A 57,131-nucleotide genomic window follows, 5' to 3' on the forward strand; every position below is an offset into this window, starting at 1 on the left:
ATTCGAACGCGACACGCTCTATAAAGCCTGCGCAATTGGCATCACTCTCATCCCATTCCTCGAGCTCGTCGTCGCCGCAATCCTCGCCTGGGTTCTCCCCGGCCGAATGAGCATGCTGTGCTTCCTCGCGCTCGTACCGTCCATCCTCGGCAATTCCATCGGCACAGCTTGGATGCGCAAGCGCGTCGCCACCCCACCAGTGGGCCGAAATTGGACCGCAATGGCCGTCTATTTCATCCCACTTATCGCCATGTTCGCTGGCATTGCCTATAACGCCTACGCGCCTGCCGACGGCCACAGCCCCGCCTCTTACCTCCTCGGCACCGCCGTCGGTGTAATCACCGTACTCATCCTCACCCCCTTCATTCGTCGCCGCCAGCACCGCCGCGACCAGGCTCGCCTGGATGCCGAGCTCGAAGACTAGTCCCACTCCCGCTCCCCTCCACCCGCCCTTCGCGCTCACCGCGGACGGCGGGTTCTCGCGTTTTCTGCCCCAGTGAGCGCGTGGGGAGGTACCGCCCCCTCGCACTCACCGAGAGGCCCACTCACCGTCGTCGAAGGGATGCCGGTGACCGCGACGGGAGCATTGCTTGCCGACGCCCCCCTTCCCGCTCACCGGCAGCTAGAAAAAGCCCCATCGCCGTGCGCTGGTGAGCGCGAAGGGCGGTGGGGCGAAAGGCGATGCGGCCAAGGGGCGGGACAGAGCGAGGCGGATGAGGCCGGCCCGGGACCTGGCTAGGCAGGTTCAGTTTCCTGGACAACCTGAGGCGCCTTCGGCTTCGAGCGGAAGGTCCACAGCTTGTTGATGACGAAGTTGATGGGCATCGCCACGATGATGGAAATGGCGTTTGCCCAGTAATACATCGTGCGCAGGCCGGTGGAATCATCCAGAATATCGGCCGGCAAATGGAGCGGAGAGGTGGGATTCATCAGCAGATGCTGAATCGCCATCGACACCACGAAGGCACCAATACCGGCGAGCAGGAAGGGGAAGAATCCGCGGATCCAGGACACTTTAGACACTGACTTGAAGGTCCACATGCGGTTGAGCTGGTAGTTCCACGTATTTGCGACTAAGAAAGCGATGGTGGAATAGAGCATGAACCAGCGCAGGTGAAATTGGGTTCCGAAGAGGTTGACCAGCGGGTCATTGGGCATCGCTTCGAAGCATGCCCAGCCCCACTTCTTCGCCAGGACCGAGGTGATGAGATTTACCGCGGTACCGGAACCGCCGACGATGCCGAATTTGAGAAACTGCCCAAAATTGGACACAAAGCGCGCGACGCTGAGGTCTGCCATGGGCCGCCTTTCTAGCCAGTGATTAAATAACTACTCGATTGTAGTTCTTAAAGCCTGGGAACTGAAAAATTGACGCTCGGAATGTGATAGAGGATCTATAAAAGTTATAGCCTCGTGGAGCAGGGCGAGCGGGGTTCGGAAGTCATAGAGGTCGAGCTTGCGCGGGGTAGGATAGGTATCGTCGCCAAGCAGTGGGTGGCCGAGGTAATTGAGCAGCACGCGCAGCTGGTGGGTATGGCCGGTGCGCGGCCACATGGTCACCTCCCGGCCGGCCGCGCGTACGTACGTGGAGGTCAGTGTGCCTTCGGGGGCCACGAGCACCTGGCGCGCTCCGCGGGGCTTGCGCATGCGCAGGTCAATTTCCCGGTCTATGAAAAGCGGCTGCTTGACGACGCCCCGATACCTCTTCACCGCACTCCCCTCCAGGAAGATGCGCTGGTAGGCGGCGCGGGTTTCGGGATTGCGGGAGCAGATGACGAGGCCAGCGGTCAGGCGATCCAGGCGGTGCAGGGGTACGATGTCGTCCTCGCCAAAGTCCACGCGCAGGCGCGTTTGCAGCGTTTCGCGTTGGAGGCGGCCGTTGGTGGTCGTGGGCAGGAAGTGCGGCTTATCGGCCACGATGAGGTCGCGGTCGGCGTGGACCACGGAGTAGTCGAAAGGAATCGGGCATTCCGGAGGAACGGAGGGGTGGTACCAGGCGGGCACGGGGTGTGAAAGTGCGGCGCCGGGCGGCAGCACGGTGCCGGGCGAAAAGGGAGAGTCGCCGGCACGGGCGGCGAAGTACTCCCCTTCCTCCGGCACGCGGCCACGCAGGACCGTTTTGCGCGGGGAGATGCCCGCGCGGGCGGGAGGCCTGCCCGAATTAGGCACCGGCGAGGCGGTCGACGGCGGCATCGATGCGCTCATCGGCGCCATTGAGGCCGATGCGCACGTGCTTCTCGCCGGCCGGGCCGTAGAAGTCGCCCGGGGCAGCGAGGATGCCGCGCTCAGCCAGCCAGTCGATGGTCTCGCGGCAATTCTCGCCCCGGGTGGCCCACAAGTACAGGCCGGCATCGGAGTGGTCGATGGTAAAGCCGGCGTCGACAAGCGCGTGCATGAGCACCGCACGGCGGGAGGCGTAGCGGTTGCGCTGGAGGGCCTCGGTGTCGTCGTCGTTTAGCGCGGCGACCATGGCGGCCTGGATGGGGCCTGGAACGATGAGGCCAGCGTGCTTGCGCAGCTGCAGCAGCTCGGCGATGAGCTCGTTATCGCCCGCGAAGAAGCCGGCGCGGTAGGAGGCCATATTCGCCGTCTTGGACAGCGAATGCATGGCGATGAGGCCGGTGTTATCGCCATCGGTCACGCGCGGATCAAGGATGGACACCGGCGGATTATCGTCGTTCCAGCCCAGGCTCATATAGCACTCATCGGAGGCGATGATGGCGCCGGTCTCCCGTGCCCACGCCACGATGCGGCGCAGCTCCTCCACGCCGAGGACGCGGCCGGTGGGATTGGAGGGCGAATTCAAAAAGACCAGGGAGGCATCCTGGAAATCGGAATCCGCGCGCAGCGGCTTAGCACCGGCGAGCAAGGCGCCCACCTCATAGGTGGGATAGGCCACCGAGGGGAAGGCGACGGTCTCGCCGCGCATACCCAGAAGCGTGGGCAGCCAGGCGATGGCCTCCTTGGTGCCGACCACCGGTAGGACGCGGTCAACCTGCATGTTATAGCGGCGGGTGAGCGCGGCGGCGATGGCCTCGCGCAGCTCCGGGGTGCCGGCGGTCTGCGGGTAACCAGGGTTCTGCGCGGCCGCGGTCAACGCGAGCTGCACGCCCGGGGACACAGGGTCAACGGGGTTGCCCACCGAGAGGTCAACGATTCCACCCGGGTGGGCCTGGGCCTTCTTCTTGGCGCCGGCCAGCGAATCCCAGGGGAAGTCTGGAAGCGTCTTTCCTAGCGGTGTGCGTGCCATGTCTTACTCCTGATTCTGTGGCGGAAGCGCGGCAATCATCGGGACGTCAAAGTCCTGTGGCCCAAGGGCTGCCGCGCCGCCCGGGGAGCCCAGGTCATCGAAGAAGGCCGCGTTGGCGTCGTTGTAGTCCAGCCACTCATCGGGAACGTCATCCTCGTAGAAGATGGCCTCGACTGGGCAAGCCGGCTCGCAGGCGCCGCAGTCCACGCACTCATCCGGGTGGATGTAGAGCATGCGCTTGCCCTCATAGATGCAGTCAACAGGGCATTCCTCAACGCAGCCGCGGTCCATTACGTCAACGCAAGGCTGTGCGATCGTATAAGTCATGGAGATTCCTTGAAGCTTCCTGATTTCTCGGATTTGGGATGTTTAACAGTATGTCACTTCTGCTTGAAAAATGGCCAAACGCCCCCGCCTATCCCGGCCAAAAGCAGGAGCAGGCTGAGAATATTATTGGCCAAGAGCATGTCTCCTGTCATCGGTACGAGGAGCATGAAGGCGAAAAAGCCCAGGCACCAAACGATGAGCGGGATGGCGCCGACCATCGGCGCGGGGCTCCATAGCCGGGCGGTGCGGGTGAGCACGGAGTTAAACCACCACGCAAGCAGGATGGTGATGGGAAAAGCCACACTCGCCCCATTGGATAGCGGAATGCGGGCGGTGAGGTAGATGACCTCAAGAAAGACCGATAGCAACGCGCCGATGGCCAGCCACACTAGGCCGGTGACCTGCTCGCCGCGACTAAAATCCGTGCGCATTATAGGCCGCCCAGCAAGTCATCGGCCGGCTCACCCTGGCCCAGCTGGAAGTACTCGGCGCGCAGCAGGGGCATGACCAGCAGGTTGGATAGGCCATAGGCTCCGGGCACGTGCTCGGGTTCGTGCAGCGCGGCCACGGCGGCCTCGGGGTTGGTGCGGGTGGTGGTGCCATCGGCCACCCAGATTTGGGAGGCGTGGGCGCGCATAGCGCAGCGCTTGGCGTCCAGGGCGGCGTCGGAAAGAGCGACGGTGACGTCCGCGCCCTCGTTGGTGAAATTGTCTAGGTACTCCTGGCTGGGCTTGGTCCACCCCGCCGGCGCATCGAGGGTGTCCAAACCGGCATAGTTGGCGGCGCGTTCAAAAATGCCGTACCAAATGCGCGTGCTTGGCGACGCCGCCTTCATCACCGCCTTATGCACCGCAATGTGGTCCGGGTGGCCATAGCCGCCATCGGGCCCGTAGGTCAAGATGGCGTGGGGGTGAATCGCCTCGAGCTCGTCGCTCAGGAAATCGGCCGCCTCCTCGATGCGATTGACCAGTGCACGCGGGTTCTCGTGCGAGGGAGAGCCTGCCATGCCGGAGTCATGGAAGTGGCCGAAACCGCCCAGTTGGATGCCCTTGACGCCCAGGGCATCGAGGGCATTGGCCAATTCGCGGGCGCGGAAACCGCCGAGCTGATCATGATCGGCCAAGCCTTGGTAAGGCTCGCCGATGACCTCGCCGTCCTCGCCCAAGGTAAGCGTAATGACGATAACCTCGGCGCCGCGTGCGGCTAGAGTTGCCAGGGTGCCACCCATAAAGAGGGTTTCATCATCCGGGTGGGCGTGCACTGCCACCACGCGGTAGCCGGTTAGGTCCTTAGTCTTCATCTATCCTCCAGCGGGGCGCGGTGATAAGACCCTCGTCCCAATCATCGATGCTTTGGCCGGGGCCTACAATACCCTCCCCGAGCGCGTGGATACGCGTCTCATCCACCAAAGGCACGTAGAGAGCTTCTTTAGAGTTCACATCGCGAATGCGTCCGAGTGCTTCCTTTGGGCTCAGGGCGCCGGATAAAATCTCCTCGCGAATCTCCTCCGCGTTCTCCGGGCAGATTCCGGACAGGTCGCCGGCGAGCGGCTGCTTGTCATCGCAGCTGAAGATATTTGCCGCGGCCACCGAGTTCAGGGAGATATCCTCCCAGGTCACTACCGCATCCACCTCACCTTCGGGCAGGAGCTTGGAGGTGATCGTGGTCAGGCGCTCGGACACCACCTCGGCGGCGATCCCGTGGGCTTCGAGGACGTCATAAAGCGTATTGGCCGCGGCCAAGGCCGTGGGGCTGGTGGGGTCTACCGCAAAGCGAATCGGCTTCTTACTAGCGCGAGTGCGCAGCGCAGTGAGATCCGTGTCCTTACTAATGGGGTTATTCCCCGGTTCGAGGTTGGAGGCGCGGCCGGTGGCCAAGCGCGCGACCTGGTCCGTATCAATCAGCGAGGCCAATCCGCGGCGCGCGGCCCTTTCTTCCAGAGCTTCATCCGCGGTGGACATGTGCAGGCGCAGTTGGCGCGGGCGGGTCAGTGTCTTATCGGAAACATGCCCCAAAAGGCCCAGTGCTTCCTGCGAGGTTTGGCCAGGCGTGAAGTCCGCGAAACCAATCTGCCCGGAGCGCAGCATATTAAGCGCCTGGGTGCTATCGCGCACCTCGCGCAGCTGAATGACGTCCACCTGCGCCGGATTGGCACCCCAGAAGCGGTCGTTCCGGTTCAAGGTAATGACTCCGCGGCCGCGGTCCACGCTATCGACGAGGAAGCGCCCGGCCGATGCCGGAATCTTATCGGCCAAGGCGGAGCCGAAGTTATCGTCCTGCAGCAGGTGGGAAGGCAACAAATTATGAAAAAGCAGGTGCCAATCTTTCACCTTCTCGGAGAAATCCACGGTGACTACGCGGCCGCCATCGGAGGTATTAACAGCCGATATGGCGTGGTAGCCGGAAGGATCGCGCACACCGGCGGTAGTGGTCATCTGCTTCCACAGGTAGCTAAAGTCCGCACCGGAAATGGGTGTGCCATCGGACCATTGTGCGGGCGAGGCAATGACGTAGCGCACCCGCTGCACCACGCCCTTAGGCGCGGTGACCTCAGAGGCGGATTCGAGGATATCGGCGTCCCTTTGCCCGTTGTGGAACGCTGAGGGCAGCACCAGTTCTGCAATCTGGTCGACCAGCTCGGAGTTATTGGCCACCAGGTGCGGGTTCAATCCCGCGCGCAAGGGGTCCACGCCCACCGAGATGGTGGGGCGCTTGGCGGAGTCGGCATCCTGCGGCTGCTCTTCTTCCGGGGTAGGCGTGGTGGTGGTCTGATCTTCTTGCAGCACGGAGGCATTTTCCTCCACCACCGGTGGTGGGCCGGGGTTAGCCGCGCAGGCGCTAAGTAGTGCAAGGCTGGCGGTGCTGAGTACCGCTGCGATTGCCGACGCCGCGCGCCTTGGTGAAGCCGGATTCTTTTTCATCGCGGACTACTTTAGTCCCTCTCCCCCGCCGAAACGAAGATTATTGGCGCTAGACTCGGCCATAGACCGCAACTTTTAAGGAGGCCCCGATGCTCATCTGCCAAGAAATGTTCCTTCTACTAACCAAGGACAACGGCAAGAAGGAAGACTGGGTATCCAATAATGAGGCCGCCCTGCGCGCCACCGTACTCGCGGACCTGCTGCTGGGCGGTCACGTAGAGCTCGGTGAGAAGAAGAAGGTAGAGACCACTCCACAGCGCCCAGAGCACCCCGTGTTGGCTTGGGCCTGGGAGGAGCTGCAGCAACACAAAGCCACCAGCATGCAGAGCCTCTTGGAGGCCTCGTGGTTTACCCCGCGGGAAATCATCGCGTTGGATTTCCACGCAAATGGACAGCTCGACGTGGAAAAGGCCAAGTGGTGGCAGATAAGCGGCGACCGCTACATCATGACGGACTTGGAGCTGGAAAAGGAACTGCGCGAACGGTTGGTTGCGGTGCTGGAGGCGCAGCGGCCGGCCGAGGTCAACGACGTCATTATTCTCGATATTCTCCGCGAGGTCAGCGGCGCCTATACCCTGCTGAAAAACAATGCGGAGGGAATGAAGCGCCGGGAGATGCGGGCACGCATTCAGGACATCAAAAAAGAGGTGGAGTATGACAAAACCGCCTCCTCAGCGGTCAAGGCCGTAGTTGAGGAGGCGGCAGCGGTTGCGGCGATGGTGGCCACATCAGCGGCAATCACCACCACCTAGGGTGCGGCTTATTACTTATTCATCTGCTTCTTGCGAGCAGCAGCACGCTTGCGGTCGGTAGCGGAAAGCTCCACCTTGCGCACGCGCAGGACGTCCGGGGCGACCTCGACGCACTCGTCGTTACCACAGAATTCCAGTGCTTCTTCCAAGGAGAGGGTGTGCGCCTTGGCCAGGGTGACGGTGGCATCCGCAGTAGCGGAGCGCATATTGGTCAGCTTCTTTTCCTTGGTGATGTTGATGTCAATATCCTCATCGCGGTTATTGGCACCAACGACCATGCCCTCATAAGCCTCGGCGCCCGGCTCGACGAAGAAGTTGCCGCGGTCAGCCAGCTGCATCAGCGCGTACTGAGTGATCTGGCCGGTACGGTCAGCCACGAGAGAGCCGGTCGGGCGGGACTTGATCTCGCCGGCCCAGACATCCAGGCCGTCGGAAATGGAGTTGGCAATGCCGGCACCACGTGTCTCGGTCATGAACTGGGTGCGGAAGCCAATGAGACCGCGAGCAGGAACGCGGAAGACCATGCGCACCCAGTCGCCCTCGCGAACGTCCATGGCCTGCATCTGACCCTTGCGGCCAGCCAACAGCTGGGTAATAGCGCCCTGGTGCTCGGACGGGGAGTCAATGGTGAGGATCTCGTATGGCTCGTAGGTCTTGCCGTCGATTTCCTTGGTCACAACCTGCGGCTTGCCGATGGTCAGCTCGAAGCCCTCGCGGCGCATGGACTCGATGAGCACGGATAGCGCCATCTCGCCGCGGCCCTGGACCTCCCAAGCATCGGGGCGCTCGGTAGGCAGCACGCGCAGGGACACGTTACCGATAAGCTCCTGCTCCAACCGGGCCTTGACCATACGCGCGGTAAGTTTATCGCCACCGCCCTGTCCTGCCATCGGGGAGGTATTGACGCCGATGGTCATGGAGATGGCCGGCTCGTCCACGGTGATGCGCGGCAGAGCCTCAGGGTTTTCCGGATCGGCGATGGTGTCACCAATCATGACATCGGAGATACCGGAAATGGCTACGATATCGCCGGCGATGGCCTCCTCCGCGGGCTGGCGCTCGAAGCCAACGGTGCGCAGCAGCTCGGCGACCTTCACGGTCTTGGTGTGCTGGTTGCCATCCTCGTCGTAGTGGATCCAGGCCACCTGCTGGCCCTTCTTGATGCGGCCGGCGTAGATGCGCAGCAGCGCGATACGGCCCAGGAAGTCGGAGGCGTCCAGGTTGGTCACGTGCGCCTGCAGCGGGGCGTCGACGGTAGCGGAGGGCTCTGGGAGGACGTTGTAGATGACGTCGAAAAGCGGCTGCAGATCCTCGCCTTCAGGGACGTTGCCATCGCCTGGGTTCTCGGTGGAGGCAACGCCGGCGCGGCCGGAAGCGTAGAGAACCGGAAGGTCCAGCAGCTCCTCGGCGGCGGCCGCAGCTTCCTCGTCCTCCAGGCCGGCGGCGATTTCCAGCAGCAGGTCCTGAGACTCGGAGACAACCTCGTCGATGCGGGCATCTGGGCGGTCAGTCTTGTTCACGCAGATGATAACCGGCAGCTTGGCTTCTAGTGCCTTGGTGAGCACGAAGCGGGTCTGCGGCAGCGGACCCTCGGAGGCATCGACGAGCAAGACAACGCCATCCACCATGGAAATACCGCGCTCGACCTCGCCACCGAAGTCGGCGTGGCCTGGGGTGTCGATGACGTTAATAATCAGGTCCTGGCCGTCCTTGCCCAGGCCCTTGCGGTGAATGGCCGTGTTCTTGGCCAGAATGGTAATGCCGCGCTCGCGCTCCTGATCATTGGAGTCCATGACGCGGTCCGTGTGTTCACCGTGGTCACCAAAGGCGCCGGACTGCTCCAGCATGCCGTTGACCAGGGTGGTCTTGCCATGGTCAACGTGCGCGACGATGGCAACATTACGGAACTCGGTATTACTCACTAGTGGGGTTCTCCTTCGGAGGATCTACAGCGCTTGCGCGCGCGAAATTGATCTTGAACGAGCTCCCACGATACCCCCTTAAAGGGCCAAGTGCAGCATTGGGGATGGCTTTACCCCGTAACGCACCGTATAGAACGGGCGAAAAATCTTATAGATTAAATCTTATAGATTGCCAAAGCACTTGACACTCCCCCAGCCATCACTATCGTTACTGTAGGTAATATTGTTACAAATGTGACAACTGGGGTTTAACCGCCCTTCCCGAGACCGCACCCAAGGAATTGATAACGTGAGCCACGCCCGCACCACCTGGCGCCTGTCCGGCCGCACCGGTTATATCGCCGCTGCCACGGCCGCGCTCATCGGCCTCGCCTCTCCCCTCGTCGCCCCAGCGCAGGCTTCCGCACCGGATCTTTCTTCCTTGGTGCAGCAGGCGTCCTCCCATAGCCCACTGGACGAGCTCGGCCGCCCCAACCAGGAAACCCAGGACCGCATCCGCGCTTTTGCGGCACAACCGTGGATTCCCGAGGATGTTCGCAACGCTATCCTCTCGGGCCTCGCGTTCTTCGCCGGCGGCGGCGATGGCAAGGACGGGGTAGCCATGCCGGAGGGCAATAACCCGAACTTCCGCCAGTTCTACTGGCCCACGGTCTCCGCACACTGCATCGACGGCACCAGCGATGCCATGGGCTCGGCCATCGCCGTTCCCGGCCCCACCGAAATGCCGGCACCGGGCGCAAAGCCCGGTGAAACCGTATTCCTCTTCACCGCTCTTGGCACCCCACCGGCCGCGCGCGAACAAGGCGGGATGAACGTGCAGTGGTTCAACCTTGACACCCTGCGCAGCGGTGTCACCCCACTGAATAACAATGGCATCAATCAGGACGGCCCTACCACCTTGTCCGGCACCGCCCAGACCGGCAAGGGCACCGTCATCGCGCTGCTTTCTGGCGGCGTGAACACCCAGGAATCCCGCTGCAATTTTGCCCCGACCGCCGCCTTCCTTGAGGTGAAGTAGATGCCGGTGGATCTCCATCCGGTCAAGCGCGAGACCTTTAATACCGCCGAGTACACCAATACCGATCCCAAGGGATTCCTGCGCGAGGTCGACACGTACACCGAGACGGATTTCGGCCTCTACATGGCTCGCGGCGCCGATCACCCGCGCTTTGGTTACCTGGAATCGTGGCTGCTGCCCGATCTCAACCTGCGCGCCAATATCTTCCATTTCCGCCCCGGTGTAGACGTCGACCAGGACTTTTATATTGATGTGGCCGAAATCCAACGCGATGGCACGGTGTGGACCACCCGCGACCTTTATGTGGATCTAGTAGCCACGCGCGGCGAGCCCATTTCCGTGCTCGATATTGATGAACTCTCTGCCGCTACCTCCGCCGGCTTGATTTCTGCCGAAGACGCCGAGAAAGCGATCGACACTACACTTGCCGCGGTCGAGGGCATTACTCGCAGCGGTGATGATGCGATGGCTTGGTTGGCGCATCAGGGAATACACTTAACGTGGTCCGATAACATCACCCTAACCCCAGAAGGATAATTTATGGCTGGTGGCCTTTTTGCCCTGCTTGACGACGTCGCCCTGATCGCCCGCTCCGCTGCCTCTAGCGTTGACGATGTGGCCGCCCTTGCGGGTAAGACCTCCGTGAAGGCCGCAGGTGTGGTAGTCGATGATGCTGCCGTAACCCCACAATACGTGGAGGGAATTAAGCCCCAGCGCGAGCTTCCGATGATCTGGCGCATCACCAAGGGCTCGCTCATCAATAAGCTCGTCATCATCTTGCCCATCGCCATGATCCTCTCTTGGATCGCACCGTGGGCACTCACCCCCATCCTGATGTGCGGCGGTACTTTCTTGTGCTTTGAAGGTGCGGAGAAGATCCTGCACCACGTTCTCCCCCACCGGGAAAAGGAGACCGAGTCAGTCCAGGAAAAGGGCGCCGATGCCGAGGACAGCCTAGTTAAGTCCGCTATCACCACCGACCTCATCTTGTCTGCCGAGATCATGGTCATTTCCCTTAATGAGGTCATCAACGAGCCATTTTGGATGCGCCTGGGTGCCCTCATCTTCGTCGGCATCTTGCTGACCCTGGGTGTCTACGGCGCCGTTGGCCTTTTGGTCAAGATGGACGATATTGGCATGGCCCTCAATAAGCGCCACGATGGCAAGTCCACGGTGGGCAACGCCTTGGTCAAGGGCATGCCGATCGTGCTGGATATCATCGGCGTCATCGGTACCGCCGCCATGCTGTGGGTAGGCGGCCATATCGTGGTCAAGGGCCTGCACGAGTTCGGCATGGATCAGCCCCACGAATTCATCGCGTCCACGACCGAGAATATCTCCAATGGCGCCCTGGCATGGCTGGCAGATACCGGCATGTCCATGGTCTGCGGCCTGGTGCTTGGCGTAGTCGTTGCCACCATCGTGATGGCGGTTAAGGCCTCCTTTGGCAAGACTTCGGCCACTTCTGCCGAGCCGGCGGAAGCTTAACGCTCCGTAGCCCGGCTGCATAGCCGGCTACATAAATAGCATCAGCGAAACCGCCATCACGGCCATGCCGGCAATCAAGCCGTAAATGGCGTGATGGTGCTCGCCGGTCTCCTCCGCGGTGGGCAATAGCTCATCCAGCGAGATAAAGACCATAATGCCGGCGATGGCGGCGAAGCTAATGCCCATCGTCGCCGGACCAATAACCGGCATGAGAAGGCCGAAGCCGATGAGCGCGCCGAGCGGCTCGGCCAGGCCAGACAAGGTGGCCCACCAAAAGGCCTTCTTGCGGGAGCCAGTGGCCTCGCGCAGCGGAACAGCCACCGCAATGCCTTCCGGGATATTGTGAATGGCGATGGCCACCGCCACCGGCACCGCAACTTCCTTAGAATCCAGGCCGGATAGGAAGGTGGCAAACCCCTCGGGGAAATTGTGCAGGCCCAGCGCGCAGGCGGTAAATACGCCGGTTTTCATTAGCTTCTTGCGGCGGGCTTCTTCGGCCGTGGTGGCCGGCTCATGGGGGTTAATCTCCTCCGGCACGAGCCGGTCAATGATGGCGATGACGGCGATGCCAGCAAAGAACGCCCCGACGGCGGCCCAGGTGCCGGTGGTTTCCTCGCCGAGGGCGTCGGAAAGCTGCGCAATGCCTTCCGGCAGGATCTCCATAAAGGAGACATACAGCATCACGCCGGCCGAAAGCCCCAGTGCAGCGGCCATAAAAGCCGGCCCCGGCTGGCGCCTTCCCACCGCCAAAGCGCCGCCAATCGAGGTCGATAGACCCGACAGCAGCACCAAGGCGAAGGCAAAGGCAAAGGTACTAAAAGTCATAGCTGGCACCCTACCAGCCAATAATTGTCAAGTATTAATTTTCTTCCTTATCCTCCGGCACCGGCGAGATGAACTCGCCATTCTTGATAGATGGATCGTTGTCCACATACTCGCCCGCCTCATAGTCATAGCCCACGGCGCGGCCCTCTTCGTCCGTGCGCGCGTACCAATCGGTCACCTCTGCTGCAGTGGAGTTAAAGTGCGCGCCCGTTGCGTAGTCGCCGTCTGTCGGCTCGATAGACAGGGCAAAGTTATCGCCATAATCGCGCACGCCCCGCACGATCGCATTAGAGACCGCTTCGTCCTCGTAGAAATGACGGATGGAGGCAGGATCATGGCGCAGCTCGCGCACCAACGCGATGCACATGAGCACGATGATAACCGCGAAAGGCAAAGCCGTCACCGTAATAAGGTTCTGCAGGCCCTGCAGCGCATTACGGCCACCGGCAAGCAAAATGACCACGGCAATGCCAGCCATACATACCACCCAAAAGACCGTTACTGCCGGGTTGGGCTTGGGGTTGCCGCGCTGGGTGAGCTGCGAGTTCACAATGGATGCGGAGTCAGCCGTGGTAATGAAGAAGACCACCAGCATGATGATGACGATGGGCGCCATCCACTCCGCTCCTGGGAAGTGGTCCAAGACCTTGAAGAAGATGTCTTCTGCCGCCGGCATGGAATCAATAGTGCCATCTGAGGCGATATCGCCATCGCGGCGCTGCAACCAAATGGTGGTACCGCCCAGGATGGTAAAAGCGGCAACAATGATGGCCGAGGGAATAAGCAACACACCGAGCACGAACTGGCGGATGGTTCGCCCGCGCGAAATCTTGGCTACGAAGACGCCCACGAATGGCGACCACGATACCCACCAAGCCCAGTAGAAGGTGGTCCAGGAGGACAGGAACGCAACCATGTCTTCCCCCTGGCCCATATTGGCAGAGAGCATCTGCGGCATTTCATCGAGATATTCAATCACCACGGCCGGCAGCATATTGGCCAAGAAGGCGGTCGGCCCCACGACGAAGAAGAACAAGGCCAGGGCCATGGCCAGCACCAGGTTGATATTGGAGAGCCACCGAATGCCCTTCGCCACGCCGGAGACGGCCGAGAAGATCGTTCCGATGGACAGGACCACGATGATTACCAGCGCCGCGGTGTTGCCGGTGGTAGACCAGCCGCTGACCAATTCCACGCCGCGGCCGATCTGCAGCGCACCGATGCCCAGCGTGGCGGCGGTGCCGAAGAGAGTGGCAATAATGGCTAAGCCATCGATGATGCGCGCGGGCAGGGAATCAGAGGAGCGATTGCCAAAGAGCGGCATCAGGATGGAGCTCATCAGCGGCACGCGGCCGCGGCGGAAGGACACGTAGGCCACGCACAGGCCCACGATGGCATAAATCGCCCACGCATTAAGGCCCCAGTGCATGGCTGCCTGCGCCATGGCGCCCAGCACCGCTTCATCGCTCGCGGCCTCATAGGCACCAGGGCGCGGCGAAAGGTAGTAGCTCAGCGGCTCGAAGGGGCCGAAGAAGATAATGCCGATGCCAATGCCGGCGCCAAAGAGCATCGCAGCCCAGCTCACCGTGGAAAATTCCGGCTTCTCCCCATCTAGTCCGAGAGGGATTTTGCCGTACTTTGAAATGGCCAAGATGATGAGCAAAAACATCAGGAACGTCGCCAAGGCGGTAAAGATCCAGCCCAAGTTACGCATCACCCAATCGAGCGCTGCCGAAGAAGCATCGAAGACCTGCTCGGGCGCAATCACACCCCAGATTACGAAGGCGACGACCAGTCCGCCGACCACAAAAAGGATCGGCTTGTCTACTCCATACTTGACCTTCTGGTCCTCAATGGCAACGCCCGGCACCAGTGCGGGGTGGATATTATGCGGGTACATAATGTCTTTGAGAATGCGCTTGGCGTTGCGGGTGCGCTTTTTGCTTTCCTCCGAATTATTCACCCCACGCACAGGGCGGGATGAGGAAGACGGTAAAGAAGAGATGGTTCTACTCCTATTTTGTTTTCCGGGTTTCACTTTTAAGAGAGCTGTCTACACATTAATAGAAACTCGCAGGATATAAAGCTGGCGCCAGCCCTATCCCCCATATGCGTAAAATGAGCTACGCATTGTTTACCGGCCTTTAACCTTGGGAGTGACTTTCTATGGCGCTATACCCGCTCGCGACTAGTTACTTCGGCGTGGAGCATGTTGCGGTCCTCGAGCACCCAGTGCTGGGCACCGCATTGAGTATCCCCGGCGTGGCGAAGCACGCTGCGCTTGTCGACGTCTCCCTAGAACCCGATACCTACACCAACGGCTGGCGCGTTCGCTCAGACTTCGGCTTCTTAGGGTTTCTGGACGAGGTCGAGGCGGCGGAGTATCCCGCCTTGGAGCGATTGAAGGCTTCCTCTGCACAGCCACAGACGATCGCCACCGTGGAGGTAGTTGACGGCCAAGTCGAGGTTGCCGTGTCACTGGGCCTGTGGCCGTGGATGGTGCCGGTCAATGACCAACCGCAAGGAACCGCGCTGCTCTCCGGCGGACGAGGCGTGCTGATCGATGCCGCCGCCGGCGACCTATCGCCCGCTCAGCTTGAGCAGATGGGCACGCAGCAATTTTTCGTCACACTGGACGACCTTGCCGGCACCGCGGTGGCGACCTGCGACGATACGGTTCTCGGCCCCCTCAGCGACAGTGCCGCGCTCCCTGGACTGCGCGCCGCATTCGCTGCGGCAAACGGTTCTGGGGCGGGGCTTTCTGCCCGCGCCTACGCGAGCCACGGCATGCTTGCCGTCGATATCCCCGCCGATGAGGCCACCACCGCGGAGCTCTTCTCCCCCGCTGTTCCACCGCTGCGCGTGCCTGCCCCACAACCTGCGATTCCCGCCGCTGCGCCCGCAGCCACACCGGCTCAGCCCGAGGTCTGGGAGCACACGCTCTCCGGCGAGGCCGTCGTGACGGCCCGGCCCACCGGCTCGCGCCGCCCGAAAGGGCCACAGGCCCAGCCGGCTGCACCCGCTAATCCAGATGCGCCAGCTCAGCAGCACAATGAGCAAACACAACAACCGCAGGCCAGCGCCAAGCTGGCGGAGTTGGTCTCCTCCATCCCAGCAGAGCAGAATTTCAGCTGGCGTGCGCTGCCGGTAGCCGAAGAACCGGGCCGCTTTTCCTCCGAATCCGCGCGCGTGCGAGCCCGGCGCGTGGCCCGCGAAACCTCTCACCACCGCGGGGGCAATCACCGCAAATAGGTGCGGCGACCGGACTCAGGGGCCTTGTTAGCGCAGGGTGCGTTGGCCCCCGTCGCCGCGGCGAGTAATCCGCTGAGCGTCGAGGTATTCCAGCAGCGGGATGGCTACCCGCCGCGTGGTGCCCAGCGCTTTACGGGCTGCCGAAAGCGTAAAGGGCTGCTCTAGTTCGGCCAGCCGCCGGCGTGCTTCCTCCGGTGCCGAGGGCAAGAGCACGATTCCCTGCTTGAGGCGCAGGAGGCGCCCGGCGCGCTCGGCGGCGGCAAGCTCCTTGGGGCCCAGGCCCAGCTCCGTGAGATCATCTGCCTCGGGGGCCACAAAAGGTTCTGCCTTAAGCCTTTCCTCGATGGCAACGACCCCGCGCTCCGCCGCGCCGAGGTCCGCCCGTTGCCCGGGAAGGCGCAGCACTCCCTCGCTGCTTTCCACCTTCGCAGCGGCGATGGCAAGGCCCAGCAAGCCTTCTTCTTGCAGGCCGAGGGCGTCCATGGCCGCCTTGCGGGGCATTCCCGGTGCCAGGGGATGTGCGGCGGCGTGGGCGTGCAGGGCGTCGGTAAGCGCGTGCTTCCACCGCGTAACTTGGGAGGCGGCAATCCACCAGTCGCGGAAGGCGATAATGCCTTGCGGCGGCGCTGCGGTAGTAAAGCCATCGCGGGCTAAGTCATCCACACGGGCAAAGCCGACGCGGCGCAGGTAAGTGGCAGGATCGCGGAATGAGTGCTGGGCGCTGAGATCTTCTGCGCGGCGGCGGGCGGCTCCGCGCCGGTTAAGCTCCGGCGGGCGCAGGTCTACTGTCTCTACGCCGGCGACGACGTGCCGGCCGCCAGGGCTGCGCACTACGAAGCGATCAAGGAGCCGCAGCGGCTGCGGGTGCGCCAGGCTGATGCGCGCGAAATCGGCGGACAGGGGACGCAGGTGGGCCTCTACCCCGGCAGTACCGGTGTGCACGACGAGGTTATCGGGCAGCCCGTCGAGCTCCGCGCCAAAGGTGCGGCGCACATCAAGGTGGTCCACCATACGCCACGCACCCGGGGTTAGCAGCACGTCGCCGCGGTGGATATCGGCGGCATCCGCCCCACGCAGGTTGACGGCCGCGCGAGTGACGGGGCCGAGTGAATCCTGCGCACGATTTTCACTATGGAGGCCACGGATTTCCACGTCCCTTTCCCCACCGGCCGCGGCCACCTTAAGGCTATCGCCCACGCGCAGGGTGCCCGCGGAAAGCGTTCCGGTCACCACGGTGCCCGCGCCCTTCACGCTAAAGGCGCGGTCCACCCACAGGCGCACGGGTGCCTGCTCATCGGGAGCGGGCGCAGCGGCAAGGACCTCATCGAGCACCTGCCGCAGCGCCGCAATGCCTTCGCCGGTGGGGGCGGATACGGGGATAATGGGGGCGTCGGCAAGCGGGGTACCGGCCAGCTGCGTCCGGATTTCTGCGGTGCGGTCCACGGTGGCGCGGTCGCTGCGAGTGAGCGCAATGATGCCATGCTTTACTCCCAGCGCACGCAAGGCATCGCGGTGGTCGGTGGACTGGGCCTGCCATCCCTCATCGGCCGCCACCACGAAGAGGACGACCGGGGCTGGGCCCACGCCAGCGAGCATATTGCCCAGGAATTTTTCATGGCCGGGCACATCTACGAAAGCCACATCCGCGCCAGAAGGCAGCGTGGTCCAGGCAAACCCCAAATCAATGGTCAGGCCGCGGCGCTTTTCTTCCTCCCAGCGGTCCGGGTCCATCTCCGTAAGAGCCCGGACCAGGGTGGATTTGCCGTGGTCCACATGGCCGGCAGTAGCGACGACGTACACCTAGCCCACCGCCTTAATAGCGGCAATAACCGTGGCGTCGTGGTGAGCGGGAACGCAGCGAATATCCACCAAGCAGCGGCCCTGATGCACGCGGCCTACCACGGGCGGGTCCTGGCGGCGCAGCGCGTCCGCATAGTGCTCAGGCAGGCTCACTGCATAGCCCGGCAGCGGGTATTCGGGCGCCCCGCCACCGCCCACGCGGCCATCATGAGGCACCACTTCTGCCCCAACTGCCTGCGCGATGGCTTCCGTGCGCTCGCGGTGGGTCTGAGGATCGAGGTGGAGGGCGTCCTGCACCGCATTCGAGGGCGTCGAAATGGCCGCCTCCAGCGCGTTGAGGCGCAGCTTATCTATGCGCACCGCACGCGCCAGCGGGTGCTTCTTCACCGCGGCAATCGCTTCCTTGGTGCCGAGCAAGATTCCTGCCTGCGGGCCACCAAGTAGCTTATCGCCGGAGGCTATGACGATATCGGCCCCGGCGCGCAGCTGAGCCTGGATATCTGGTTCTTCTGGCAGCGCCGGGTCATGGGTGAGCAGGCCGGAGCCCAAGTCCACGATGAGTCGCGTATCGTGCTCCACCGCTAGGCGGTGCAGTTCCTCTACCCCGACTGCGGAGGTAAAGCCCTCGATGCGGAAATTGGAAGGGTGCACCTTCAAGATGGCGCCGGTGTTGACGCCCAGCGCGCGCTCGTAGTCGGCCAGGTGCGTACGGTTAGTCGCCCCAATTTCTTTAAGGCGCGTGGCCGTGGACTCGATGAGCTCCGGCAGGCGAAAGCCCGCACCGATCTCAATGAGCTCGCCGCGCGAGATGATGACCTCTTTGCCGGGAGCGAGCGCAGCGGTAGCCAGCAGCAAGGCGCTGGCGCCGTTATTGACCACCAGGGCATCTTCTGCACCGGGGCAGGCTGCGAGCAGCGCGGCCGTGGCGCCGGTACCGCGATTTCTGGATCGCTTGCCCGAGTCCAGGTCCATTTCCACATCCGTATAGGAGGCGGCAGCGTGCAGGGCCTCTACCGCGGCGCCGGGAAGCGGGGCACGCCCTAGGTTCGTATGAATGATGACGCCGGTGGCGTTAATGACCGGCTGCAGGGAATGCGCATTCTTTTGTTCCAGGCGCTTCGCAATTTCTGCGGGTATATCACTGACCGGCAGCTGACCGCGGCGCGCTTGGGTGACTGCGCCCTGGATTATCGCGCGGATGGTGTGCTCGGCTAGGCGGTGGCGCGCGGATTCTACTTCCGGCAGCTGGAGCAGCTCGTCCATGCGGGGGATATTCCTGCGGGGATCCGAGCTGGCAGCAGGCGTGGGCGTGGGCACTGTGGCATTCCTCCTTGCGCGCGAGTGGCGGAGACGGACAGGAATCGAACCTGCCAGACCGAGATGCTCGGCCTCACCGGTTTTGAAGACCGGGGCGCCCACCAGGACACGTACGCCTCCGTGTGCTCACCTTACACGGGCATTCCTCGGTACCGAGACACCTACCAGACGCTACATTCACCGCGGTGCGCCACGGTGGCTCCTGCGGCACTCAAGGAGATTCCTTTGCTGCGCATTATTCCCCGCTAATACGCAGCAAGGGGCTCCCGTAGAACTAGTAAAATAGCCGTATGACCGAAGATATTAAGCTCACCTCTTTCGCGGCCGGTGGCGGCTGCGCCTGCAAGATTCCCGCTGGGCAGTTGGAATCCGCCGTCGAAGGCCTCATTGGCAAGTCCGACCCCAACGTGCTGGTTGGCTTGGACGATGGCGATGATGCCGCAGCCGTAAAGATTCAAGATGGCCTGGCGGTCATCTCCACCGCGGACTTTTTTACGCCTATGCTCAATGACCCTTATGACTGGGGACGGGTGGCCGCGGCCAATGCGCTGTCTGATGTCTATGCCATGGGCGGCACCCCGGTTACCGCCATCAACCTGGTGGGCTGGCCCAATGAAAAGCTCGGACTCGATGTGCTGCGCGAGGTCTTGCGCGGCGGCATGGATATAGCCACCGAGGCCGGCATCTCCGTTACCGGTGGCCATTCCATCACCGCCCCTGAGCCGCTCTACGGTATGGCCGCCACCGGTATCGTCGCCCCCGATAAGCTCATGCGCAACGACGCCGCCGAACCCGGCCTTCCTATCACGCTGACCAAGCCCATCGGCGTAGGCATCCTCAATAACAAACACAAGGCCACCGGCGAGGTCTCCCAGGCCGCGGTCGATTTTATGACCACCTTGAACCGTGAGGCCGCCCGCGCCGCGGTCGAGGCGGGCGTGCGTGCGGCCACGGATGTCACCGGCTTCGGGTTGCTAGGCCACCTGTACAAAATGTGCCGCGCTTCCGGCATCGCCGCGGAGCTCGACTTTTCCGCCGTGCCCACCATCGAAGGCGCGAAAGAGGCGCTGGCGGAGGGCTTCATCCCCGGCGGTTCCCGCCGCAACCTGGACTGGGTGCGTCCCCACCTCGATACCTCCTTGAGCGAGGAAGAGCTGGTGCTGCTTGCCGACGCCCAAACTTCCGGCGGCCTCCTCCTCATCGGCGAGGTTCCCGGCTACCCCGTCATCGGCCACACCACCGAGCGCACCGGCGATGCCTATATCAAGGCCTAAGATGCGCCGACGCCTCCCCACTTTCCTCGCCCTCGCCTCCATCGCCCTTGCCGGGGTGGGGCTGGTGGGGTGCTCGTCCGAGGGGGGCATCGCCAAGCGAATGCTCCCCTGTTGATATTGCCGCGGTGCGCGAGGCCCTGCCGGATTCGCTCGCTAAGGCGAAGCTCGACCCGCACTCCACCGACGAGGATGAACACTCCTTCTCAGTGCTCTACCGTGCACAGGATAAGGAGCAGGTCAGCCTGCTGGGGACGAAGTATGAGGCCGAGGGCGCACTCGTGTGCCCCGAGGATCCCGATGAGGCGGCACAGCGTTACTTAGAGCTGCTGCACGACGACCTCGATGCCCAAAACGCCGCCCAGCAGCGCCCCGCCAATGAGTACTCCCCCTTCGAGTTCACCGCCGCTGACAGGCGCTTTTATTGTTCTGCCTGGCCGGTCGAAGAGTCAGTGTCTACCACGTGCGTGACCACCGTGGGCGATGTGGCGCTGAACTACTACCTTCACCGCGATGGCCGCGATTCCGCAGCCGAGCAACAACGCATGGAAGACATCGGCTCGGAGCTCGCCCCCGTCCTGCAGGACCTGGACTAGTCCGGGCTCACTACATCGTGGTCGAGGCCCTGCTCGCGCCGGCGCTTTTCCGCCCGGCGCTTCTGCGGCCCGATGGTGGTCTCCGGATTCTTCACCGCTTCCAGCCCGGCGTTAAGCACGCCAAAGCGCGTGCACGCCGAGCCTGCCAACAGCGATAGCCCCGCGGCTACCGAGACGGCCCGCGACTTCGTCACCGCAGCCACTGCACTACCGACACCGCCGGCCTCGATGAAGCATTCCGAAGCCTTCATCAACGCGCCCGGCTTGCCCTCGTGCAGCGCCTCGCGCGGCTCCGGCTCCATGCCTTCTTCAAGAACCTTGGTCGCCACCAGATCGCTGGCCGCCGCGGCCATACCCAACGCGCGGGCCGGTCCCGCGTGCTCGACCGGAGTGGTCACCATAGCCAGGCCTGACGACGCCGCGCCCGCCGAGGAGACGAAAACATACGGCAGGTGCTTTTTCATGTCATTCCACACCGGGTTCGAGGTATTAGACAGCAATACCGCGGTATAGCCCGCGAGCGGACCACCGAGTACGCCCGCGACCGCGCCCGCCGGCCCGGCCGACTTCTTCAGCGCCGTGCGCACAAACTTCGGCAACGGCAGCTTGTGGTCAGTCGCCGCATCCACTTCCGCGGCGGCCGGCAGCGCGGCCGCGCTGGCAAATCCCGACAAAATCCACGAGCCCATGGACATTGGCGAGGTCACCTTGAAGACGCGGAACATGTTCAGGGCGCGTTCCGGGCGGCCCAAGTCCAGAATCAAAAAGACCGATCCCACGGCCGCCGCGCCAAAGGCAGAGATCCGCGTGGTGCGACGCAGCGGCGCATTGCCCACGGCCTGTGCACCAGCGGCCAAGAGTCCCGAGCCACCGCTCACACCGCCTAGAAAGAGGTAGGCGCCGATAGGCCATTCCCACGGCGGCGCCTTCACCACTGGGCGGCCATAGTAAGACGAGAACTCGAAGTCTTGCGCCATGCGCTCCTCTTTGGAGCCGTCCTGCGCGCCGGCGCCCGGCCGCTTCCGCTTCTTCTTCGGCTTTGTACCGTCGAATTTCCGGTAGCGATTGCGTCGCTCCGGCTGCGGTGGGCGATACTCATCAAAGTTGCTCATTTGCGTCCCCCAATCAGGAAGGAACCGGCCACGGCCAGCGCCATGCCGCCGATAGCCTTGGCTGCGGTCTTATACATCTGCGGTAAATCGGCCGTCGGCACGCGCGGGTCCGGCGGCAAACCGTAGACCTCAGGTGAATCCAAAAGCAGGAAGATGGAGCCAGTTCCGCCCACGCCATCGTCCTGGTTGGCACCGTAAAGGCGGGCCTCGGTAAGGCCTTGCTCGTGCAGTACGCGCACGCGTTCCTTGGCTGCGGCCAGCATCTCCTCGTACGGGCCGAACTGGATGGAATCAGTAGGACAGGTCTTAGAACATGCTGGCTGTTCGCCCTGCTTCAGGCGGTCGTAGCACATGGTGCACTTTTGGGCCACGCCCAAGTTCTTGATCGGCATCGACTCGCCTGGCGTGTGGTCCGGTCCCTGCGGGGCAAGCTGCTTCAGCTTTTTCAGCACGTTCACGCCGGCATGGGAATTATCCACGTAATCCACCGTGGCCGTCTTGTCGTACTTCAGCGCCACACCGCCGTCATCGCGGCGCTCGATGACGCCAAACGGGCAGCCGGCCACGCAGGTGCCGCAGCCATTGCACACATCATCCTGGACCACAACGGTGCCAAACTCGGTGCGGAACAGCGCGCCTGTAGGACACACGTCCAAGCAGCCCGCATGCGTGCAGTGCTTACACACGTCCGAGGACATGAGCCACCGGAACGTATCCGTATCCGGCGGGGTGGTATCAACCTTTGGGGCCTGCACCCCTACCGAGGGCATACCCAGGGAAATGAGATTCTTTCCCTCCTCGCGGGCATGCTCGATGCGGTCATTGTTTTGCTCCACAAAGGCCACGTGCCGCCAGGTATTTGCACCCAGTGCGCCGGTGTTGTCATAGGAATCACCCGTGACGTCATAGCCTTCAACCGGGTTGCGGTTCCACTCCTTGCACGCCACCTCGCAGGCCTTACACCCGATGCACACGGAAGTATCGGTGAAAAAGGCCATGCGGCGGTACTTGTCATAGCCATGCCGGCTCGCGTTTTCGGTCAGAAGATTTGTCATTTACCTACCTTCTTCGCTTTCCTCGCCCTTCTCGCCGTGCTCATCCGCATCCGCGGGCTGCTGCGGCTCTGGGTTATAGGTGAAGGAATCATCCACGGTGAGCAGATCATTGCCGGAATCCAGGTTCAGGTGCGCGCGCTTCTGATACTCCTTGAGCATCTCCACACGGGCCTCACCACGCGGGCGACGCCCCGGCTGGATATCGCAAGCGCCGATCTTGGAATTCTGGATGAATACGTTCGGCTCCAACGTAAGGCCCAGCAAATCATTGGCACCATCGCCTGCGACGGCCGTGGAATCGGACTCGCCATAGTGATACGGCAAGCCGATCTGGTGGAACTCCTCACCATTGATCTTCATCATCTGCATGCGGTCAGTGACCAAGACCTGCGCCTCAATGACGCCGCGTGGCGAGATGATCGTGGCCCACTTACCGTTTTCCAAGCCACGCTTTTCTGCCAAGGCCTTATCGACCTCGCAGAAAAGGCCCGGCTGCAGCTCCGCCAAATACGGCAGTCGGCGCGACATCGCACCCGAAGTATACATCTCGGTGAGGCGATAGGTGGAAAAGACAAACGGGAACACCTCCGAGCCCGGCTCACCAGGCTCTGGGCGCGACAGGTTGTCTGGGCGCTTAATGGTCAGGCGCGTCGGCGATTGCTGCTGTTTGTACAGCACGTTGTGCACCGGGGACTCGTGCGGCTCATAGTGGGTGGGCAATGGGCCGTCGGAAAGCCCGGTCGGTGCAAAGAGCCAACCGCGGCCATCTGCCTGCATAATGAAGGCATCGGTGCCATCGAGGGCGTCCGGGCCCACGGCGTCGACCGGAGCCTTGTAGTCCGGGGCCTTGGTAGCCGGGAAGTCCGGCACGTCATCGCCAACCCATTGACCCTGGTCAGCGTCCCACCACACATACTTCTTGCGCTCGGACCACGGCGTGCCGTCAGGCTTCGCCGAGGCACGGTTGTAGAGCAGGCGGCGGTTGGCCGGCCATACCCAACCCCACTCGGGAGCTACCTCGTTTTGCTCCGACCCCGGTACCTTGCGCGCGGACTGATTAATGCCGTCCTTAAACACGCCGGTATAGATCCAGCAACCGCCCGAGGTGCTGCCGTCATTCTTCATCTCCACGAAGGCAGGCAAAAGCTCGCCCTTCTTCGGGCCCTCTAGGTAGTAGCCGTTGATCTCCTTGAGGACGTCCTCAGAATTCGGCTCGCCTTCCTCGGTTTCCACATAGTCCCAGGTGACCTTCTGCAGAGGAATATCTCGCGGATCGGTAGAATCGCGCAGGCGCTCCTTGATCTTCTTGCCCAGCTGGTAGAAGAACCACAGGTCACTTTTCGCATCGCCTGGCGGCGGAGCTGCCTGGAAGCGCCATTGCAGCATGCGCTGCGTCTGAGTAAAGGTTCCCGCCTTTTCCACGTGGGTGGCCGCCGGCATCAAGAAGACCTCGGTGCCGATGTCCTCGGTCTTAAGCTCGCCGTTTTTAATCTCCGGCGAATCCTTCCAGAAGGAGGCGGTCTCAATCTCCTGGAAATCGCGTACGACCAGCCACTTCAGCGCCGCCAAGCCACGGCGTTGCATACCGCCATTGGACTGCGCGACGGCCGGGTTCTGGCCAAAGACAAAGTAGCCTTCCACCTGCTCATCCAGCATGGCCATGAGCGTTTCATAGGTCGAATGCGCACCAGAAATGCGCGGCATGAGGTCATATCCCCATCCGTTGTCCTTGGTTGCCGCATCGCCCCAGTAGGACTTCATCAGCGAGACCGCGTAGTTCTCACCGATCTGCCAAAAGCCCTTCTGCGACTCATTACGGATTCCATCAACGAACTCTGGCCAGCTTTGCTTATCGACGCTCGGCATGGGCAAATACCCCGGCAACGAGTGGAACAACGTCGGGATATCGGTAGAGCCTTGAATCGAGGCGTGACCGCGCAACGCCATAATTCCCGAACCTGGGCGCCCCACATTGCCGGTGAGCAGCTGCAAGATGGCGGCTGTACGAATGAACTGCGCACCCAGGGTGTGCTGGGTAAAGCCCAACGCATAGGCAAAGCAGGTGGTGCGATCCGGCGTGGAATTCCGCGCGATCGACTCCGCTAGGTAATAGAAGTCCTCCTGCGCAATACCGCAGGTCTCCTCCACTACTTCAGGCGTATAGCGCGCGTAGTGCCGCTTGAGAATCTGGAAGACTGAATTCGGATGCTCTAGCGTCTCATCGCGTTCCACATTCCACGACGCGCCCTCCGGCTTCTGTACGTACTGCCACGAATCCGTGACGTACTTACCGGTCTCTGGGTCATAACCAGAGAACAGACCGTCCAGATCTTCGGTGTCCTGATAGTCCTCCGAAATGATCATCGGCGCATTGGTATACGCCACCACATAGTCATGGAAGTACAGCTCATTATCCAACAGGTAGTTAATGACTGCGCCCAAAAGCACCACGTCCGTGCCGCCGCGAATGCCAATGTGGCGATTCGCAAAGGCAGACGTGCGCGTATAGCGCGGATCCACGTGAATGATGCGTGCACCACGCTTCTTGGCTTCCACCACCCACTGGAATCCCACTGGGTGACACTCGGCCATATTAGAACCCTCAATGACGATGCAGTCCGCATTCGCCATATCCTGCAGCGGTTGGGTTGCGCCGCCGCGGCCAAACGAAGTTCCTAGACTAGGAACGGTGGCGGAGTGTCATATGCGCGCCTGGTTCTCGAGCTGAATCGCACCAGCGGCGGTAAACAGCTTCTTGATGAGGTAATTTTCCTCATTATCCAAGGTCGCACCGCCCAAACCGGCGATGCCCATCGTGCGGTTGAGCGCACGACCTTCATCGTCCACATCCTGCCAGCCATTGCGGCGGGCCTCCAAGAAACGATCCGCAATCATCTCCATCGCGGTATCTTCATCAAGATCCTGCCACTCCGTAGAGTGCGGCGCACGATATTTGATCTTGGTAAGGCGCGTAGCGGAGTTGATCAACTGCTCCGACGCAGAACCCTTCGGGCACAGGCGTCCACGAGAAATGGGCGAATCCGGATCGCCCTCCACCTGGATGACGCGGTCATCTTTGACATAAACGCGCTGCGAACAACCAACCGCACAGTACGGGCACACCGACTGCACCACGCGGTCTGCTTCCACGGTGCGCCCATGCTTATCTTTACTCTTTTGAGACTGCGTATTGACATCCCTTCCGAAGGGATCGCCACTGCGCAGCTGGCGCACAACCGGCCAGTTGAGAGGGCTAAAGCGAGACATGTCCTTTAATCTATATTTTGCCGGTTAAAAAAGCCACAAAGGCTACCCTAACTAGCTTGCACCGCCCAGAGTGCCCGCTTAATCCCCTCGACGATCTCCGCCAGCTCCATCATGGGCTTTTCCGTTTTCTCCTGCTCTGTAATGAACGGGACGTGGACAAATCCTGCACGCACCCTCGTCGCTGCAAAGTGGTGCAGGAGACCATAGAGCAGCTGATTGCACACAAAGGTCCCGGCCGTATTCGACAACCGCGCCGGACTATCCTCCATTGCCGCAACCATTTCCTTTACGGGCAGCGTAGAGAAGTATGCCGCCGGGCCGCCTTCCACAACCGGTACATCCACCGGCTGATAACCCGCATTATCAGGAATATCGGCATCCATAACGTTAATCGCGACCCGCTCCGGGGTGATATGCGCCCTCCCGCCGGCCTGGCCCAAACATACGATGGCATCGACCGACGAGCCCTCCGCGGCCTCAATCGCCCGACGCAGCGATTTCCCGAACTTCGTCGGGATCACCAGCTTGATGAGCTCCGCGTCTCCAATGCGATCCGGCAGTTGCTGAAGCGCTCGTTCCGTGGGGTTGATGCTCTCTCCGCCGAAGGCGTCAAATGCGGTTACGAGGATTTTCATGCTGCCAGTATTCCAGATCCCGGGCCCTCCCACCCTTCGCGCTCACCGGCAGCGCTTGGATGGCACTTCCCCTTGGTCCCGGTGAGCGGCAAGGGCGTAGGCCCTAATCCCCGCTCCCCTCGCGCTCACCGGGAGCCATACTCCAAGCACTCAGGGCCCTGCCCGTGAGCGCGAAGGGCGGGGTGCCTAACCAATCTGCTGCTTCGTAGTGCAGTCGATCTTCGCGTATGAACGTCCATTCTTATCTACAGACGTCATGGCATAGTTTCCGCCATAAGCTCGGCACCCGGTGTAGTTATCGACCACCGGTGCCGGCTGAGGTGCCGGCCGAGGTGCGGGCTGCTGCTCGGGGGCTTGATAGTCAGCCACCTCCTCATGCGCTGGCTGCTCCGCTACCTCTACTTCCGGCGCGTTGTGCTCCTGCTGGCGAATCTCTTCTTGCCGCTGCTCTGCACGGCGGCGTGCTTCTTCCTGGCGTTCCTTTTCGCGCTTCTCTTTCTCCCGCTCTTTCTCCTCCAACTTCTCGAGCTCTTCGCGGGCTTGTTTCTCCTCCCCCTCAAGCTCGCGTTCCTTCTTCGCGGCAATCTCCTTGGGAGCATCCGGATACGCTGCTTTCTGGAAGGTGCTTCGATCATCTTTGTGGCGGGTCAGAATCGCTAATCCGGCCTTCGCAGCTGCTGATTTGTCCAGTACATCCTCGTACCCTGCAATATCAGCTTCCCCGGAAGCTGCAAATGCTACCGCCGCAGCTTCAGCGCCGCTAAGCGCCTCGGCCATGTCCTTATCGCTGGAAACCTTACACTCGTCCGAGACCCCAAAGACCCCTTCGCCGGCGTCTTTAGGGCCGCGTTCGGCGTTGCGCACTTCGTCGTAAAATTTGTCGTTTCCGCCAAATACGACTGCAGTGGCAAGCCCTTCGGCCGCGACATCCGCGTTTATGAAGTCATCGTCGATAAAGACACCGGCAAGAGTGCGGCCGTATTTGTCGGTCCGCTCGGAGTCATATTCCAACCGAACCTCCGTTCCCTTTGGCAGCCGTCCTTCCAAGTACTGCTTCGCTTCCTCCGCAAGGCACTCACTCGGTTCGCCGTTATGGCCGATTTCAGGCGTATCAATATTGAGCAGCCGGACGCGGGTATTTTCGCCGTCTATGTCGACGTCAATGGTGTCGCCATCGATCACTCGGTTGACCGCCACAGTATCTTCATCACCGCCGCCTAAAGCAACGGAAGCCACTGCGCCAACTGCGAAAATGCCAACGAGAGGTTTAACCCAGCCCATAAATGTTCCTCCTGAGAAAGATAGAGAGAGTAGCTACTTAAAGTTAGCAATGGGACACATGTGGTAGCTCAAACTCCCCTCCCTTCGCGCTCACCAGCGCCATAAAGCCAGCGCAGATCCACCTTTCCGTGAGCGTGAAAGGTGAGGTTCTAGCCACGGCAAACCACTCGCACTTTGTACCTACAGACGTAGAAGGAATAAGCTGAGCGATGTTGAAGTTGAACAGAACAGTATCTGGAAAATAGTCCGATCTGTCCATTTTTATTTTCAAAGGAATCTTTATGTCTCAACAAGAATCTTCGCGCTCCAAGCTTCCCGGCTGGGCCACGGGATTCGGTGCTCAGGTCATCGCGGGCCTCATCATCGGCCTTATCCTGGGCTTCATTGCCTCCGGCATGGATACCGACCCAGATAACCCAGGCTGGTTGACCACTCTGCTCACGGGCGTCGGCGGCGCCTACGTTCAGCTGCTCAAGGTGATGATCCCGCCACTCATCTTCGCCGCTGTTGTTACTTCCGTGGCTAATCTGCGCAAGGTGGCCAACGCCGCTTCCCTGGCAATTTCCACGCTTGTGTGGTTTGCCATCACCGCATTCTTCTCCGTCTTGACGGGCATCATTGTCGCCGTCGTAATGAAGCCGGGCATCGGTACGAGCATCGATGCTTCCACCGCGCAGGATCCTTCCCACGTCGGCTCGTGGACCGCGTTCTTTGAGCAGCTTCTGCCCCAGAACTTCGTGGGCCTTTCTGCCTCGCTTTCCGACGGCGAAGTATCCCTCAGCTTTGGCGCCCTCCAGCTCCTCGTCATCTCGCTGGCCATTGGTATCGCCGCCGTCAAGACTGGCAAGTCTGCCGAGCCTTTCCTGCGCTTTACCGAGTCCTTCCTGAAGGTCATTCAGGTCATCCTGTGGTGGATTATCCGCCTTGCCCCGATTGGCACCGCGGCCCTCATCGGTAAGGCCGTAGCTACCTACGGCTGGGATGCATTGGGCTCGCTGGGCAAGTTCGTCTTGGCCATGTACGTAGGCATGGGCCTGGTATTTGCCGTGGTCTACCCGGCAGTGCTGAAGTTCAACAAGATCCCGGTCATCGGCTTCTTCAAGCGCGTATGGCCCGTGACCTCCCTGGGCTTTGTTACCCGTTCTTCGATGGGCGTCATGCCAGCTACCGAGCGCTTCAGCGAAAAGGCTATGGGCGTTCCGTCCGAGTACGCTTCCTTTGCCATTCCGCTGGGCGCAACGACCAAGATGGATGGCTGCGCTTCCGTCTACCCAGCCATCGCTGCCATCTTCGTCTCCCAGTTCTATGGCATCGACCTTGACTTCACCCAGTACCTGCTCATCATCTTTGTGTCCGTCATCGGTTCCGCTGCCACCGCAGGCACCACCGGCGCAACGGTGATGCTCACTCTGACGCTTTCCACGCTCGGCCTGCCACTGGCTGGTGTAGGTCTCCTGCTTGCTATCGAGCCGATTATTGACATGGGTCGTACCGCACTCAACGTCACCGGACAGGTGCTGTGCGCCACCATCGTGGCTAAGCGCGCCGGCATCCAGGACAAGGCAACCTGGGATGCTGCCGAGAACGGCGTCAAGGACATTATGGATTCTGACTCGGCTGAGGCTATCGGCGTCAAGGCTTAAACCAGTCTCCTAGATAAGGAAAAAAGAAACGCCCGCAAGGTATTCCTTGCGGGCGTTTAGCTATGCTCTTTTACTTCTTGAGGCCGTCAACACCATCGGTGTCGATCTGCTCCTTGCGCATCTCCTCGGTGTGAGTCTCGGTGTCGCGAACGGTGTCCTTCTTCAGGTTGATCTTCTCAACCGGAACGGTTTCCTTGTTCACGTTCACGCGCTCCTCGTGCAGGGTGACGGAAGCTTCCTCGGAGTCACCGGAGATGGAGCCGTTGTAGTTCTTGGCATCCTCAGCGTTGATCGGGGTGCGCTCGACGCGAACCTCTTCACGCTCAACCGGAACCTCAACGGACTCGGTGTCGGTCACAACGTACTTGCGCAGGCGAGCCTCACCGGTAGCGACGCGCTCCTTGTTGACGTTGAGCTGCTCCTCGGAACGGATGAGCTCGCCATCGTTGTTGGTACGTGCAGCTGCAGCGTCATCAGCTACGCCAGCCTTGCGCTCGGTAGCAGCGGCGTCAGTGGTGTGGGTAGCTGCCTTCTTCTCATCAGCGTGTGCACCAGCAACGCCTGCACCTGCAACACCTGCGCCAGCACCAGCAGCGCCAGCACCTGCGGTCAGGTTGTGATCCTTGTCAGCGCCAGCCTGAACGTCGCGCTTGGAGTCAAGGTTGGAATCCTTGTAGTCGGTAACGTCGTGTGCGTTTTCCAGACCGTAGTGCTTGAAGATATCGGACTGTGCCTCAGGGGTCAGCGGCTTATCGGAGTCGAAGTCCGGAGCATCCTTGATGCGGTCCTTGGAGAAGCCCAGCTTCAGGTCATCGCCGGAGAAGTCGTGGCCACGCAGCGGAACCAAGCTGGAGTTCATGCCGAACAGGCCGTGGTTAACCTCAACGAAGGTAGGCTGGCCGGACTGGTCATCAACGAATACCTCGTTAACGTCGCCCAGCTTCTCGCCGTCCTTGTCGTATGCGGTTGCGTTAAAGAGGTCCTTAATGTTCTTGCCCATTGTCAGTAAATCCTTTCTGCTATTGGTATAGCTATCTTCAACCAAACAAAAGGACATTTTCCAACCCCGCCACGTGGAGTGTGGGGGTGAAAATCTCCAATTGATTGCTGTGACAACCACCATACGGAGAAATCAAAATTTTTCGACCGCTAGCGGAGATTTTTCTCAACTTTGTTCACCAAAGCCAAGCTTGATGCAGCTCAGAACGGTTGATAACAGTTCTATAACATTGGAAAATCTGCACCATAAACACCCAAACCGGGAAACCGGATGTCGATTCTCTCGCCCGCAGCGTCCTAGACGCACCCCTTCACGATCTCCAAATCGTCCATTGTTCACCACACCCCCGAAATGCGGTGACAGCAGTACCACAGGATTGTTTAAAGAGGGTGTGCTTTTACCCCGCCAATTTACAGGCAACATACAAGTCCGTGCCCCCGAACAGGCCTACACACATATTGGTCTAGTGCGCATTCACCTCAGCTGTCGGCAGAAAGCTGAGAAGATTAAGTCTTAGCGGAATAGGTACGGGCGTCGATTTTCCAGACCGGCTGGTTCCACATGAATGAACGCACTGCAGCCTGGGTAAAGCTCGTCGAGGGCAATTTCCACTGCGTCTGCAACCTCGTGGGAGTGCATGACGCTCCACTCCCCTGGCACCTCCATGGTCAGGTACACCAACCGCTGGCGGCCAGAGGCCACGGTGCGACGATCCGTGAAGTTTACCGAGTGTTCCTGCTCCAGCCGAGCTAGGAGCTGCCTAATGTTCTGGCGCTCGTCGTCGGGAAGCGCCTCAGAAAGCAGGCTACTCACCGAATCGCGCAGGAGGCTATAGCCCGTCCATAAGATATTGATGCCCACTGCGAGCGCCACTACAGGATCCAGCCACCACCAGCCAGTAAGGAATACGGCGGCGATGCCGACAAGGACTCCGACGGAAGTCCAGACGTCGGTAAACAGATGGTGCCCATCCGCCTCCAAGGTGGCGGAACGGTAGCGCTTACCTGCACGGATGAGCGCGATACCCACTGCGCCGTTGAGCACGGACGAAAGCGTTGACAACGCCAAGCCCCAGCCCGGCTCTTCAATCGGCTGCGGAACAAAGAAGCGTTGGATCGCCGTGTACACGATCATGCCGGCCGCAATAAAAATCATTGCGCCCTCTACCAAGGCGGAGACGTACTCGGCTTTGCCGTGACCAAACTGGTGGTTATCGTCGGCCGGCTTAGAGGCAATCCGGAGGGCATAAAAGCCGGCGACGGCTGCGACGAGATTCACGATGGATTCGAAGGCATCGGAGAGGAAGCCCACCGAGCCGGTAACCCACGCGGCCAAGGCTTTGAGGATAATGGTGGCCACAGCGGCGGCGATGGACAGCTGCATGAAGCGCTCAAGAATGCGCTGCTCTGAGCCAATAGAGGACATAGTCACTTCTCCCTTCGGTTCGGTTGCGGACCGAAGGTCTCGTTCACGGCCGCGGGCACTGCGGGCGCTGGCTGGCCGGGCTACACGCCAGTATGTCGACCAGTCATCTCGGAATTAACCGAGGGAACTACTCCCCTTCAGAAAAACTAACTTTATAGGGCACATGACACCGGCGCAAGATCGAAAAAAGCCACGGGCAGTACCCGTGGCTGAAATTCGTGGAACTTTAGTGCTGTCCCTCTGCAAACTCTTCTACCAGCTTGGCGTTAAAGGCTGGCAGGTCATCTGGAGTGCGGGACGAGACCAAGCCCTGGTCGCAGTGGACTTCCTAATCTACCCAGGTGGCACCTGCATTGCGCAAGTCGGTCTGCAGGGACGGGAAGGACGTCAGGGTGCGGCCCTTGAGGGCTTCAGCATCAGCCAGGATCCAAGCACCGTGGCAGATCGCGCCGAGCGGTAGATCCTTGCTCATGTGGTTGCGCACGATTTCTACTGCGGCCTTGTCCAAGCGGATGAGGTCGGCGTTGTCGGTACCGCCAGGCAGAATAATGCCGTCGAAAGACTCGCCGGTGGAGTCAGCGGTAGCGGCGTCCACGGAAATCTCCGTACCCTTCTTGCCGGTGATGGTGCCGGCCTTTGGGGCGAGTACACGCACGGTAGCGCCAGCGTTCTTCACGGCCTCCAGCGGGGAGGTCAGCTCAGAGTCTTCGAAGCCATCGGTAGCGATGATGGCAATGGTCTTGTTATCTAGTTCAGCCATGTTGCGGCCTCCTATGTTCGGGTACGCCGCCCACGGTAACGCGGAAGTTTCGTCTTCGCTACCTTCTCTTGCGCGCGAGTGGGCGGCGCCTTCTCCCTCTGGCAAAGGGCCAGTTCAAAGGGGTGGGATTAGCCGCCGATCTTAAAGTCGCACACATCGCCGTCCTGCATGATGTAGTCCTTGCCCTCTTGGCGGACCTTGCCATGCGCACGAGCCTCGGCCATGGAGCCGGCTTCTACAAGATCATCGAAGGAAACGATCTCGGCCTTAATGAACTTCTTCTCAAAGTCGGTGTGGATGACTCCGGCTGCCTGCGGTGCGGCAGAGCCCTGCTTAATGGTCCACGCACGGGCCTCCTTCTCGCCGGCGGTGAGGTAGGTCTGCAGACCCAAGGTGGCAAAACCTGCCTTAGCCAGGGTGGCTAGGCCCGGCTCATCTTGGCCTACGGCTTCGAGCAACTCGCGGGCTTCATCTTCTTCCAACTCGAGCAGCTCGGTTTCGGTCTGCGCATCGAGGAATACGGCCTCAGCCGGGGCGACGAGCTGGCGGAGTTCTTCCTTCTTAGCGTCGTCGGTAAGCACTGCTTCATCCGAATTGAAGACATAGAGGAAGGGCTTAGCCGTCATCAGGTGCAGATCGCGCACGAGGGCGAGGTCAATCTCGCCCTCCTTCGCTGCGGCGAAGAGGGTGCGATCATCTTCCAGAATCTCCTGGGCCTTCTTGGTTGCTTCTACCTCGGCAGCCAAGTCCTTATTCTTGCGCGCATCCTTTTCCAGGCGCGGCAGGGCCTTTTCGATGGTCTGGAGGTCCGCAAGAATGAGCTCGGTATTAATAACGGAGATATCATTGCGCGGGTCAACCTTGCCATCAACGTGGATGACATTGTCATCAGAGAAGGCGCGCACTACCTGGCAAATGGCGTCTGCCTCGCGGATATTGGCTAGGAACGCGTTGCCCATGCCTTCACCTTGCGAAGCGCCGGAGACGATGCCGGCGATGTCCACGAAGGACACGGTGGCAGGGAGGATGCGCTCAGAGTTAAACATCTCCGCCAGTTGAGTCAGGCGGGAATCCGGCAGCTCCACCAAGCCCACGTTGGGCTCGATGGTGGCAAACGGGTAGTTCGCCGCCAGGATCTCGGAACGGGTCAGGGCATTAAACAAAGTGGACTTGCCCACATTGGGCAGGCCGACGATTCCTAGTGTAAGACTCACGGGGCCAATCCTAACGCACCCGCCTTCTTTTAAGGCAAGATGGTGGGGTGAATTCTGATAACCAACCGCTGCCCGATGACCCCCAAGCGGGCCTGGGCGATAAGTTTGATGAAAGCTTCGACACCAGCAAGCTGGAGGATGTATCCCCACATCCACCAGGCGATCAGGTAGACCGCTCCGTCATCGCCGGCGAGGTGGTTAAGGCCGCATCCCTATGGGCCGTTCGCCTGCTCATCATCTGCGTATTCCTCTACGCCCTCTACCGTTTGCTGGGTAACTTCTGGCAGGGCCTTTTACCAGTTCTTTTGGCCCTTATTATCTGCACCGTTCTGGCACCGGTGGCTAAAAAGCTGCGCACTATTGGCCTTCCCGCCGCATTGGCGGCCGCCGTAACCATTTTGGTTTCTTTCACGGCTGTTGGCGGCCTCATCGCGTTTGTTGCCCCAGATTTCATGCGGCAATCCCGGTCACTGTATCTGCAGACGGTCTCCGGCATCCAAAGCCTGCAGCTCTGGGCCCAGGGCCCACCGCTTAACCTCGATAGCGATGACATGAGTAGCTATATCGACGAGGCGGCCTCTTGGCTGCAGCAACGCGCTGGCGCCATCGCAGGCTCGGTTTTTACCGGCATCGGCACCGCCACCTCCATCTTGGTCACGCTCTTCATCGTGTTGGTGCTGACCTTCTTCTTCCTGAAGGACGGCGCTAAGTTCCTTCCCTGGCTGCGCGATGCCACGGGTAAGCGCGCCGGCTGGCACCTCACTGAGCTGCTTACTCGCGCCTGGAATACGCTGGGCGGCTTCATTCGCGCGCAGGCAGTTGTCTCGCTTGTCGACGCCGTCTTTATCGGCGTCGGCCTCGCCCTTATCGGCGTTCCGCTGGCCATGGCGTTGGCGATCATCACCTTTATCGCGGGCTTCATACCCTTCGTCGGCGCGATCGTGGCCGGCGCCCTCTCCGTCACCATCGCGTTGGTCTCCCTTGGCGTAACCCAGGCTCTGCTCGTCCTCGGCCTGGTGTTGCTGGTCCAGCAGCTGGAAGGCAATGTTCTCTCGCCCTGGCTGCAGTCCAAGGCTATGGACCTGCACCCGGTCATCGTCTTGGTTTCCGTAACAGTAGGCTCAGCTCTCTTTGGCCTGATAGGTGGCTTCCTCGCGGTTCCGGCGGCCGCTATGTTTGCGGTGGCCTACCGCTACGGCCAAGACATGATGAAGCTGCAGTCGGGCGAAAAGACCGCCGCTGATCTGGACTTTTCTACCGTGGCTGGCTATCTCATCGGCCGCTACACCGAAGACCAAGGGCGTTATAAGCGCGAGGCATGGCTCAAGATGCCGGACTATGCAGCCCCAGAAGGCGCGTTTGCCGACGTCTCCGCGGACGGCGATTCCACTTCCCTCGACGCCGCCCTCGATGTGGAATCCACCCCCAAGGAGCATGAAAAGCCCGGCATGCGCGCAAACCTGCGCCGCGCCCGCGATGCCTTCGAAGGCCTTTTGAACGGAGATTCGAAAAAATAGTGAGTCGTGTCGGCGGCGCGTGCCATGCTGGAAGCCATGACTTCCACTTTGCCCGTGCTGCTACTTTTTATCGGCCTCATCCTCGGCGCGGTAATGGGCTGGTTAGCCCATTCTTACTCCGCTACGCGCTCCGCGCCGAGCGCCGAGCACCGCGCGCTGCAAGACTCGCAGCGCCGCCAAGCCGAACTCCAACCGCTAGAAAAGGCCATGGACCGCTTGGGATTTCAGCTCCAAGAAATTGAGGAAGACCGCACCGCGCTGCTCGCCTCCCTCTCCAGCCAGGTGCAGGCGGTTACCCGCACCTCCTCCCGCTTGACCGAACGCACCGACAAACTAGTGACCGCTTTGCGCTCACCCAATGTGCGTGGCCGTTGGGGCGAGGTGCAATTGGAGCGCGTGGTTGAGCTCGGCGGTATGACCAAACATGTGGACTTTGATTGCCAGGTCTCCGCCCCATTGGGCGGGCGCGTCGTCCGCCCTGACATGCTCATCAATTTGGCCGGTGGCCGCCACATCATTGTCGATGCCAAGGTTCCTTTTACCTCTTACCTTGACGCCCTAGAAACCGATGACCCGGAAGAGCACGCCGGCTTCCTCCGCCGCCACGCGCATTTAATGCGCGGCCACGTCCAAGCACTATCGCAGAAGGACTATATTGAGGCGTTTCAACCAACGCCCGAGTTCGTCATCCTCTTCGTTCCCGCAGACCCCTTCCTTGATGCTGCATTATCGGTGGACCCAGAACTTATCGAGTACGCCTTTGAACGCAATGTAGTGATCGCCACCCCCAGCTCGCTTTTTGCGCTCTTGCGCACGGTGGCCATGGGGTGGCACCAGGAAGATATTTCCGCCAAGGCAAAAGAGGTCCAGCGCTTGGGGCGCGAACTGTATACGCGCCTGAATACACTTTCTGATCACTACGGAAAGGTGGGCCATAACCTGGAAAAGGCAGTCGAAGCTTATAACGCCACGCTTTCCTCGCTCGATTCCCGCGTGGGCGTCACCGCCCGCAAATTACATGAGATGGATATCCCAGGCCGCACGGACCGCACCCCGCGGGAGCCCTTGCCTATTGATACGTGGCCTCGCGGAAATTCGGCACTATAAATCCGCCGCTTTCGTGCGTGGAAATAGCCATGGGTCGGCGGCAACCGGTAGGATCTTCCGACGTGTCACAATCCAAGCAAAGAAAGTCCTCCGCCGCCCAAAGCTCCGGTCTCCCCAGCATCACGCTGGGCAAGGGCCTTGGGCTGCTCGCGGCACTTTTGCTCACCGGCGCGTCTATTTCCATTCTGATGGGTTCCATCGGGTGGGCTTACCTCGCCTTCCTTGTCATCGGCTCACTGCTGGTAGCGCTCATCGTAGAAGAGCGGGGTCTTTTCCTCACCGTGGCTTCTATCCCCATTGTGTATGCCATAACGGTGGTCGTGGCCGGTTTCTTTATCACCAAGGCCAACTTGCCAGAGGGCGCATCGGCGTTTTCCAAGACGGCGATCGTCACCGCGGCTTTCCCCCTTGTCCAGAGGTTCCTGTGGCTCCTTATTGCCTTGGTGGGCGCGGCAATCATCGCCTGGCTGCGCTGGGCGCGCTTCCGCAAGACGGCCAAGCGCACCGCCAAAATGGAAACCGCTTCCCGCCGTGCCGACGCCGAACAAGACCGACGCAACCGCGAGGAACGCCTATCGGTTGCAGATTTGATGGCTCGCGATAAACCGGCAAAGAACTCCAAGCAGTCTCAAGCCGCTCCGCAGCGTGCCCGCGCCTCGCACACGCTGAAGAAGTCACGCCCCGCGCCCAAGGATCGCCTACGTGGTCGCGACCGTGAAGAGCGTCGCCGAATGCAACAAGAGGAACGCGACAATCTACTGCGCCCGGATCCAGCCCGGCGCGCTGGCGAGTCCGTTCCGGCGTCTCAGCAGCAGAAGGAACAGCCCAAGCAAGGTTGGAACGATAACCTCTACGACGAGGACTAAAGCAAAAAGAAAGGCCCGTTTCCGGGCCTTTCTTCCGTTTTAACTGCCGTATAGGCAAACGCTACTTAGATTCGTGCTGGGCGCAGGTCGCGCGGTAGGGCGAAGGTAATCGTCTCGGTAGAGGTCGTTACCTGTTCTACGTCGCTATAACCGCGCTCGTCCAGGAACTCCAGTACTTCGCGTACCAGCAACTCAGGTACCGAAGCACCGCAGGTTACGCCGACCGTCTGGACGCCTTCCAACCAAGATTCGTCGATTTCCTTGGCAAAATCCACGAGGTGGGAAGTCTTGGCGCCTGCCTCAAGCGCCACCTCAACCAAGCGCACCGAGTTAGAGGAGTTCTTAGAGCCCACCACAATCATCAGGTCGCACTGTGGCGCAATGGCCTTGACGGATTCTTGGCGGTTTTGGGTGGCGTAGCAAATATCGTCTGAAGGCGGGTTCTCCAGGTGTGGGAAGCGCTCGCGCAGCTTATTGACAATGGTGATGGTCTCATCCACCGATAGCGTGGTCTGGGACAGCCAAATAAGCTTCTCATCCTGCAAGAAATCTGGCAGCTTGGCGACGCCCTCGACACCGTCCACGAGGTGGGTGACCTCAGGTGCTTCGCCGGCAGTGCCTTCTACTTCTTCGTGGCCTTCGTGGCCAACCAAGAGGATGTGGTAGCCATCGCGCTGGAAGCGCTGGGCTTCCTTATGCACCTTGGTTACCAATGGGCAGGTGGCATCCAAAGTAAGCTGCTTGCGCTGCGTTGCCTCTGCGCGCACGGCTGGGGAAATACCGTGGGCGGAGAAGACTAGGTGAGCGCCTTCTGGTGCCTCAGAGGCCTCGTCGACGAAGATGACGCCGCGTTCTGCCAGAGACTCTACGACGTAACGGTTGTGCACGATTTGCTTGCGTACATAAATGGGCGCGCCGTACTTTTCCAGCGCCTTTTCTACAGTCTCGACCGCGCGGTCCACGCCCGCGCAGTATCCGCGCGGGGCCGCGAGGAGAACATTTTTACCATCAGTCATGGCTCCCAGAGTATCGAAACACTACGCAAAACAATAGTGGGGCCTAACGTCACCTTTCTGACTACCCCGAGCGGGACAATCAACTGCGCTGGCCCCTAAACTAGACGGAAGAACACGGCAGACTGAAGAAAGGGAGGCTGTGTGAATCAACCGGCAAATACACCGGATACTCCCTGGCCCGTTGGCAAGGTCAATGACCAAGTCAAGGGCTGGATCGAGCGCCTGGGTTACCTGTGGGTAGAGGGTCAGTTGACCCAAATTAACTTCAAGCCCACCTGGAAGCTGTCCTACCTCACGCTGCGTGACGTACAGCAGGAAAAGTCCGTGCAATTGACTTGCCCATCATCGATGTTGCAGTCATTGTCAGCACCGCTGAAAGACGGCGACCGCGTCATTGTCCATGGCAAGCCAGCCTTTTACGCGGGACGCGGGTCCTTTTCACTGTGGACCACCGAAATTCGTCATGTAGGCATTGGCGATCTGCTCGCTCGTATTGAAAAGCTGCGCCAACAGCTGGCTACTGAAGGCCTTTTCGATCCCGCACGCAAGCGGCCCCTCCCCTACCTGCCACACAAAATTGGGCTGATTACCGGACGCAGCTCGGCTGCAGAGCGGGATGTGATGGCGGTAGCCCATGACCGCTGGCCAGCGGTGCAGTTCCGCGTCCTCAATACCGCGGTCCAGGGTGCGAATACCGTGCCTGAGGTTATTGATGCGCTCCAGCAGCTTGATGCGGATCCTGAAGTCGACGTCATCATCATCGCCCGTGGCGGCGGCTCCGTGGAAGATCTGCTGCCTTTCTCGGAAGAAGCACTGCAACGCGCAGTGGCTGCGGCCGGCACCCCGGTAGTCTCTGCCATTGGCCATGAGCCGGACAGCCCGGTGCTCGATAACGTCGCTGACCTGCGCGCTGCGACGCCTACCGACGCCGCCAAGCGCGTCGTGCCCTCTGTGACAGAGGAGCGCGCCATCGTCGCAGAGGCTCGCTCTCGCATGGCGGCCGCGCTGCGCGGCTGGGTGGAAAGGGAACGGCGCGGCCTCGACAATATTCGTTCCCGGCCTGTCATGGCGGACCCAATGACCCCTATCCGTGCGCGCCGCGAAGAGGTAGAGCGCACCCGCGCCACCATGCGGCGAGAAATTGAAGTCATGGTGGAGCGAGAAACCCGCCACGTGGAATCGCTGCGCGCCCGCGTTTCGGCCTTGGGTCCGTCGGCGACTCTCGCCCGCGGGTACTCCATCGTCCAGGTAGTGCCCAAGGACGGCTCCGGCCCTGAGGTTGTGACTTCATATGAGCAATCCCCACCCGGCGCACAGTTGCGCATTCGCGTAGGCGATGGATCTATTACCGCAGTTTCTATGGCCTCCCAGGCCGCCGATTAATCACCAGACGAGGAGAAAATCATGTCCGAGGACACCATTGGTACCGGCCAGCCAGGCCAGGATGCTTTTACCCCAGTAGAAGAATTGAGCTATGAGCAAGCTCGCGATGAACTCATTGAAACCGTCAAGATTCTCGAGCTCGGACAAATGGGCTTGGATGAGTCGCTGAAGTACTGGGAGCGCGGGGAGGCGCTTGCCCGTGCGTGCGAGGCGCACCTCGACGGCGCGGCGAAGCGTGTGGAAGACGCGCTCGATCGGGCCGAGGACGCAGACGCTGAAGGAGACGAGTAGTGCAGATTTATGGGTATCCAGGCGAGCGCGTGGACTTTGTATCGAAATCCGCGGCCGCCGGTTCCATCATGGCGGGAGACTCCCGAGAATTCGTAGAAGAATTCTTCGGCCCTGCGCACACCCGCGACGATAATGAGGTGAGCTACTTCTCCCAATCTGTGGTGCTGCGCTTTACGGACGACAAAGTACGCGAGATTGCCATTTATCCGCAGCGCTCGCAGCGCGAGCGCATCGATGTCTTTGCAGGAAAAACACGCCTCAGCGGCCTAGATTCGCAGGCCCTAGCTGAAGTTATCGCCCAAGCCGGCGACGGTCTTAGCGCCACCGCCGCGGAAGAAGGCTTGGGCGAGGTTATTTTTCGGCTATAGGTGCGGCGTCGATAAACGCAGCGGTAGCAGCCTCAAAGTCACTGTCGTCCGCGGCGCCGGAGATGATGAGACGGGCATCGCCCAAATCCGTAACCCACAGGCGGCGCACGGAATCATCGTCGCTTTCTAGCACCCGCACTTGGTGGCCCTTGACCTCGCGGGCGGATTCAATGCCGCGGTAGTTGGCATCGTACGCCTCGCCTGCCTTATCGGCCGCGACCTGCGTTTGTGTAGACTCCACAAACCCTTGGTCAGCGGTCACCCAGCTGACCACGGTGGCATTCTCGCCGCCCATATCTACGCGGCGGGCAGCATTGGCCTCCCAGCCCTCCGGCATTTCGGGATTGCGAATAGCACCGACCCCTGCGCGAGCCTGGGTGTCTAGGAAGGTTTGTTCATCCACTTCCTGCACCGCTCCCTGCTGGGTTTCGGAGTTAATTGAGCACAGGCCGGTCGCTCCCACGGCGAGCAGCATCATAATCACCACGACGGCGAGGGACAGGGAAATATCCTTCGCGCCTTCAAAAATCTTTGGTCTTTCTTCTGCAGCCACGCGCCTTAGTATCGCACGGCCTGCTTTCAAAAAGCCACACGGCCCCTTTTGCTCCGAAAGATCTGTCAATCCCCCACAAATGGGGCGCAAAATCGAACCCTTTAGAGCAAAAAAGTGCGAGAATGGAAAGGTAGAGCATCAAGGGGAACACCCCTCGATGAGAAAACTATGGAAGGCAACCACTACACATGTCCGAAAATACGTCTTATCTTCCTGACCGCAACCTGGCAATGGAACTGGTTCGTGTCACCGAAGCAGCAGCACTCGCTTCCGGCCGTTGGGTAGGCCGCGGCCAGAAGAATGAGGGCGATGGCGCGGCGGTCGACGCCATGCGCAAGCTCATCAATTCCGTAGCGATGAACGGCGTCGTTGTCATTGGTGAGGGCGAAAAGGATGAGGCCCCCATGCTCTTTAACGGCGAAGAGGTAGGCACCGGCGAGGGTGCCGCGATGGATATCGCCGTAGACCCGGTTGACGGTACCCGCTTGATGGCGGAAGGCCGCCCCAACGCCATCTCCGTCATTGCGGCTGCCGAACGCGGGACCATGTATGACCCTTCCGCAGTCTTCTACATGGAAAAGATTGCCGTTGGCCCCGAGGCAGTTGGCGCTATCGATATCAACGAGTCCGTGGAATGGAATATCCAGTCCGTAGCAAAGGCGAAGAATATTCGCCCCACCGATCTGACCGTGGTGGTCCTTGACCGTCCCCGCCACGAACAGCTCATCTCTGAAATTCGCGCCGCAGGCGCCAAGGTCCGCCTCATCATGGATGGTGACGTAGCCGGCGCTATCGCTACCTGCCAGGATTCGAACTCCATCGACATGATGATGGGCATCGGCGGCACCCCAGAGGGCATCATCACCGCCTGCGCTATGCGCTGCATGGGCGGCGAAATCCAGGGCAAGCTGTGGCCGAAGGATGAAGAGGAAGCAGAAAAGGCCCGCGCCGCCGGCCATGATTTGGACCGCGTCCTCAAGACCAATGATCTAGTCTCCTCTGAGAACTGCTACTTCGCCGCCACCGGCGTGACCAATGGTGACATGCTGCGCGGCGTTTCCTACCGCAATTCCGGTGCTACGACCCGCTCGCTGGTTATGCGCTCCAAGTCCGGCACCATCCGCTACATCGACTCCATCCACAAGCTGTCCAAGCTGCAGGAGTATTCCGTCGTGGACTACGACACGCCAACCAAGAAGTAGGGTTCACCCCCGAAGGCGGCCCTTCTTTTAGATCTCCGCCATACTGGAAAGCACACACTACCCAATTAACTGAGGTGATCTTCACATGACTGAATACCGCATTGAACATGACACCATGGGCGAAGTTAAGGTTCCTGCAGATGCCCTGTGGCGTGCACAGACCCAGCGCGCAGTGGACAACTTCCCGATTTCCGGCCGTGGCCTGGAAAATGCACAGATTCGCGCCCTTGGCCTGCTCAAGGCAGCCTGCGCTCAGGCAAATAAGGCTTCCGGCAAGCTGGATGCGGATAAGGCCGATGCCATCATTGCTGCCGCCACTGAAATCGCCGAGGGCAAGCATAACGACGCCTTCCCAATCGACGTATTCCAGACCGGTTCCGGCACCTCGTCCAATATGAATACCAATGAGGTTATCGCCTCCTTGGCACATAACAATGGCGTGGAAATTCACCCGAATGACCACGTGAACATGGGCCAGTCCTCTAATGACACCTTCCCCACCGCTACGCACGTGGCTGCTACGGAAGCTGCCGTTAATGACCTCATCCCGGGTCTGAAGGTCCTCCACGAATCCTTGACCAAGAAGGCCAAGGAATTCGCCGATGTGGTCAAGGCCGGCCGCACCCACCTGATGGATGCCACCCCGGTTACCCTGGGCCAGGAATTCGGCGGCTACGCCCGCCAGATCGAGCTGGGCATTGAACGCATTGAGGCCACCCTGCCACGCTTGGGCGAGCTGGCCATCGGCGGCACCGCCACCGGTACCGGCCTGAACACCTCCGCAGACTTTGGTGCCAAGGTCACCGAAGAGCTGAAGAAGCTCACCGGTGTGAAGGAACTGAAGGAAGCAGAAAATCACTTCGAGGCCCAGGCAGCCCGCGATGGCTTGGTGGAGTTCTCCGGCGCCATGCGCTCTATTGCTGTATCCCTCAATAAGATTGCCAATGACCTGCGCATGATGGGTTCCGGCCCGCTGACTGGTCTGGCCGAGATTCACCTGAAGGACCTGCAGCCGGGTTCCTCCATCATGCCGGGTAAGGTCAACCCGGTTATCCCTGAGGCCGTCACCATGGTGGCGGGCCAGGTGGTGGGCAACGACGCAGCCGTAGCCTTCGGCGGCGCTCAGGGCCACTTCGAGCTCAACGTCTTCATCCCGATGATGGCGCGCAACGTACTCGAGTCCGCTCGCCTGCTGGCTAATGCTTCCCGCGTCTTCGCCGATAAGTGCATCGATCACATCGAGGCCAACGAGGAGCGCATGAAGCACTTTGCGGAGTCGTCCACCTCCATCGTGACCCCGCTCAACTCTGCCATCGGCTACGAAAACGCAGCTAAGGCAGCAAAGCACGCCCTGCACGAGAAGATCACTGTCCGCCAGGCCGTTATTGACCTGGGCTTTGTCGACGGCGAGAACCTCACCGAGGAAGAGCTAGATAAGCGCCTCAACGTGCTGAGCATGACTAACCGCGACCGCGATAACTTCTAAGTAATCGCCGCACCGCCACCCCGCCCGGGCAGGACTCGGGCGGGGTTTCGCATGCCTGAGGTAAGGGGGCGTCGGCAAGCGCTATGGCATAGAACACATTAATGGAAACGCACCTCTAAAATCACCACTTTTGCACTTGGTGCAAGTTTGCACCGAGTGTAAAGTTGCATGGCGTGCAAGAAGAATTATCACTACGCGAGCAGAAGCGCCTCGAGACGCGCCTGCGCATAGAGGATGCCGCCACAAAGCTGGTGGATGAGCAATCCTTTAGCGCGGTCACGATTGAGAGGATCTGCGAAGTAGCCGGTATTTCTCGGCGCACCTTCTTCAATTACTTCGACTCTAAGGAATCCGCCGTACTAGGTGCTCCAAGCACCGAGTTTACGGAGGAGATGCGGGAATTCTTCCTCACGGAGCCAACGACCAGCATGGTAGGACTCGTCCTCCAGTTGGTCAGGCAACACATGGAAGGCCACCACATCAACCCGACCATCCGGGACCGCCGCAAGCGCATCTCTAATGATCCTGATGCGGCCGCGGCGGCAATAAGCCGGAAGCGCGCAAAATCCATTGAGCTTATCGATCTCATTGAAGAACGCCTCACCACAGAACCGGAGCTTCGCGTCCTCGATAGCTGCTCCTCGAGCACCGAGGCGATGCTCATCGCCGGCCTCGTCCGCGAGGCACTTTGGCTCGCGATGGCATCCCCCGATGCGGATTGCAGCAAGGACCTCCACGCGCGACTCGATACTTCCCTCACGCTAATAACAGATTTTATGAAAGGAATGCGATGGTAGATACGGCTACTAAGGCCCCCACGCAGGGCCAATCCCGAGCCGATAACCTCGGGCTTATCTTCTCGGCTTTGATGCTCACCATGCTGATGAGCTCTTTGGGCCAAATGATCTTCTCTTCTGCTCTTCCAACCATCGTTGGTGAGCTTGGCGGCGTCGACCACATGAGCTGGGTCATCTCCGCCTTCCTTGTCACCATGACCATCGCCATGCCTATTTCCGGCAAGCTGGGTGACATGCTAGGCCGCAAGTGGCTCTATATCGGCGGTATCGCCACCTTTGTCGTGGGCTCCACCCTCGGCGGCTTTGCAGACTCCATGACGCTGCTGATCATCGCCCGCGCTGTGCAGGGCTTTGGCGCAGGTTTTATGATGATTTCCTCCCAGTCCATCATCGCCGAGGTCACCTCCTCCCGTGAGCGCGGCAAGTTCATGGGCATCATGGGCGGCGTCTTCGGCCTGTCCTCCGTTCTCGGCCCCGTCCTCGGCGGCTGGTTCACCGACGGCCCAGGCTGGCGCTGGGGCATGTGGATGAATATCCCGCTGGGCATCCTCGCCATTATCGTGTGCACCCTAGTGCTGCACCTGCGCGTAGGCGATGCCGATATGAAGCGCTTTGACTGGCTTGGTGCTACCTTCATCGCCATCACCACCGCTTCCCTTATCCTCATGACCACCTGGGGCGGCACCGAGTACGAGTGGGGCTCTTCCATGATCCTCACCTTGGGTGCCATCACCATCATCGGCGCCATCATCACCGTCTTTGTGGAGTTGCGCGCTAAGGAACCGCTCATCCCGGTTCGCCTGTTCAAGAACCGCAACATGGCCCTGACCACCCTCTCCGGCGTGGTACTTGGCCTGGCAATGTTCGGTGTTCTGGGCTACATGCCTACCTACCTGCAGATGGTGCACACCCTGACCCCAACCAAGGCGGGTCTCATGATGATCCCGATGATGGTGGGCCTTATCGGCACCTCCACTGGCGTGGGCTTTATCATCGCCCGCACCGGCCACTACAAGGTCTACCCCATCATCGGCCTGGCGGTTACCGCCGGCGCCCTGTTCTGGATGTCCCACCTCTCCGTGGAGACTTCCCTGAAGCAGTTGGGCTGCGAGTTCCTGGTCTTCGGCATCGGTCTGGGCATGGTTATCCAGGTCCTCGTGCTCATCGTCCAGAACTCCTTCCCGCTGTCCCAGGTGGGTACGGCTACCGCGGCGAATAACTTCTTCCGCCAGATCGGCTCCGCCCTCGGCGCTTCCCTGGTCGGCTCCATGTTCATCCACAATATGAAGGATGAGATGGCCACCCGCATGCCTGAGGCTTTCCAGAAGATGGGACCGGAGGGTGCTGCCTACGCGGAGAAGTTTGGCGATGCCAATGGCGGTGCCAATAGCCTCACCCCGGATTTGGTTGCATCCTTCCCCAAGCCCATCGAGGAAGCCATCCTCAACTCCTACAATGACGGACTGACCCCGGTCATCGCCCTCATGGTTCCGCTGGTTATCGTCGCCCTCATCCTCCTCCTGCCACTGCGCGAGGAGCGACTGAAGGAAACGATTGACTAATATCACCTTCACCTGCAGAAATACAGGCCACTAGCCGGGAGCTGCATGCCCTGCGCGATGCATTCCCGCTTGCCGACGCCCCCCATAGAATCCGCCCTTGGATATGCCCCGGCGCCCTCCAAGCGGCGTTGCAAATCCAGGCCGGCCCCATCGAGGTGTGGCGCAAGCCCGCGCGCACGGTGGGCCGATATGCCCCGCCCTAGGCGGGGCATTTTTATTGCCGCTCCCCTGGTTCTAAGGCCTAAACAAAAAGCCCCTGCCATCGTTACCACGAGTGTGGTACGAGCAGGGGCTAGTATGCGCCGGGGAAGCTACCGCTTCTTTTCCTCCGGCTTGGGCAAAAGCAGCTCATATACGTCGGTGTCGCGCCACTGGCCCGCAAGCTCGCCGTAGGTCATCTTTGCCATGTGCGAGTAGGTACCCACTTTCACGAAGCCGCGCGACTTATGCAGCCCCGCAGAACCTGCATTTTCAGGGAAAATCCATGAGTGGATGGCCCACTTGTGCAGGTCTTGACACACCTCAATCAGGCGGTCCAAAAGTGCGCCGCCGATACCGCGGCCCTGCGCCTCGGTGCCTAGGTAGATGGAATCCTCCACTACTCCGTGGAAGACGGTGCGGGTAGATACAGGGGCCGCAGAAACCCACCCCAGGACCTTTGAATCATCATCTGCTTCAACGGCCACATACACCGAAGGCATGATCTTGCCGGCTTTGAATTCTTCAAAGGTCAGGGATCGGGTCTCATAGGTAGCGTGCCCAGTATTGAGCCCCTGTTCATAGATCTCTCGCATCTGCGGGTAATCCGCCGCGGTGAAGGGGCGGATGCGGAAATCTTTCTTCTTGTCGTCCGAAGACGTCTGCTTGGCGTTCTCGCTCATATACAACATTATTACTGGGACATGCCCAGCTTCGCCACGCTGTACACATAAAGATCACCCAACGCGAACGAACTTGGCCTAGTTGCCGCCTTCCAATAGGTCAGTAACGAGCTCCGCAATGGCCGAGCGCTCAGAACGTTGCAGAGTAATATGTGCAAAAAGCTCGTGCCCCTTGAGCTTTTCAATCACTGCTTGGACTCCGTCGTGCCGGCCCACGCGAAGGTTATCGCGCTGCGCCACATCGTGAGTAAGAACTACTCGCGAGCCCTTCCCCAACCGGGAAAGCACGGTAAGCAAGACGTTTCGCTCCAAGGACTGCGCCTCATCCACGATGACAAAAGCATCATGCAGCGAGCGACCGCGAATATGCGTTAGCGGCAAGACCTCGATGAGGCCGCGTTCGTGCACCTCTTCTATGACGTTGTCAGACACCAAGCCCTCCAAGGTGTCATAGACCGCCTGCGCCCACGGGTTCATCTTGTCCGATTCCGTGCCCGGTAGGTATCCCAGCGACTGCCCGCCAACCGCATACATTGGGCGGAAGACCACAATGCGCCGGTGCTCGCCGCGCTCGAGCACCGCCTCCAAACCGGCGCACAGCGCAAGTGCCGACTTGCCGGTGCCGGCGCGGCCACCGATGGAGACAATTCCTACGTTTGGGTCCATCAGCAGGTCCAAAGCAATACGCTGCTCCGCGGAGCGTCCCTGGAGGCCAAAGGCATTGATATCACCACGTACGAGCTCGACCACGCCATCAGCACTCATGCGCCCCAGCGCGGATTGCGCACCTGCCGCCAAGGTCAAGCCGCAGTGCACTGGCAGCTCCTCCACGGCGGTACCCTTTTCCGTTTCGACGCCGTCTAGCATGACTTCCCCATCACGATAGAGGGCATCGATGACATCAGAGCTGGTTTGTACCGTCGCCATTCCGGTATAACCGGTCAAGACTACGTCCTGGGCGTGATATTCATCCGCCTGCACGCCAACCGCGCCGGCCTTTACGCGCAGGGGAACGTCCTTCGTGACCAGCACGGTGTCCTTCCCCTCGTGTGCAAGGTTAAGAGCGCACGCCAAGATGCGGTGGTCGCCTTCTGGCCCGCGGAATGCGGTAGGCAGCAAGGATTGGTCTTGATGGTTCAATTCCACGCGCAGGGTGCCGCCATCGACGTTGACGGGAACCGGCTGGTCTAAGGCCTCATAGGTAGCGCGCAGCTCCTCCAAAAAGCGAAGAGCTTGGCGGGCGAACCAGCCAAGCTCTGGGTGATGACGTTTTCCTTCCAGTTCAGAAATAACTACAACGGGAAGGACCACATCGTGTTCTGCAAATTTGCGCAGGGCCCAAGGGTCAGACAGCAAGACCGAGGTATCCACTACATAGGTCTTGGTAGCGACGGTGTTATCAGTAGTGGCTAGCGGAGTAGAAAGTACAGAGGGACGAGACATGATGGCAGGGTTCTCCCTTAGTGTGCGGTAGATCAGACTTCTTCCGAATCACCCCGAATCCCCGGGGTTGCCACCCAAAGTAGGCACCGAAGGTTGAAATTACATGGGTGCAAGATGAACATTAAGAAAACGAAAAATCCCTCCGCAGCACATGCTGCAGAGGGAAAAGCTCTAAAGTAGCTTTTTACTTCTCTACGGAGGAGGTGAACTTGCCGCTCTCGTCCTGGATCCAGGAGATTACGCCATCGTCGAACTGCTGGGTCCAGCCCTTGCCCTGAGCAGCCTTTTCCTCAGCAGCCTTAGGCAGGCCTACCTCAGAGTCCAAGCCGCCCTGCTCCTTCCAGGTTTCAGCAATCTTGCCGACGATAGGCTGAGCGCCCTCATCGTCGTCGAAGGTCAGCAGGTTGCCGTTATCGAAGTTAGCGAGGAACTCATCGTCGTCACCCTGCTCGATGCTCTTTACGTCGCCCCACTCAGCCTTCTTCTCTTCAATAGCGGAAGCGAAATCAGCCGGAACATCTACGTCACCGTTAGCGGTAGCGATGGACTTGGTAGCGCCGCCCTTGTCGTCAGCGTCATCCTTGTCGTCGTCATCTTCAGAGTCAGATGCTTCTGCATCCTCAGAATCGTCCGCGTCATCAGCGTCATCATTGGAAGTAGCCTCAGCAGCAGCGGAGCCAGCAGCGTCGGTAGCGTCTGCCGCTACGGAGCCGGCGGAATCCTTAGCGTCGTTAGCTGCATCCTCAGCATCGGAGCATGCTACGAGAGCTACGGACAGGGTTGCGGCTGCAAAGCCACCTGCGATACGACGGGTCATCTTCTGCATTACTGCATCATCCTTTCATCGAGAAAGTAAGTTAATTCTAAAATTATTGTTAAATCGTCCTTTATGACGAACAAAGCCCACCGTAACGACGACTCCCAGCTGGCGCCACCCACTCGGACAGGAAGTAGACAGCAAACAGTAAAGGCCTACCTACGTTTGCGCTGCTTAGGGGCCTTCTTTTTCTTTTGTAACGAATTGTTAACGTTTCTCCGCGCTTGCTTCGCCTTCGCCTTTTCCCTGGCGCTGCGTTTCGGCTTCTCTTGGCGGGAGGAGCGGGCCGTGCGGCCCTTAGCGACGCCCACGAAGTCCTGAATTGCCTCCCCGTCATCGTCCTTGCGCCACACCAATGCAATCTCCGTCACCGGCACGGACTCGTCCTTAAGGCCCAACGGCACCACCTGCTTTTTACTCAGGACCTTCAGCAGGGGCCGCGGCGCAATCGCGATACCCACATTGGCCGCCACTACCTGCAAGGCGTCGCGGACGGCGGGGACATCGACAAGCCCGGAATCGGCGAGGCGGTAGTTGAGGTGTTCATCGGCGACGTCGGCAAGCGCAAGCTCCTCGCCCACCTCCGCATAGACCGAGTCTTTGGGAACGGCAATGCCAGGGGCCTCTTTATAAAGTCGCACCACATGAAAGGTGTCATCCACCCGCGCATCCGGCAAGCGCGCAAGAGCTAGGTCCACCTCGCCGGCTACCAGCGGGGCAAGCGCATCGTCCGCATCAACGGTGTACAAGCCACCATGAGCAGTATTTTCCTCGAATCGGCGGAACCACTTTCCGGGTTCTGTACCGGTGGCAAAAGCTAAGCGCAGCATAGAGGACAGTCTACTGAAAGTGCTACGGTAAAAGCGTGACTGAAGAACAAAAGCAACCATCCGGCACCGCCATGCGTGCCCAAACCGCGGCGAAGAAGCTAGGTATCTACCTGCCCGCCGCGCCGGACGAGTTCCAAAATAGTGCCATTAGCCACGAAGAGCTGCGCGAACTGCAGCATAACCCACCCGAGTGGCTGCAAACTTTGCGCCGCGAAGGGCCCCACCCCCGCCCCGAGGTTGCCCATAAGCTGGGTATCTCTGTTACCGCGCTCAAGAAGAACGATATGGATAAGCCGCTGACCACAGCGGAAATCAATCAGCTCCTCCAAGAGCAGCCGGAATGGCTCCAGCAGGCCCGCGCTACCATGGCGCAGGCCCGTGGCCATGAGGTGAAGGACTAAACCAGCTTCCAGTCCTCGAGGCCCTCATACAGCGGGTAGTGCTGGGCAATCTTGTCCACGCGAGCACGCAGGGCCTCCACATCGGCATTCTTGCCCTGGACCAGGGCGGTACCGATAATATCTGCAACCTCGGTGGAGGCCTCGGCGTCGAGGCCGCGGGTTGCCAGCGCAGAGGTACCAATGCGCAGGCCGGAGGTGACCATCGGTGGACGCGGGTCATTCGGCACGGCATTGCGGTTAACGGTAATGCCTACCTCGTGCAGCAGATCCTCTGCCTGCTGTCCATCCAATTCGGAATTGCGCAGGTCCGCCAAGACCAAGTGCACATCGGTGCCGCCGGTCAGCACGTCCACGCCAGCCGCCTTGGCATCTTCTGCAGTAAGGCGCTCTGCCAGAATGCGAGCACCCTCCAAGGTGCGCTCCTGGCGCTCCTTGAATTCCTCGGTAGCAGCAATCTTCATAGCAATGGCCTTGGCAGCGACCACGTGCATCAGCGGTCCGCCCTGCTGGCCCGGGAAGACGTTGGAATTGATCTTCTTGGCATAATCCTGCTTGGCCAAAATCATGCCGGAGCGCGGGCCGCCCAGGGTCTTGTGCACGGTGGTGGACACGATATCCGCGTGAGGCACTGGGCTCGGGTGCAGGCCCGCCGCCACAAGACCCGCAAAGTGGGCCATATCTACCCACAGGTAAGCGCCGACCTCATCAGCGATTTCACGGAAGGCCGCGAAATCCATGGTGCGCGGGTAAGCAGACCAGCCGCCGATAATCACCTTCGGCTTTTCCTTCAGCGCCTGCTCGCGCAGCTTATCCATGTCCACACGCATGGTCTCTGGATCCACCTCATAGGCAGCGACATCATAAAGCTTGCCAGAGAAGTTCAACTTCATGCCGTGGGTAAGGTGGCCGCCGTGAGCCAGGGACAGGCCCAAAATCTTGTCGCCCGGCTCAGCGATGGTGGAAAGCACCGCTGCGTTCGCCTGCGCACCGGAGTGCGGCTGAACGTTGGCGAATTCCGCACCAAAGAGTTCCTTAGCGCGGTTGCGGGCTAGGTCCTCCACGACGTCGACATGCTCGCAGCCACCGTAGTAACGGCGACCCGGGTAGCCCTCGGCGTACTTGTTAGTGAGCACGGAGCCCTGTGCCTGGAGCACGGCGCGAGGCACAAAGTTCTCAGAAGCGATCATTTCCAGGGTTTCGCGCTGGCGGGAAATCTCTCCCTGAATTGCGCCGAATACGTCCGGATCGAGGTCGCGGAGGTCAGAGGTAAAAGAAGCCATAAAGGTGTGGTCCCCTTCTCAAAATCAAGCGGTATGGGATGCTGCATATCTTATCGTGCCATGCACCCTTAGGGGGCATACTTTTACCCACGGATTATGCAAGTGCGACAATAGAGCCATGGCGCGCACATTGGATTCGAGTCCTTACCTAGATTTTGACCGCGAGACCTGGCGTGAACTGCGTAAATCCATGCCTCAGGTGCTCACGGAAACCGAGGTGGAAAAGCTTCGCGGCCTAGGAGACCGCATCGACCTAGACGAGGTAGCTGATGTCTACCTTCCCCTCTCTCGCCTCATCCATATGCAGGTCATGGCACGCCAGCAGCTCACCACGGCTACCGAATCCTTCTTAGGCAATCCTCCGACGCACGTTCCCTTTGTCATCGGTGTGGCCGGCTCCGTGGCAGTGGGAAAATCCACCACCGCCCGCCTCCTCCAGGTGCTCCTGCAACGCTGGGAGTCCCACCCCAAGGTGGCGCTCGTGACAACCGACGGCTTCCTCTTCCCCACCAAGACTCTCAAGGAACGCGGCCTCATGCAGCGCAAGGGATTTCCGGAATCCTATGACCGGCGCGCACTCCTCCGCTTTGTCACGGACGTAAAATCAGGAAAGCCATTTGTCAAGGCACCGCTTTATTCCCACATCACCTATGACATTGTGGACGGTGAGTACCAAGAAGTTCACCAGCCCGACATCCTCATCCTGGAAGGGCTCAACGTGCTACAAACGAGCCCCACGTTGACCGTGGCGGACCTCTTTGATTTCTCGGTCTACGTTGATGCCCGCACCGACGATATCGAGCAGTGGTATATCGACCGCTTCCTTACTCTGCGCCACACCGCTTTCCGCGAGCCCAACGCCCACTTCTCTTCCTTCGCAGACATGAACGATGAGGAAGCCCGCGCCCAAGCCCGCGAAATTTGGCAGTCCATTAACCTGCCGAACTTGGTGGAAAATATCCTGCCCACCCGTGTGCGAGCCTCCCTCGTGCTGAAAAAAGGCTCGCATCACCTGGTAGAACAGGTACGTATGCGCAAGCTCTAGAGCCTATTTGCCAAAGCGGCGCGAACGTTGGGAGTAATCCCGCAAGGCGCGAAGAAAATCCACCTTGCGGAATGCTGGCCAGTAAGTATCCGTGAACCAGATCTCGGAGTACGCGGCCTGCCACAGGAGAAAGCCCGACAGGCGTTGTTCACCGGAGGTGCGGATAACCAAGTCCGGGTCCGGAAGGCCCTTGGTGTACAGGTGCTCCCCAATGGATTCTGCGGTGACGCGGTCCGCCATCTCCTCTGCGGTAGTTCCCTTCTCTGCTTCCGCACGCACCAAGTTCTGCACGGCGTCCACAATTTCTTGGCGCCCGCCATAGCCCACCGCCACATTGACGATGACACCCGTATTGTCCTTGGTTTCCGCTGCCGCCGTCACCATGCGCTGGCGAATATCATCCGGGAGTAGATCGAGGTGGCCGACCAAGCGCACCTGACAGCCGACGTCGCTATGGGATAGGTGCGTGACCACATCCGAGATAATGTCAAAGAGCAGCTCTACTTCCTGCTCGCTGCGCTTCAGATTCTCCGTGGACAGCAAATAAATGGTGACCACTTCGATATCGGTATCGCGGCACCACGAAATCATCTCTCCGATTTTCTTTGCACCTTGGCGGTGACCATGGCTGATATCGGTGAAACCAGCCTCACGCGCCCACCGACGATTGCCATCGGCCATAATGGCGATGTGCTTAGGCTGCGGCTTGCCCTTGATCAGGCGCGCCAGCCGCGCTTCATAAGCTGGGTAAGCCAGCTGCTTGAGAGAACTCACGCTCATCAGTCTATCCGCCTAGAAAATGGACTTCTTGCGGTTATCGTAAATGCCGGCTTCCTTCATCGCCTCATCCACGGCTTCCTCATCGAACGGATCGATTCCGTGATCTTCCGCAAACATCATGCGGCGGCGAAAGCGAGAGTAACGGCGATGGAAATTCCAGCCCGCAAACAACACCGCAACTCCCATAAGCGCCAAGATCAGCAGGCCAATGGGCGAAGCTTTGCCAAATTCAGGGCCCATTGGGCCGCCTTCGGCGCCCTCGGTTCCTTGGGCGAGTACAAATACGTCATGTGCGGCAAGCACGAAAGAACCATACATGCTCATATCTTAAGCCTCCTCTTCCTCTTCGATGCCGGCGAAGAGGTCATTTTCTGGCAGGGAGGTAGAAACGCGAGTCTTCGCCAGCTCGAACTCCTCGGTGGGCCAAAGGCGCTGCTGTACCTCCACCGACGTCGCCAAGAAGGCACCCGCCGGATCGATCTGCGTAGCGTGCGCCCGCAAGGCCTCCTCGCGATTGCTGAAGTAATCCGCGCATTCCACCTGGGTGGTTACACGCGCCATGATATCGCCAAAAGTGGTGTCCCAGCGCGCCAGCATCGGCCCATAGGGGCTGGTATTCCCCTCTTCTAATAGCAAATCATGGAACATCTTCATGCGCTGGTAGACGAAGCCGTGCGAGTAGTAGAGCTTCAGCGGCTCCCACGGCTTACCCAGCTCTGGGTGATACTCGGCATCGCCCGCCTTCTCCCACGCGATCATGGAAGCCCGGTGCACCATAAGGTGGTCTGGGTGCGGGTAGCCACCATTTTCGTCATAGGTAACAATGACGTGTGGACGAAATTCACGGATAACCTGGACGTATTCCTGCGCGACGGTGTCATCTCCCAGCAACGCGAAACAGCCCTGCGGCAGCAATTCCTCCATAGTCTTGCCTTCAACCGGGTCCGGCAATCCGGAATCAACGTGGCCCAGCCAGCGATGTTGTACGCCCAGTGCCCGCGCAGCGTTAGCCATTTCTTCCCGGCGGACCTCGCCCATCTTTTCCTTGATTTCCGGACGGTCCATGGCAGGGTTAATCACATCGCCGCGCTCACCACCGGTACAGGTCAGCACCAAAACCTCATTGCCTTCTGCGGCATAGCGCGCGGTGGTTGCGGCACCCTTGGAAGATTCATCGTCTGGGTGCGCGTGGATAGCTAGTAGGCGAAAATCGCTCACTGAAAATCCATCCCCTTATTAATCTAGGTTCTTTGAACAGATGATTATCCTAGTAGATAATTGGAAAACCATGGTCCTCGACTAGAGTGGAAGCCATGACTTCCGCCGGAAACTCTCGCTCAGCCGCCCGCTACGGCTCCCGCGGCTCCTCTGAAAAGAACTCTGGTAGCTGGACTAATAAGGCGCTGGTGCTTATCTTTGTCGCCATTTTTATTGCACTTATTTTCTTCGGATTCCGGTATTTCCAGGAAAAGGAGCGGGTGAACGCACAGGTGTCCATCGTGACCCAGGAGGTTTTGAGCGATGATTCCACCCGCGTTTGGGTCGATGTCACCCGCAATCACACCGATGAAGATGCCTACTGCATTGTCCAAGCCTATGACTATTCCAAGGCCGAAGTAGGCCGCCGTGAATTCCCTGTTCCCGCGGGCGGAAACGAAACCCAGCGCATCGCTGTCGACGTCCCAACCAACGCTCGTGCCGTAGCTGGCGGGGCCTATGGTTGTTCCGGCAATATCCCCGAATACTTGGATATGGATAACCCTGACTACGCGGAAAGCCGCTAGCCGCGTGTGCTAGGATTTGTAGCGCCTAGAACTGGATATATGCCCAGTTCCACTTTTACCTATAGCCCCAGGGATTAGCAGGGGCTTTGACCACAATTCCTATCTACGGAAGGTTGCAGAATGGCTGAGCAGCAAAAGCAGTACATCACCCCAGAGACCAAGGCGAAGCTCGAGGCCGAGCTGCAAGAGCTCATCGACCACCGCCCAGTAGTCGCGGCTGAGATCAACGAGCGCCGTGAGGAAGGCGACCTCAAAGAGAACGCCGGTTACGACGCCGCACGTGAGATGCAGGACCAGGAAGAGGCCCGCATTAAGCAGATTTCTGAGGTTCTTGCGAATGCCACCACCGAGCGCGGTGCTGTTCAGGAGGGCGTCGCCCACACCGGTTCCGTAGTTCACGTTTACTACAACGGTGACAAGGACGATAAGGAGACCTTCCTCATCGGTACCCGCGCCGCTGCTTCCGATAACAAGGACCTAGAAACCTATTCCGAACAGTCCCCGCTGGGCGCTGCCATTCTTGGCGCACAAGAAGGCGAGACCCGCGAGTACACCGCTCCGAATGGCAAGACCATTTCGGTCACCATCGAATCCGCAGCGCCGTATGATTCTGCTAAGGCCGCTGCTCCACGCGAGTCCTAAACTTTTAACCACTTACCACTCTGGAGAAAGAGCACATCCCCATGAAGAAGTTCTCCCGTTTCGCCGCCGCTGGCTTGGTCTTCACCGCTGGCCTCTCCCTCGCTGCTTGCCACCCACCGAACCAGCAGGATTCTGATTCCAAGGTAGAAAATGCCTCCACCTTCACCGGTGAGGCCCCGATGCAGAAGGATGCTGAGACCAGCTCTTCCGCACCAGAGACCGTTATTGAAGAGGAAGCACCTGTAGTCGAGTCCGGTGTTCCAGAAGAGCCAGCACAGCCGCACTTGAACGGTACCGCCACCGAACTGCCACAGCAGTAATAAGGCTTGAAAGGCCGAGGGATATCCCTCGGCCCTTTTTCATGCTATTTTTCTGGGTCCACTTCCCGCACCCAATCCCCGATGACACCGGGTACGACAGCAGGCGGCTCTCCCAAGAGGTCGCGCTTATTTGGATCCCGTTCCACCTGCGTGGTGACGGACTTTACGCGCTTTTTCTCACTGTCTTTACCTCCGCGCATCCCCATCATTGGACCATAGGCCCGCGCCCCTCCGGTTGAGCGGCCTGCATTGCCACCGCGCGCTGCCGCGGCACTTTCACCGCCGCCTGTTCCATGACCAAGGCTGCCACCTACGCCGGGCCGCATGCCCGCACCAGCCCCGTTTCCTGCACCGCTGCCAAGACCAGCACGCATGCTAGAACCGCCGCCGAGTGCATTGCCATGGCCAGCGCGCACGCCTGAACCGACACCGGCGTAGGGCGCCCCGGCTCCGCGTGCAAGGTGCAGGCCCGACTGCGCTCCTCTTCCGGCGCGCACCACATCGGCGCCGCCACCTACATTTCCTGCAGCGGATCCAATTCCGCCTCGTAGCGACTGACCGCCGAGTACGCCGCGGCCCGCGTCCGCAGGCCGTCCGGCTGCCATCATCGGCGCCATCCCAGAATTGGC

55 protein-coding genes, 1 tRNA gene and 1 pseudogene (2 of these 57 cut by a window edge) are annotated in these 57,131 nt (G+C 60.2%); 24 read left to right on the forward strand and 33 right to left on the reverse strand.

The window, feature by feature from the left end; translation table 11 throughout:
- On the forward strand, positions 1-424 hold the 3' portion of the coding sequence (locus MHY13_RS00810; RefSeq protein WP_204609553.1) for a transcriptional regulator. It extends 59 nt beyond the left edge of the window; 424 of the gene's 483 nt are visible here — the last part of the coding sequence; its start codon lies off the left edge, out of view; the stop codon is at positions 422-424.
- A gap of 311 nt (positions 425-735) precedes the next feature.
- Here MHY13_RS00810 and MHY13_RS00815 read toward each other — a convergent pair whose 3' ends face one another.
- Genes MHY13_RS00815 through MHY13_RS00845 form a run of 7 tightly spaced genes read right to left on the reverse strand, consistent with a single transcriptional unit; the run spans position 736 to position 6,498 of the window.
- Positions 736-1,299 (reverse strand): GtrA family protein, encoded by a 564-nt coding sequence (locus tag MHY13_RS00815; protein ID WP_204609555.1) that lies wholly within the window; start codon positions 1,297-1,299, stop codon positions 736-738.
- Between the two features lie 30 nt (positions 1,300-1,329).
- A complete protein-coding gene (locus tag MHY13_RS00820) occupies positions 1,330-2,205 on the reverse strand; it encodes a pseudouridine synthase (RefSeq protein ID WP_239280077.1) in 876 nt (291 codons plus the stop codon).
- Positions 2,162-3,250: a succinyldiaminopimelate transaminase gene (gene dapC, locus MHY13_RS00825; RefSeq protein ID WP_239192520.1), complete on the reverse strand. Its 1,089-nt coding sequence runs from the start codon at positions 3,248-3,250 to the stop codon at positions 2,162-2,164. The genes MHY13_RS00820 and dapC overlap by 44 nt, the downstream gene beginning before the upstream one ends.
- Positions 3,251-3,253: 3 nt before the next feature.
- Positions 3,254-3,577: a ferredoxin gene (gene fdxA / locus MHY13_RS00830; protein ID WP_005327491.1), complete on the reverse strand. Its 324-nt coding sequence runs from the start codon at positions 3,575-3,577 to the stop codon at positions 3,254-3,256.
- Between the two features lie 53 nt (positions 3,578-3,630).
- A complete protein-coding gene (locus tag MHY13_RS00835; protein WP_005327488.1) occupies positions 3,631-4,008 on the reverse strand; it encodes a hypothetical protein in 378 nt (125 codons plus the stop codon).
- Complete coding sequence (locus MHY13_RS00840; RefSeq protein WP_239192522.1) at positions 4,008-4,877, reverse strand: PIG-L family deacetylase; 870 nt, start codon at positions 4,875-4,877, stop codon at positions 4,008-4,010. The genes MHY13_RS00835 and MHY13_RS00840 overlap by 1 nt, the downstream gene beginning before the upstream one ends.
- Complete coding sequence (locus MHY13_RS00845) at positions 4,867-6,498, reverse strand: ABC transporter family substrate-binding protein (protein ID WP_239228036.1); 1,632 nt, start codon at positions 6,496-6,498, stop codon at positions 4,867-4,869. Before MHY13_RS00845 ends, MHY13_RS00840 begins: the two co-directional genes overlap by 11 nt.
- A gap of 89 nt (positions 6,499-6,587) precedes the next feature.
- On the opposite strand from MHY13_RS00845, the gene MHY13_RS00850 reads away from it, so the two are divergent.
- Positions 6,588-7,250: a GPP34 family phosphoprotein gene (locus MHY13_RS00850; RefSeq protein WP_239192528.1), complete on the forward strand. Its 663-nt coding sequence runs from the start codon at positions 6,588-6,590 to the stop codon at positions 7,248-7,250.
- 11 nt (positions 7,251-7,261) lie between these two features.
- Here the strand turns inward: MHY13_RS00850 and typA are convergent, their stop codons facing one another.
- Positions 7,262-9,172 carry a translational GTPase TypA gene (typA, locus tag MHY13_RS00855; protein ID WP_239192530.1) on the reverse strand — a complete coding sequence of 637 codons (1,911 nt, stop codon included), beginning with the start codon at positions 9,170-9,172 and terminating at the stop codon, positions 7,262-7,264.
- Positions 9,173-9,461: 289 nt separating this feature from the next.
- Between typA and MHY13_RS00860 the strand changes: the two genes are divergently transcribed.
- The 3 genes from MHY13_RS00860 to MHY13_RS00870 are packed head-to-tail and all read left to right on the forward strand — an operon-like array spanning position 9,462 to position 11,678.
- Positions 9,462-10,190, forward strand: coding sequence for a hypothetical protein (locus MHY13_RS00860; protein ID WP_204609569.1), 729 nt, complete (start codon positions 9,462-9,464; stop codon positions 10,188-10,190).
- The gene (locus MHY13_RS00865) at positions 10,191-10,727 is read left to right on the forward strand and encodes a DUF402 domain-containing protein (RefSeq protein ID WP_204609571.1); all 537 of its coding nucleotides are present in this window, start codon (positions 10,191-10,193) and stop codon (positions 10,725-10,727) included. It abuts the gene before it with no gap.
- A gap of 3 nt (positions 10,728-10,730) precedes the next feature.
- Entirely contained in the window at positions 10,731-11,678 is a 948-nt protein-coding gene (locus MHY13_RS00870; protein WP_239192536.1) for a DUF808 domain-containing protein, read from the forward strand.
- A 27-nt stretch (positions 11,679-11,705) separates the two neighbouring features.
- Here MHY13_RS00870 and zupT read toward each other — a convergent pair whose 3' ends face one another.
- Both zupT and MHY13_RS00880 read right to left on the reverse strand, forming a co-directional pair.
- The gene (zupT, locus tag MHY13_RS00875; protein WP_150851315.1) at positions 11,706-12,503 is read right to left on the reverse strand and encodes a zinc transporter ZupT; all 798 of its coding nucleotides are present in this window, start codon (positions 12,501-12,503) and stop codon (positions 11,706-11,708) included.
- Positions 12,504-12,537: 34 nt separating this feature from the next.
- The gene (locus tag MHY13_RS00880) at positions 12,538-14,475 is read right to left on the reverse strand and encodes a BCCT family transporter (RefSeq protein WP_239280079.1); all 1,938 of its coding nucleotides are present in this window, start codon (positions 14,473-14,475) and stop codon (positions 12,538-12,540) included.
- 194 nt (positions 14,476-14,669) lie between these two features.
- On the opposite strand from MHY13_RS00880, the gene MHY13_RS00885 reads away from it, so the two are divergent.
- Positions 14,670-15,755, forward strand: coding sequence for a hypothetical protein (locus MHY13_RS00885; RefSeq protein ID WP_239192542.1), 1,086 nt, complete (start codon positions 14,670-14,672; stop codon positions 15,753-15,755).
- 27 nt (positions 15,756-15,782) lie between these two features.
- On the opposite strand, the gene selB is transcribed toward MHY13_RS00885, so the two are convergent.
- From selB to MHY13_RS00900, 3 genes are all read right to left on the reverse strand, one after another.
- On the reverse strand, positions 15,783-17,555 hold the full coding sequence (gene selB / locus MHY13_RS00890; protein WP_239192545.1) for a selenocysteine-specific translation elongation factor: 1,773 nt from the start codon (positions 17,553-17,555) through the stop codon (positions 15,783-15,785).
- The gene (selA, locus tag MHY13_RS00895) at positions 17,556-18,872 is read right to left on the reverse strand and encodes an L-seryl-tRNA(Sec) selenium transferase (RefSeq protein WP_316987277.1); all 1,317 of its coding nucleotides are present in this window, start codon (positions 18,870-18,872) and stop codon (positions 17,556-17,558) included. It abuts the gene before it with no gap.
- 25 nt (positions 18,873-18,897) lie between these two features.
- Positions 18,898-18,992 (reverse strand) — tRNA-Sec (locus tag MHY13_RS00900).
- 170 nt (positions 18,993-19,162) lie between these two features.
- Here MHY13_RS00900 and selD point away from each other — a divergent pair.
- Positions 19,163-20,146, forward strand: coding sequence for a selenide, water dikinase SelD (selD, locus tag MHY13_RS00905; RefSeq protein WP_239280088.1), 984 nt, complete (start codon positions 19,163-19,165; stop codon positions 20,144-20,146).
- 125 nt (positions 20,147-20,271) lie between these two features.
- Positions 20,272-20,739: a hypothetical protein gene (locus tag MHY13_RS00910; RefSeq protein WP_239192551.1), complete on the forward strand. Its 468-nt coding sequence runs from the start codon at positions 20,272-20,274 to the stop codon at positions 20,737-20,739.
- Here the strand turns inward: MHY13_RS00910 and nrfD are convergent.
- The 5 genes from nrfD to MHY13_RS00935 all read right to left on the reverse strand — a co-directional run bounded on the left by nrfD (position 20,736) and on the right by MHY13_RS00935 (position 28,089).
- Positions 20,736-21,851, reverse strand: a complete 1,116-nt coding sequence (nrfD, locus tag MHY13_RS00915) for an NrfD/PsrC family molybdoenzyme membrane anchor subunit (protein ID WP_239192553.1) — start codon at positions 21,849-21,851, stop codon at positions 20,736-20,738. The two genes, MHY13_RS00910 and nrfD, sit on opposite strands and share 4 nt — an antisense overlap.
- Positions 21,848-22,906, reverse strand: a complete 1,059-nt coding sequence (locus MHY13_RS00920) for a 4Fe-4S dicluster domain-containing protein (protein WP_239280090.1) — start codon at positions 22,904-22,906, stop codon at positions 21,848-21,850. Before MHY13_RS00920 ends, nrfD begins: the two co-directional genes overlap by 4 nt.
- Complete coding sequence (gene fdnG / locus MHY13_RS00925) at positions 22,907-26,173, reverse strand: formate dehydrogenase-N subunit alpha (RefSeq protein WP_239280092.1); 3,267 nt, start codon at positions 26,171-26,173, stop codon at positions 22,907-22,909.
- 47 nt (positions 26,174-26,220) lie between these two features.
- The gene (gene pcp, locus MHY13_RS00930; protein ID WP_239280094.1) at positions 26,221-26,808 is read right to left on the reverse strand and encodes a pyroglutamyl-peptidase I; all 588 of its coding nucleotides are present in this window, start codon (positions 26,806-26,808) and stop codon (positions 26,221-26,223) included.
- Between the two features lie 186 nt (positions 26,809-26,994).
- A complete protein-coding gene (locus MHY13_RS00935; RefSeq protein WP_239280096.1) occupies positions 26,995-28,089 on the reverse strand; it encodes a thermonuclease family protein in 1,095 nt (364 codons plus the stop codon).
- Positions 28,090-28,370: 281 nt separating this feature from the next.
- On the opposite strand from MHY13_RS00935, the gene MHY13_RS00940 reads away from it, so the two are divergent.
- Positions 28,371-29,732 carry a dicarboxylate/amino acid:cation symporter gene (locus MHY13_RS00940; RefSeq protein WP_239235463.1) on the forward strand — a complete coding sequence of 454 codons (1,362 nt, stop codon included), beginning with the start codon at positions 28,371-28,373 and terminating at the stop codon, positions 29,730-29,732.
- Between the two features lie 70 nt (positions 29,733-29,802).
- On the opposite strand, the gene MHY13_RS00945 is transcribed toward MHY13_RS00940, so the two are convergent.
- The 4 genes and pseudogenes from MHY13_RS00945 to ychF form a co-directional block, all read right to left on the reverse strand.
- The gene (locus MHY13_RS00945) at positions 29,803-30,732 is read right to left on the reverse strand and encodes a PRC and DUF2382 domain-containing protein (RefSeq protein ID WP_239280098.1); all 930 of its coding nucleotides are present in this window, start codon (positions 30,730-30,732) and stop codon (positions 29,803-29,805) included.
- Between the two features lie 513 nt (positions 30,733-31,245).
- Complete coding sequence (locus MHY13_RS00950) at positions 31,246-32,157, reverse strand: cation diffusion facilitator family transporter (protein WP_239235468.1); 912 nt, start codon at positions 32,155-32,157, stop codon at positions 31,246-31,248.
- A gap of 226 nt (positions 32,158-32,383) precedes the next feature.
- Positions 32,384-32,917, reverse strand: a pseudogene (locus MHY13_RS00955) (type 1 glutamine amidotransferase domain-containing protein).
- Between the two features lie 128 nt (positions 32,918-33,045).
- Positions 33,046-34,131, reverse strand: coding sequence for a redox-regulated ATPase YchF (gene ychF, locus MHY13_RS00960; RefSeq protein ID WP_239228025.1), 1,086 nt, complete (start codon positions 34,129-34,131; stop codon positions 33,046-33,048).
- Between the two features lie 47 nt (positions 34,132-34,178).
- Between ychF and MHY13_RS00965 the strand changes: the two genes are divergently transcribed.
- The 3 genes from MHY13_RS00965 (at position 34,179) to MHY13_RS00975 (ending at position 37,621) form a co-directional block, all read left to right on the forward strand.
- The gene (locus tag MHY13_RS00965) at positions 34,179-35,648 is read left to right on the forward strand and encodes an AI-2E family transporter (protein WP_239280100.1); all 1,470 of its coding nucleotides are present in this window, start codon (positions 34,179-34,181) and stop codon (positions 35,646-35,648) included.
- A 36-nt stretch (positions 35,649-35,684) separates the two neighbouring features.
- Positions 35,685-36,755, forward strand: coding sequence for a DNA recombination protein RmuC (locus MHY13_RS00970; RefSeq protein WP_238801622.1), 1,071 nt, complete (start codon positions 35,685-35,687; stop codon positions 36,753-36,755).
- 62 nt (positions 36,756-36,817) lie between these two features.
- Positions 36,818-37,621: a DUF6542 domain-containing protein gene (locus MHY13_RS00975; RefSeq protein WP_239280109.1), complete on the forward strand. Its 804-nt coding sequence runs from the start codon at positions 36,818-36,820 to the stop codon at positions 37,619-37,621.
- Between the two features lie 65 nt (positions 37,622-37,686).
- Here MHY13_RS00975 and MHY13_RS00980 read toward each other — a convergent pair whose 3' ends face one another.
- Positions 37,687-38,637, reverse strand: a complete 951-nt coding sequence (locus tag MHY13_RS00980; protein WP_239192602.1) for a 4-hydroxy-3-methylbut-2-enyl diphosphate reductase — start codon at positions 38,635-38,637, stop codon at positions 37,687-37,689.
- A gap of 141 nt (positions 38,638-38,778) precedes the next feature.
- Here MHY13_RS00980 and xseA point away from each other — a divergent pair, with 141 nt between their 5' ends.
- The 3 genes from xseA to MHY13_RS00995 are packed head-to-tail and all read left to right on the forward strand — an operon-like array spanning position 38,779 to position 40,679.
- Positions 38,779-40,020 (forward strand): exodeoxyribonuclease VII large subunit, encoded by a 1,242-nt coding sequence (gene xseA, locus MHY13_RS00985; RefSeq protein ID WP_239280111.1) that lies wholly within the window; start codon positions 38,779-38,781, stop codon positions 40,018-40,020.
- Between the two features lie 21 nt (positions 40,021-40,041).
- A complete protein-coding gene (locus tag MHY13_RS00990) occupies positions 40,042-40,311 on the forward strand; it encodes an exodeoxyribonuclease VII small subunit (protein WP_204609618.1) in 270 nt (89 codons plus the stop codon).
- A complete protein-coding gene (locus tag MHY13_RS00995; RefSeq protein ID WP_204609621.1) occupies positions 40,311-40,679 on the forward strand; it encodes a hypothetical protein in 369 nt (122 codons plus the stop codon). Before MHY13_RS00990 ends, MHY13_RS00995 begins: the two co-directional genes overlap by 1 nt.
- Here the strand turns inward: MHY13_RS00995 and MHY13_RS01000 are convergent.
- Entirely contained in the window at positions 40,663-41,232 is a 570-nt protein-coding gene (locus tag MHY13_RS01000) for a DUF4245 domain-containing protein (RefSeq protein WP_200435108.1), read from the reverse strand. The genes MHY13_RS00995 and MHY13_RS01000 overlap by 17 nt on opposite strands.
- 188 nt (positions 41,233-41,420) lie before the next feature.
- Between MHY13_RS01000 and glpX the strand changes: the two genes are divergently transcribed.
- The 4 genes from glpX to MHY13_RS01020 all read left to right on the forward strand — a co-directional run bounded on the left by glpX (position 41,421) and on the right by MHY13_RS01020 (position 46,279).
- A complete protein-coding gene (glpX, locus tag MHY13_RS01005) occupies positions 41,421-42,434 on the forward strand; it encodes a class II fructose-bisphosphatase (RefSeq protein ID WP_239280113.1) in 1,014 nt (337 codons plus the stop codon).
- An 85-nt stretch (positions 42,435-42,519) separates the two neighbouring features.
- A complete protein-coding gene (locus tag MHY13_RS01010) occupies positions 42,520-43,920 on the forward strand; it encodes a class II fumarate hydratase (protein ID WP_204609624.1) in 1,401 nt (466 codons plus the stop codon).
- Positions 43,921-44,093: 173 nt separating this feature from the next.
- Complete coding sequence (locus MHY13_RS01015; protein WP_239280115.1) at positions 44,094-44,717, forward strand: TetR/AcrR family transcriptional regulator; 624 nt, start codon at positions 44,094-44,096, stop codon at positions 44,715-44,717.
- Positions 44,711-46,279, forward strand: coding sequence for an MDR family MFS transporter (locus MHY13_RS01020; RefSeq protein WP_239280117.1), 1,569 nt, complete (start codon positions 44,711-44,713; stop codon positions 46,277-46,279). Before MHY13_RS01015 ends, MHY13_RS01020 begins: the two co-directional genes overlap by 7 nt.
- A 311-nt stretch (positions 46,280-46,590) precedes the next feature.
- Here the strand turns inward: MHY13_RS01020 and MHY13_RS01025 are convergent, their stop codons facing one another.
- The 4 genes from MHY13_RS01025 to MHY13_RS01040 form a co-directional block, all read right to left on the reverse strand.
- On the reverse strand, positions 46,591-47,160 hold the full coding sequence (locus MHY13_RS01025) for a GNAT family N-acetyltransferase (protein ID WP_239228015.1): 570 nt from the start codon (positions 47,158-47,160) through the stop codon (positions 46,591-46,593).
- A gap of 78 nt (positions 47,161-47,238) precedes the next feature.
- Complete coding sequence (locus MHY13_RS01030) at positions 47,239-48,603, reverse strand: PhoH family protein (RefSeq protein ID WP_239280119.1); 1,365 nt, start codon at positions 48,601-48,603, stop codon at positions 47,239-47,241.
- A gap of 184 nt (positions 48,604-48,787) precedes the next feature.
- Positions 48,788-49,429, reverse strand: a complete 642-nt coding sequence (locus tag MHY13_RS01035) for an LGFP repeat-containing protein (RefSeq protein ID WP_239280121.1) — start codon at positions 49,427-49,429, stop codon at positions 48,788-48,790.
- A gap of 146 nt (positions 49,430-49,575) precedes the next feature.
- Positions 49,576-50,250, reverse strand: coding sequence for a LysR family transcriptional regulator substrate-binding protein (locus MHY13_RS01040; protein ID WP_204609636.1), 675 nt, complete (start codon positions 50,248-50,250; stop codon positions 49,576-49,578).
- 71 nt (positions 50,251-50,321) lie between these two features.
- Between MHY13_RS01040 and MHY13_RS01045 the strand changes: the two genes are divergently transcribed.
- Complete coding sequence (locus MHY13_RS01045) at positions 50,322-50,651, forward strand: DUF5997 family protein (protein WP_023021891.1); 330 nt, start codon at positions 50,322-50,324, stop codon at positions 50,649-50,651.
- Here the strand turns inward: MHY13_RS01045 and glyA are convergent.
- Entirely contained in the window at positions 50,648-51,931 is a 1,284-nt protein-coding gene (gene glyA / locus MHY13_RS01050; protein WP_239192629.1) for a serine hydroxymethyltransferase, read from the reverse strand. The two genes, MHY13_RS01045 and glyA, sit on opposite strands and share 4 nt — an antisense overlap.
- Positions 51,932-52,049: 118 nt before the next feature.
- Here glyA and coaA point away from each other — a divergent pair, with 118 nt between their 5' ends.
- Positions 52,050-52,976 carry a type I pantothenate kinase gene (gene coaA / locus MHY13_RS01055; RefSeq protein ID WP_204609640.1) on the forward strand — a complete coding sequence of 309 codons (927 nt, stop codon included), beginning with the start codon at positions 52,050-52,052 and terminating at the stop codon, positions 52,974-52,976.
- A 3-nt stretch (positions 52,977-52,979) separates the two neighbouring features.
- On the opposite strand, the gene MHY13_RS01060 is transcribed toward coaA, so the two are convergent.
- Genes MHY13_RS01060 through mca form a run of 3 tightly spaced genes read right to left on the reverse strand, consistent with a single transcriptional unit; the run spans position 52,980 to position 54,974 of the window.
- Positions 52,980-53,756 carry an isoprenyl transferase gene (locus MHY13_RS01060; protein ID WP_239280123.1) on the reverse strand — a complete coding sequence of 259 codons (777 nt, stop codon included), beginning with the start codon at positions 53,754-53,756 and terminating at the stop codon, positions 52,980-52,982.
- A gap of 12 nt (positions 53,757-53,768) precedes the next feature.
- Positions 53,769-54,080: a hypothetical protein gene (locus MHY13_RS01065; protein ID WP_204609642.1), complete on the reverse strand. Its 312-nt coding sequence runs from the start codon at positions 54,078-54,080 to the stop codon at positions 53,769-53,771.
- Between the two features lie 3 nt (positions 54,081-54,083).
- Positions 54,084-54,974 (reverse strand): mycothiol conjugate amidase Mca, encoded by an 891-nt coding sequence (gene mca / locus MHY13_RS01070; RefSeq protein ID WP_239280130.1) that lies wholly within the window; start codon positions 54,972-54,974, stop codon positions 54,084-54,086.
- A 95-nt stretch (positions 54,975-55,069) separates the two neighbouring features.
- On the opposite strand from mca, the gene MHY13_RS01075 reads away from it, so the two are divergent.
- The 3 genes from MHY13_RS01075 (at position 55,070) to MHY13_RS01085 (ending at position 56,502) form a co-directional block, all read left to right on the forward strand.
- A complete protein-coding gene (locus tag MHY13_RS01075; protein ID WP_239228010.1) occupies positions 55,070-55,540 on the forward strand; it encodes a DUF4307 domain-containing protein in 471 nt (156 codons plus the stop codon).
- Between the two features lie 120 nt (positions 55,541-55,660).
- Positions 55,661-56,182, forward strand: a complete 522-nt coding sequence (gene greA, locus MHY13_RS01080; RefSeq protein WP_005323614.1) for a transcription elongation factor GreA — start codon at positions 55,661-55,663, stop codon at positions 56,180-56,182.
- A 41-nt stretch (positions 56,183-56,223) separates the two neighbouring features.
- Complete coding sequence (locus MHY13_RS01085; protein WP_239192640.1) at positions 56,224-56,502, forward strand: thiamine biosynthesis protein X; 279 nt, start codon at positions 56,224-56,226, stop codon at positions 56,500-56,502.
- A 44-nt stretch (positions 56,503-56,546) separates the two neighbouring features.
- On the opposite strand, the gene MHY13_RS01090 is transcribed toward MHY13_RS01085, so the two are convergent.
- A protein-coding gene (locus MHY13_RS01090; RefSeq protein WP_239280132.1) for a hypothetical protein crosses the window boundary here: on the reverse strand, positions 56,547-57,131 show its 3' end. The gene runs 1,287 nt beyond the window's last position; 585 of the gene's 1,872 nt are visible here — the last part of the coding sequence; the start codon falls outside the window, past its right edge — the gene reads right to left on this strand; the stop codon is at positions 56,547-56,549.

This window comes from Corynebacterium sp. ACRPE (assembly GCF_022347435.1).
Classification (GTDB): domain Bacteria; phylum Actinomycetota; class Actinomycetes; order Mycobacteriales; family Mycobacteriaceae; genus Corynebacterium; species Corynebacterium tuberculostearicum_D.

Coding starts and splice junctions, on each gene's coding strand:
- MHY13_RS01060 (WP_239280123.1), bottom strand. CDS start 53,756: ATGAGCGTGAGTTCTCTCAAGCAGCTGGCTTACCCAGCTTATGAAGCG.
- MHY13_RS00950 (WP_239235468.1), bottom strand. CDS start 32,157: ATGTCCTCTATTGGCTCAGAGCAGCGCATTCTTGAGCGCTTCATGCAG.
- MHY13_RS00835 (WP_005327488.1), bottom strand. CDS start 4,008: ATGCGCACGGATTTTAGTCGCGGCGAGCAGGTCACCGGCCTAGTGTGG.
- MHY13_RS01035 (WP_239280121.1), bottom strand. CDS start 49,429: ATGCAGAAGATGACCCGTCGTATCGCAGGTGGCTTTGCAGCCGCAACC.
- MHY13_RS01030 (WP_239280119.1), bottom strand. CDS start 48,603: ATGTCTCGTCCCTCTGTACTTTCTACTCCGCTAGCCACTACTGATAAC.
- MHY13_RS00820 (WP_239280077.1), bottom strand. CDS start 2,205: ATGAGCGCATCGATGCCGCCGTCGACCGCCTCGCCGGTGCCTAATTCG.
- MHY13_RS01010 (WP_204609624.1), top strand. CDS start 42,520: ATGACTGAATACCGCATTGAACATGACACCATGGGCGAAGTTAAGGTT.
- MHY13_RS01085 (WP_239192640.1), top strand. CDS start 56,224: ATGAAGAAGTTCTCCCGTTTCGCCGCCGCTGGCTTGGTCTTCACCGCT.
- MHY13_RS00935 (WP_239280096.1), bottom strand. CDS start 28,089: ATGGGCTGGGTTAAACCTCTCGTTGGCATTTTCGCAGTTGGCGCAGTG.
- coaA (WP_204609640.1), top strand. CDS start 52,050: ATGGCGCGCACATTGGATTCGAGTCCTTACCTAGATTTTGACCGCGAG.
- MHY13_RS00920 (WP_239280090.1), bottom strand. CDS start 22,906: ATGACAAATCTTCTGACCGAAAACGCGAGCCGGCATGGCTATGACAAG.
- MHY13_RS00815 (WP_204609555.1), bottom strand. CDS start 1,299: ATGGCAGACCTCAGCGTCGCGCGCTTTGTGTCCAATTTTGGGCAGTTT.
- MHY13_RS00940 (WP_239235463.1), top strand. CDS start 28,371: ATGTCTCAACAAGAATCTTCGCGCTCCAAGCTTCCCGGCTGGGCCACG.
- MHY13_RS01075 (WP_239228010.1), top strand. CDS start 55,070: ATGACTTCCGCCGGAAACTCTCGCTCAGCCGCCCGCTACGGCTCCCGC.
- pcp (WP_239280094.1), bottom strand. CDS start 26,808: ATGAAAATCCTCGTAACCGCATTTGACGCCTTCGGCGGAGAGAGCATC.
- MHY13_RS00865 (WP_204609571.1), top strand. CDS start 10,191: ATGCCGGTGGATCTCCATCCGGTCAAGCGCGAGACCTTTAATACCGCC.
- greA (WP_005323614.1), top strand. CDS start 55,661: ATGGCTGAGCAGCAAAAGCAGTACATCACCCCAGAGACCAAGGCGAAG.
- glyA (WP_239192629.1), bottom strand. CDS start 51,931: ATGGCTTCTTTTACCTCTGACCTCCGCGACCTCGATCCGGACGTATTC.
- MHY13_RS00970 (WP_238801622.1), top strand. CDS start 35,685: ATGACTTCCACTTTGCCCGTGCTGCTACTTTTTATCGGCCTCATCCTC.
- MHY13_RS00990 (WP_204609618.1), top strand. CDS start 40,042: ATGTCCGAGGACACCATTGGTACCGGCCAGCCAGGCCAGGATGCTTTT.
- MHY13_RS00840 (WP_239192522.1), bottom strand. CDS start 4,877: ATGAAGACTAAGGACCTAACCGGCTACCGCGTGGTGGCAGTGCACGCC.
- MHY13_RS00885 (WP_239192542.1), top strand. CDS start 14,670: ATGGCGCTATACCCGCTCGCGACTAGTTACTTCGGCGTGGAGCATGTT.
- MHY13_RS00845 (WP_239228036.1), bottom strand. CDS start 6,498: ATGAAAAAGAATCCGGCTTCACCAAGGCGCGCGGCGTCGGCAATCGCA.
- glpX (WP_239280113.1), top strand. CDS start 41,421: ATGTCCGAAAATACGTCTTATCTTCCTGACCGCAACCTGGCAATGGAA.
- MHY13_RS01020 (WP_239280117.1), top strand. CDS start 44,711: ATGGTAGATACGGCTACTAAGGCCCCCACGCAGGGCCAATCCCGAGCC.
- MHY13_RS00870 (WP_239192536.1), top strand. CDS start 10,731: ATGGCTGGTGGCCTTTTTGCCCTGCTTGACGACGTCGCCCTGATCGCC.
- nrfD (WP_239192553.1), bottom strand. CDS start 21,851: ATGAGCAACTTTGATGAGTATCGCCCACCGCAGCCGGAGCGACGCAAT.
- MHY13_RS01065 (WP_204609642.1), bottom strand. CDS start 54,080: ATGAGCATGTATGGTTCTTTCGTGCTTGCCGCACATGACGTATTTGTA.
- selD (WP_239280088.1), top strand. CDS start 19,163: ATGACCGAAGATATTAAGCTCACCTCTTTCGCGGCCGGTGGCGGCTGC.
- MHY13_RS01045 (WP_023021891.1), top strand. CDS start 50,322: ATGCGTGCCCAAACCGCGGCGAAGAAGCTAGGTATCTACCTGCCCGCC.
- MHY13_RS00945 (WP_239280098.1), bottom strand. CDS start 30,732: ATGGGCAAGAACATTAAGGACCTCTTTAACGCAACCGCATACGACAAG.
- dapC (WP_239192520.1), bottom strand. CDS start 3,250: ATGGCACGCACACCGCTAGGAAAGACGCTTCCAGACTTCCCCTGGGAT.
- MHY13_RS00980 (WP_239192602.1), bottom strand. CDS start 38,637: ATGACTGATGGTAAAAATGTTCTCCTCGCGGCCCCGCGCGGATACTGC.
- MHY13_RS00850 (WP_239192528.1), top strand. CDS start 6,588: ATGCTCATCTGCCAAGAAATGTTCCTTCTACTAACCAAGGACAACGGC.
- zupT (WP_150851315.1), bottom strand. CDS start 12,503: ATGACTTTTAGTACCTTTGCCTTTGCCTTCGCCTTGGTGCTGCTGTCG.
- MHY13_RS01025 (WP_239228015.1), bottom strand. CDS start 47,160: ATGAGCGAGAACGCCAAGCAGACGTCTTCGGACGACAAGAAGAAAGAT.
- MHY13_RS01040 (WP_204609636.1), bottom strand. CDS start 50,250: ATGCTGCGCTTAGCTTTTGCCACCGGTACAGAACCCGGAAAGTGGTTC.
- fdxA (WP_005327491.1), bottom strand. CDS start 3,577: ATGACTTATACGATCGCACAGCCTTGCGTTGACGTAATGGACCGCGGC.